Below are 53,898 nucleotides of genomic sequence, written 5' to 3'. Positions count from 1 at the left end.
ATGTGCTTCCTAGAATGGGATGGATCAAGAGGAACCGCCCACGAATGAAAAAAAGTGACCCGCAAAAGACGCCTTCGCGGCGAATGCGTGGCTTTGAAGCCGCGGGCGGACTGCTGCGTAACCGTATCCGCGCCGCGGGTGAAGCGCGTGGGTTTGCGGTCTCGCGCCTGCTGACCCACTGGGCGGAAGTGGTGGGCCCGGACACCGCCGCGCAATGCCGCCCGGTGAAGATCGGCTACACCAAAGGCGGCTTCGGTGCGACCCTTACCCTCCTGACGACCGGAGCGGCGGCGCCCATGCTGCAGATGCAGTTGCCGCAAATCCGCGACAAGGTGAATGCCTGCTACGGCTATAACGCGATCTCGCGCATTTCGCTGACGCAGACCGCGCCGACCGGCTTTGCCGAAGGTCAGGCGCAATTTGCACCGAAACCCAAACCCGAACCCCGCAAACCGGACCCCCGCGTCGCCGAAGCGGCGAAGGCGCAGGTGGCCGATTGTGGCGATGCCGATCTCAAATCGGCGCTGGAAGAACTGGCAAGAAACGTTCTATCGAAGTCCGCAGAGCGGGCTGCACACAAGAAAGGCAGATAGATGAGCAAAACTCTTTCGATCCTCGGCGGCGCGGCTGTCATGGGGCTTCTCGCGACGGGCGGCTGGTATGCCAGCCAACACAGCGAGGCGAGCCTGATCACTGCGGCCCAAGCGCAGGAAGCCACGGCGAACAAAGATGTCGAGACTCTGCCCGACGTGGTTCTGGGTCAGGAAGACGCGCCGGTCACCGTGATCGAGTACGCCTCCTATACCTGCCCGCACTGTGCCGAATGGCACAAGGTCGAGTATCCGCAGCTGAAGAAGAACTACATCGACACCGGCAAGGTGAAGTTCATCCAGCGCGAAGTCTATTTCGACAAGTTCGGCGTCTGGGCCGGTCTGATCGCGCAATGCGGTGGCGATCCGAAATATTACGCGATCTCGGACATGATCTATAACAAGCAGAAGGACTGGATCGGCGACGGCAAGCCGCAGACCATCGCGGACAATTTGCGCAAGATCGGCCTGCAGGCCGGGCTGAGCAACGATCAGGTCACCGCCTGCATGAACGACGAGAAGCGCGCCGAGCGGATGGTCGCGACTTTCCAGAAGAACGCGGGCGACGACAAGATCGACGCGACGCCGACCTTCATCATCGACGGCGAGAAGCATTCCAACATGGCTTGGGACGACTTCAAGAAAATCCTCGACGACGAACTGGCGAAGCAAGCCAACTGATCTCGGCGACAGATGTTACGAAGGCCGGTCCCGCGGGGCCGGCCTTTTTCATATCCCGAGCCGATCGAGCGCTGCGTCGAGCGTTGCAGGGTCGTCGATCTCGAGCCGCACCGGCAGGGCCAGCACCTTCGGGCGGAAGCTTTCCGGCAGGCGCACCGCATCCTTCTCGGTCGTCACCATCTGCGCACCAAGCGTGTCGGCCTCTGCCTCGATGCGCTGCAACAGACGCGTCGTGAAAGGCTGGTGATCTTCCAGCGCCTCGCCGCGCAGCAGCTCCGCGCCAAGACTGCGCAGGGTGGCGAAGAATTTCTCGGGATGGCCGATGCCTGCGAAGGCGAGGACGGGAAGCCCTTCCCAATCCATGCCCGTCTGCAGCGGGGCGAGCTGTCCCGTCAGATGTGGCTTCGAAATTCTGGAACTCCAGAAATTAGAGAATTCAACCTGCGCAGCTTCCGGCCCGATCGACAGCAGAAGGTCGGCACGGGCCATTCCGGCCTCGATCGGTTCGCGCAGCGGCCCGGCAGGCAGGCAGCGCCCGTTGCCGAAGCCCTTATGCGCGTCGACCACCACGATCGAGAGGTCTTTGTGCAATGCGGGGTTCTGATGGGCGTCGTCGAGCACGATCACCTGCGCCCCAGCGGCGACTGCGGCGCTCGCCCCCGCCGCGCGGTCGCGCGCGACCCAGACCGGCGCGAAGGCCGAGAGCAGCAGCGGCTCGTCTCCGGTCTCTTCGGCGCGGTGGCTGCGCTCATCGACCTGCACCGGCCCTTCGAGCGATCCGCCATAGCCGCGCGTGACGACATGAGCCGTCACGCCGCGTGCGGCCAACCGCTGCACCAGCCAGATCACCGTCGGTGTCTTGCCGGTCCCGCCCGCATTGATATTGCCGACCGAGATCACCGGCACGCCCAGCCGAAGCCCCGGCTGCGCCACGCGCCGCTTCGTCATCGCCGCGTAGAGCGCGCCAAGCGGCGACAGAAGCCGCGCACGCAGTCCCGGCGCATCGGGGGCGTTGAACCAGAAGCCGGGCGCGCCCATCACGCCACCCGTGCGGGCTGGGTGCCCGAGAGAATCTCGGCCAGGTCGCGGGCGATGGTCTCCACCGCGCCGGCGCCGCCCGAGGTCACCGCCCAGGCGTTATGGGCCAGCTGCGCAGAGCGTTCCGGCGCGATCAGGTCCGCGACCACTTCGGGCAGATCCTCGGGCACCACGACGCCGCGACAGGCTTTCGCCGCCTCGAGCCGCAGGTAATCTTCGCGGAACGGGACGAGCTTGGGACCATGGAGGATCGCCGAGCCAAGCGCCGCCGCCTCGACCGGGGAGCGCGGCGCCTGCGCCGTCCCTGACAAGGTGCCGCCCATATAGCTCAGCGCGGCCAGCCGGTACCAAAGCCCGTATTCCATCGCGTCGTCGGCGATGAAAATCTCGGTCGTCAGTTCCGGTTCGCCCTCGAGCGACCGGCGCGCGACCGACCAGCCCTCGGCGGTCAGCTGCGCGGCAAGGGCCTCGCCTTGGGATTCGTCATCCGGCGCAAGCAGAAGCAGCAGCCGATGCGCATGGCGCTGGGCGTAGCGATGCGCCGCCGTCACCGGGCCGATTTCGGCCTCGGGCACGGCGGCGGCGAGCCAGACCGGGCGCGCGCCCATCGACTCGGCCATCGAGGCGCGCTCTGCCTCGGAGCCGTAAAGCGGCTGCGGCGGCTCGCCGAGCGCACCGTCATTGACCACGATGACCGGCCCATTCAGTTTGTCGCCCACCCGTTCGAGGCTCGCCTCGTCGCGCAGGTAGATGCGGTCGATCCGGCCCAGCAGCGTCAGCGAGACGTCATCGAGTCGCAGCCCATCCTGACCGCCGAGTTTCGCATCGGCCAGAACGCTGGCAATGCCGCGTTTCTGCGTCTCCGCGATCAGGGCGGCGGGCAGCGTGTCGTCCATGATGAGCACGAGATCGGGGCGCCATGCATCCAAGACCAGACGGACTGATGCCGGACGATCCTCGGGGGTGGGCCGGAAATAGACCTCTTCGGGCAGACCGTCCGGCGGATCTTCCGCGTCGCGCACCGTCATCGCAATGCGGATATCGGGCATCCGCGCGGCCACCCTGCGCGCGACCAGCCCGGCGGCTTCCGCGCATTTCCCCGCAGCCCAGATCCACAGCAGCGGGGCGTCGGCGCGCTCCTCCCCCTGACCGGCCTCGACCGCGGCTTTCGCCTTGGGTCCCGCAGGACGCAAGGCAGAGAGTTGCAGCCTGAGCCAGAGAGGAAGAGAGCGCGCCATGCCAGCCTTAGTTGCCGAGCTCTTCGGTGGTCGACACTTCGAGCTCTTCGTCGCGCAGGCGATGCAGGTGCGCGATGAAGTAACGGGTATGGGCGTCGTCGACGGTGCGCTGCGCCTCGGCCTTCCACGCGGCATAGGCGGAGGCGTAGTTCGGATACATCCCGACGATATGGATATCGTCGACATTCTTGAATTCGGTGCGGCTCGGGGTCACCAGCTCGCCGCCGAAGACGAGGTGAAGACGTTGCGGGGTCGGTTTGGCCATAAGAACTCCTGTCGGCTTTTCTGCGGCGCAGAGATTACGCTTTGCCCCCACGCTTCACAAGGAGAGGGCCGGGGCCGCACGTAGCCGTTACCGCGCCAGTCCCAGAGACTCCAGATATTCCGCGCCTTTTCGCACGCCAATCTCGTCGTTCACTTCCAAAATCAGGCGCGGCATCTTCGGCAGCTTGCCAAGCGCCTTGAAGACCGAGTGCCACGCGATCGTGCCCTCGCCCGGATGCCAATGCCGGTCGCCATAGCCGTCGATATCCTGCAGGTGGATATGCTCCAGCGTCGCGCCCGCCGCATGGACGAACACATCGACCGGCGGCGCGCCGCAGCGGCGATGCATGAACTGCGCATGGCCCGTATCGAGCGAAACCTTCACCGCTTTGCTCTTCATCTTCGCGGCCAGTTCGACACGCAGGCTCGGCGTGATGTCTTCGCAATTCTCGATCACCAGCGTCACGCCCAGCTCCTCGGCGCGTTCGATCACCGGGGTCAGGACATAGTGCACGCGTTCGACCTGAATGAACGCATTCGCGGGGTTCTGCTCCAGATCGGCTTCCTTCCAGAGCGTGTAGGGCGAGTGGATCACCATCTGATCGCCGCCCAGCTCCGCCGTGATCTCCAGCACCCGCAGCATCCGGGCGCGGATGATCTCGATGATCTCGGAATCGGCGCAGTCGATATTGAACGAGGTGAAGGGCCCGTGCAGCCCCAGCCGCCCGGTATAGCCGTCGAGCAATTCCTTCGTCCGCGCGACCATCTTGCGCAGATCCGTATCCGTGGCGTTCGGCCAGCAGAAGCTCTGCAATTCCAGATCGCGCTGGTCGTTCAGAATCCAGTCGCGATGATGCGCGAGCATATCAAGGCTCAGCGCAGCGCCGAGCAGCGGTAATTCCTTGGCCATGGGGTCCTCCTCCGGATCGAATGCTCGCGCAAGCCGCGGGGCTTTTCAATCCCGTGAGCGCGCTATATCGGAACGTCATGAAACGCAGTCTGCCCGAGTTTTACGAGAGCATGGTGGAGAACGGGGACCTCAACCCCGATCCCGCCCAACGCGCCATTCTGCCCGAACTGGAGCGCGTGCGCCGCGCGCTGGAAGAGGCGCCTGCGCCCGAGCCGGTGAAACGCGGCTTCTTCAAGCGCAAGATCAAGCCGGTCGAAGGCGTGCGAGGCCTCTATATCTGGGGCGGTGTCGGGCGCGGGAAATCCATGCTGATGGACCTGTTCTTCGGCCAGACCGACGTGCCGAAACGCCGGGTGCATTTCCATGCTTTCATGCAGGAAGTCCAAGGCAAGCTCGATGATGCGCGCCGCGCCAACACGGTGGATGCGATGCGCCCCGTGGCCGAAGAGGTGGCGGGCTCGCTGCGGCTGCTGTGCTTCGACGAGATGCAGATCACGGACATTGCCGACGCGATGATCGTGGGTCGTCTGTTCGAGGCCCTGTTCGAGCGTGGCGTGACCATCGTCACTACCTCGAACCGGGTGCCCGAAGACCTCTACAAGAACGGGCTCAACCGCCAGCTTTTCCTGCCCTTCATCGGGCTGATCCGCGAGAAGCTCGACATCTACGAGCTGGCCTCCGAAAACGATTACCGGCAGAACCGTCTGGCTGGCCAACAGGTCTATTTCACGCCTGCGGGCCGCGAGGCGCGCGCGAAGATGGATGCGCTTTGGGATGAGCTGACCGGGGGCGATCATCACGGCAAGCTCGATATCCCGGTGAAAGGCCGCGTGGTCGAAATCCCGCATTTCCATAATGGGGTCGGCCGTGCGAGCTTCTGGGATCTCTGCGCGCAGCCGCTGGGTCCGGCGGATTACCTCGCCATCGCGGATGCGGTGAAGGTGCTGCTGCTTGACGATATTCCGCTGCTCTCGGCCTCGAACTTCAACGAAGCGAAGCGCTTCGTCACGCTGATCGACTCGCTCTACGAGGGCAAGGTCCGGCTGATCTGTTCGGCCGCGGACGAGCCCGAGCGGCTTTACGTCGAAGGCGAGGGCACGTTCGAATTCGAGCGCACCGCCAGCCGCCTGCGCGAGATGCAGGCAGACGGCTGGGCGGCTGAGGCTTAAGCCAGCATTTCGTTCAGAAGCGGGCGGACCTTGGTGCCGTAAAGCTCGATCGTCTTGCGCAGATGCGCGGGGTTCTGCGGCCCGCCGCTATATTTCAGCGTGAACCGTGACAGGCCCAAGGCTTTCACCGTCCGCGCGATCTTGCGCGCCACGGTTTCCGGGCTGCCGACATAGAGCGAGCCATGCTCGATCTCCGACAGGTAGGCCTCGCGCCGGAACGGCGGCCAACCGCGCGAGCGCCCGATCATGTCATGCATCCGCGCATAGCCTTCGTAGAACTCTTCCTGCGCGATCTCGTCGGTCTCGGCGATATGACCGGGCGAATGGACGCCGATCTTGCCGGGCTTGGTGCCCATCTGGTCATGCGCGCGGTGATAGAGATCGACATGCGGTTTGAACCGGGTCGAATCCCCGCCGATGATCGCCAGCATCAGATCCATCTGCATCGCGGCGGTCTCGACCACCGATTGCGGCGACCCGCCGACCCCGCGCCAGATCTGCAGCGGCGTCTCGGGGCGCGGATAGACGGTGACGTTCTTAAGTGGCGGGCGCATCTGGGCGTCGAAGCTGACTTTCTCCTGCGTCGCAAGCAGATGCAGGATCTGCGACTTCTCGGTGAATAGCGCCTCGTAATCGTTCAGATCGAGCCCGAAGAGCGGGAAGCTCTCGGTGAAGGAGCCGCGCCCGATGGTGATCTCGGCCCGCCCCGGCGCCAGCGCGTTCAGCGTCGCGAAACGCTGGAAAACGCGGATCGGATCGTCCGAGGACAGCACCGTCACAGAGGTGCCCGCCTTGATCTTCTCGGTGCGCGCAAGGATCGCCGAGAGGATCGGCTCGGTCGAGGAGATCGCGAAATCCGGGCGGTGATGTTCGCCCAGACCGATATAGTCGAGCCCGACCTGATCGGCGAGTTCGCCTTCGGCCAACGTGTCGCGGATAACCTCGGCATGGCTGCGCAGCAGGCCGTCCTCCCCGCGCGTCACATCGCCGAACGTGTCGATCCCAAGCTCTAGCTGCATATCGGTATCCTTTCCTGTTCACGCGGAAGATAGGTGCGCAGGCGCAGGTCAGCTACCGGTATCCTCGCACAGATTCCGTGCGAGACCGCAGCCTCAGCCGTTGTCGCGCAGCACCCGCCCCGCGAGGTAGAGCGAGCCGCAGATCAGGATGCGGGCATGGGGATGGATCGCGACGATCCCCGCGATGGCCGAGCCGACCGAGGCCGCCGGGCGGGCCTCGATGCCGACCGCGCGCGCGGCCGCGGCGGTGTCTTCAGCGGGCAGCGTGTTCGCCTCGCCGGGGATCGATACGGCCAGCAGGCTCGCCGCGTGATCCGCCAGCGGGCGCAGATAGCCGGTCACGTCCTTGGTGTTGAGCATGCCGCAGATCAGATGGGTCGGGCGTTTCGGAAGCGCGCCGAGCGTCTTGGCGATCATGTCGCCCGCCGCCGGGTTATGCCCGCCATCGAGCCAGACCTCGGCCTCGGGCGCACCGTCCACCAGCGGTCCGTGGCGCAGACGTTGCATCCGCGCGGGCCATTCGGCTTTCGTCACCGCCGCCTCGCAGGCAGCCTCGTCAAAGCCCAGATGCCGCAACGCCGCAAGCGCCGCCCCGGCATTCGCGATCTGATGCGGGCCGGGCAGGTTCGGCAGCGGTAGATCGAGAAGCCCGTTCTCGTCCTGGAAGATCAGCCGGTCGCGCTCTTCCCAGACCTGCCAATGCTGGCCATGCACGAGAAGCGGCGCGCCGAGCTTTTCCGCCCGCGCCTCGATCACCTCGAGCGCGGCCTCCTGCTGGGGACCGACCACGCAGGCCACGCCGCGCTTGATGATCCCGGCCTTTTCGCCCGCGATCTCGGCCAGCGTTTCGCCGAGGAATTGCTGATGGTCGATCGAGACCGGCGTGATGATACTCAGCGCGGGTTTGTCGACCACGTTGGTCGCGTCGAGCCGCCCGCCGAGACCCACCTCCAGCAGCGTGAAATCCGCAGGCGTCCGCGCGAAGGCCAGAAGCGCCGCCGCCGTCGTCACCTCGAAGAAGGTGATCGGTTTGCCGCCATTCGCCGCCTCGACCTCATCGAGTAGCGCGGCCAGATCGGTCTCGGAAATCAGCTCTCCGGCGATCCGGATGCGTTCGTGGAAGCGCGCGAGATGCGGCGAGGTATAGGCGTGGACGCGCTTGCCCGCAGCCTCCAGCCCGGCCCGGATCATCGCCTGAGTCGAGCCTTTGCCATTGGTGCCCGCGATATGGATCACCGGCGGCAGGTCGCGCTCGGGATGGTCGAGATCGGCCAGCAGCCGCTCCATCCGGTCGAGCGACAGGTCGATGACCTTGGGATGCAGCGCCATCAGGCGGTCGAGAATATCATCGGAGCTTTGCGTCATTGGCCCCTCCGGCCTTAGATGGCGGACCGGGGAGGGGGCGCTGCCCCCGCGGCTGATGCCGCCCCCCGGGATATTTCAGCCAATACGAAGATCAGGTCTTGGGCTTCGCCTCGACCTCGGGAGCCGCCTCGGCGACGGCTGCCTCGGGCGCCTTCTCCGGCGCGGGCAGATCGCCCTTCACCGCCGGCGGCAGGTTCATCAGCATGCGCAGGATGGTGATCAGCTCGTCGCGCATCTTCATGCGATGCGTCACGCGGTCGAGCATCCCGTGATCCAGCAGATATTCGGCGCGCTGGAAGCCCTCGGGCAGCTTCTCGCGGATCGTCTGTTCGATCACGCGCGGGCCGGCGAAGCAGATCAGCGCGTTGGGCTCTGCGATATGCACGTCGCCCAGCATCGCGTAGGAGGCGGTCACGCCGCCCGTCGTCGGATGGGTCAGTACGACAATATAGGGCAGGCCCGCTTCTTTGAGCATCTGCACGGCGACGGTGGTGCGCGGCATCTGCATCAGCGACAGGATACCTTCCTGCATCCGTGCGCCGCCAGCCGCCGAGAACAGCACCAGCGGGCGTTTGAGCTTCACTGCGCGTTCGGCCGCCGCGATGATCGCGTTGCCGACATACATGCCCATCGAGCCGCCCATGAAGGTGAAGTCCTGCGCGGCCGCGACGATCGGCGTGCGCCCGATCTCGCCCTCGGCCACCAGCATCGCCTCTTTTTCGCCGGTCGATTTCTGCGCCGCCTTCATCCGGTCCGGATAGCGTTTCTGGTCCTTGAAATGCAGCGGGTCGGTGATCGGCTCGGGCACTTTCACTTCGGAGAAGATGCCGCCGTCGAACAGCGCCTCGAAGCGCACGCGGGGCGTGATCGCGAGGTGATGGTCGCAATTGGTGCAGACGTTCAGATTGTCCGACAGCTCCCGGTGGAACAGCATCGTCCCGCATTCGGGACATTTCGTCCAAAGGTTCTCGGGCACTTCGCGGCGCGAAAACAGCGAGTTAATCCGAGGACGGACGTAATTGGTGATCCAGTTCATCGTATGAGCCTCTCGCTGGGGCGGGTCGGTTTGGCTTGAAATACGCCGCCCCTGCACGAATTGCAATCAGACGCGGAGGGTGAGGCGGATCAACAACCACGCGATCAGCAGGTGCAGCATGTCCAGCAGAAGCCACGGCAAGAGGTCCCAAAGGTCGCGTGTGTTGATCACGATCGTGTAGAGCGCCAGCCCGTCGAGCTGGCCGTAGAAGCCGACGAGAAAAAGCGAGCCGAAGTTATTGGCGAAATGCAGCGCAAGGGCTGCGCCGAGATTGCCGGTCCGCGCGGTCAGGTCGCTCGCGAGGCAGCCGAAGCCGAAAGCCCAGAGCGCGGGCCAGAGCGCGTTGCTGCCATACGCGCCGGGCGAATAATGCAGCGCCCCGAACAGCGCCGAGGGCAGAACCATCCAGATCAGGGGGCTGCGCCAGCGCGCCGCGAGTTGCTGCAGGAGATAGCCGCGAAACAGCACCTCCTCGGTTGCGATCTGCACCCCCAGAAGCGGCAGCGCGATCGGTGCCCAGCTCAGCACATGCAGCAGCGGGTTGGAGCGCGCTGCGGCCTCGCTGAACTGGGTCAGCCCGAAGGAGAAAAGAGCGAAGAGCAGCAGAACCGGCAGCACCTTCGTGAAGGCGGCGAGGCTTCGCCGTCCGAACAGCGTTGCGGGCGCGCGGTGATGCAGGTGGCGGCTGACGACGATAGTCGCGATCAGAAGCGGCGCGAAACTCGCCAGCAGAATGGCGAGGCCACGCGGCGTCGAGCCATGGGCGATTTCCTGAAACAACCGAAGCATCGAGAAATCGTCGAGCATCGAGGAGAAGAACAGGATCATCGCCCAGCCGCTGAGCAGGTAGAAGGCGACGATCACGCCCAGACCCAGCATCCCGCGCCAGATCTGCGCATAGGGCTTCGCGGGGGCCGCGAACGCGTCGAGCGGCGCATATGGGTTCGTGCGCGCGATCACCGGGCGGGGCTCGCAAGTAGCGGAACGGCTGCAAGGGACAATTGGATCATCTGGGTCTTCCGCAAGGCTGAGCTTCGGTGATAGCGGCTGCGGCCCCGGTGAGGCAACGGCTTTACTTTTCGCGGCGCGGGCAGGACAAGAGGCGGCTGTCTTCTGACCGGGGTGCAAATGTTTGAACTTCCTCTCGATCTGGTGGTGATGCTGATCGGCGCGGCCTTCGCGGCGGGGGTAGTCGATTCCATCGCGGGTGGCGGTGGGCTGATCACGGTGCCTGCGCTTTTGCTGGCGGGCGTGCCGCCGGTGCAGTCGCTCGCGACGAACAAGATTCAAGGCACGTTCGGGGCAGCGACCGCGGCGATTTCCTATGCGGCCTCGGGCCATGTGGTGCTGCGAAAACAGCTACTGGCCGCGGTGATCGGGTTCCTTGGCGGGCTCGCGGGGGCGCTTCTCGTGTCGCGCATCCCGACCGACAAGATCGAGATCGCCCTGCCGTTCATCCTTGTCGCGATCGCCGCGTTTTTCGCCTTGCGGCCCGGTTTGGATGACACGGATCGGGTGCAGCGTATTCGGCCCGGCCTGTTCACCGCCGCCTTCGTGCCGGTTATCGGCTTTTACGACGGGTTGATCGGGCCGGGGACGGGGTCGTTCTTCATGATCGGTTTCGTGACGCTGGCGGGATACGGCGTGCTCAAGGCGACGGCGCATACGAAACTGCTGAATTTCTCGTCGAATATCGGGGGGCTGACGGGGTTCCTGCTGGTCGGCTCGCCGCTCTGGGTGCTCGGCATCGCGATGGGGCTGGCGCAGATCGCTGGGGCGCGGCTGGGCTCGCGGCTTGCGATGCGGGTGGGCGCGCGGCTGATCAAGCCGCTGCTGGTGACGACCTCGACGCTGCTGGCCGCGAAGCTGCTTTGGGACCTGATGTAAGCACTATCCCGGCACCTGCGACAGGATCGTGCGCAGCCGCGCGAAACTGCCCGCGATGCCCTCGGGGGCGGGTTCGGCAATGAAGGCATCCAGCTCGGGCCAGACCTTGATCGCCGCGTCGATGCGCGGGTCCGAGCCTTCCGCATAAAGCCCCGCCTGAATCATCATCTCGGCCCGGTCATAGGCGCCAAGCAGGCTGCGCGCCTTGCCGATCAGCCGGTTTTCCTCGGGATCCGCCGCGTCGGGCAGCGAGCGCGAGACCGAACGCAGCATGTTGATCGCTGGGAAGCGCCCACGCTCCGCAATCTCGCGCTCCAGCACGACATGGCCGTCGAGCACGCCGCGCAGGATATCGGCGATCGGCTCGTCCATATCGGAACCTGCCACCAGAACCGAGAACACGCCGGTGATGTCGCCCTGACCCTCGGCGCCGGGACCCGCGCGCTCGCCCAAGGCCATGATCTGATAGGAGGTCGAGGGCGGATAGCCGCGCAGCGAGGCGGGCTCGCCCCCGGCCAAAGCGACTTCGCGATGGGCTTCGGCAAAGCGCGTGATCGAGTCTGCGAGGAATAGCACATGCTGGCCCGCGTCGCGGAAATGCTCGGCCACGGCCATCGCGGCCCAGGCGCATCGGCGGCGCACCAGCGGCGACTGATCCGAGGTTGCGGCGACGATCACCGCGCGGGCCATTCCCGCCGGGCCGAGGGTCTTTTCGACGAATTCCCGCAACTCCCGGCCGCGTTCGCCGATCAGCGCGATGACGACGATATCGGCAGATACCCCGCGTGCGAAACTCGCCAATAGCGAGGATTTCCCGACGCCCGATCCCGCGAAAAGGCCGACCCTTTGGCCTTGGACCAGCGGCAACATCGTGTCGAAGGCGGCAAGTGACGTCTCCAACCGACCGCCCAACCGCTTGCGCTGGGCGGCAGGCGGAGGGCTTGCGCGCAATTCGCGCTCGCGCGCGCCGTGGATCAGTGGCCGCGCGTCGAGCGGCTTTCCGAACGGGTCGATGATGCGCCCGACCCAGCTGTCATGCGGGGCGATCCCGCCCTGACCGAGCAGCTCCACCTCGTCGTCGATCGCCACGCCATCGGCGGCTCCATCGGGCAGCACCGTGACCTCCCCGCGCGTCAGCGACAGAACTTCCGCGCCGATCTCGCGACCGCTTTGGCAGCGAATCGTCGCGCGGTCGCCGAGGGCCGCCGAACGGGCCAGACCGCTGACCTCGATCATCCCGCGCCGCACCTCGCGCACGCGCCCGACCGCATGGGCGCTGGCGATACCGCGCATTTCGGCGCGCAACAGGTCGAATCCCGCAAATGCCATTCTGGCCTCCGATGTTCTCGAAACGTTTTCTAAACGATTCGCTCTTAAAGCTTGGTTGATAGCTCGGAGGAGAAGCCCCGATGTTCGAGAAGATTGAGATCATGAAAATGGCCAGCGCGATGGCCACCCACGCCGCAGCCCGCCAGAACGCGGTTGCGGAGAATATCGCCAATGCGGACACGCCCGGCTATGCGGCGCGTGACCTGCCGGCTTTCGAAGACCTCTATCGTAGCGAGGGTGGCGGCGCTCTGCGGGCGACGCGGTCGGGTCACATCGACGCCTCGGCGACGATCACCACCGCGCCCGAGGTGATCGCCTCTCCCGGTGTCACCTCGCCCGACGGGAATTCGGTCTCGCTCGAAGAAGAGATGGTCCGCTCGGTCGAGGTGAAACGCGAGCATGACCTGTCGCTCGCGATCTACCGCTCTTCGCTCAACATCCTGCGCAGTTCGCTCGGGAGGGGCTGAAGATGAGCGATTTTACCCAATCCATGGCGCTGTCCGCCTCAGGCATGAAGGCGCAGGCGATGCGGCTTCGGCACAGCTCCGAGAATATCGCGAATGCCGATACGCCCGGCTATCACCGCAAGATCGCGGCTTTCGAGAAGGTCGTCTCCGAAGGCGCTTCCACCGGAGAGGTCACCCTTGGCCCGGTGCGGCTCGACCGATCCGAACTCACCCAAATCTACGAACCTGGCCATCCGATGGCCGACGAGAACGGCTATCACGACGGCTCGAATGTCGATCTGGTGGTCGAAATCGCTGACGCGCGCGAAGCGCAGCGCAGCTACGAGGCGAATTTGCGCATGTTCGATCAGGCCCGGCAAATGTCGGCCTCCCTGCTCGAACTGCTTCGCCGCTAAGGACCGAGGAGATCTAGAATGGATTTTAACACCTCCCTTGCAACGCAAAGCTACGCCCAGGCCCGGGCAGCTGTCCCGCCGGAAGCGGGCGGTTCCGGGCCGGGCTCCCTTTTCGAACAGGCGGCGAACTCATTCGTCGATGCGGTCAAGGCGGGCGAAGACACTGCCAAAGCCGCGATGGCGGGACAGGCTGATCCGCATGCGCTGGTGCAGGCGCTCGCCCAGACGGAACTCGCGATCGAGACGGCGGTGACCGTCCGCAACAAGGTCGTCGAGGCCTATCAGGAAATTCTCAGGATGCCGGTCTGATGCAGGACGCGATTTTCTTCGACACGCTCCGGCAGGGCTTGTGGATCGCCGTGCTGATCGCGGCGCCGCTCCTGTCGGTCGCGCTGGTCGCGGGGGTCACGATCGGCCTCTTTCAGGCGCTGACCTCGGTGCAGGAAATGACGCTGACTTTCGTGCCCAAAGTGGGGGCGATGCTCGTCGTGTTCTGGGTGTCGATGAGCTTCATGTCGGAAAAGCTGGTGGAGTTCTTTACCCGCACCATCCTGCCGATCGTCGCCGGGGGCTAAGATGGATAACGCAATCTATACCACCCTCACGCGGCAATCCGGCCTGATGCGCGAAATGCGGACGCTTGCGAACAATATCGCGAATGTCTCGACCACGGGCTTCCGGCGCGAGGGCGTGATTTTCTCCGAGTATCTCTCGGGGCTGGAGGGCAACGAACCCTCGCTGTCGATGGCGCGGGCGCATGGTCGGCTGATCGATCGAAGCCAAGGCGGGCTGACCCAGACAGGCGGCACCTTCGATTTCGCGATCGAGGGCGAGGGGTTCTTCATGATCGAGACCCCGCAGGGCAATCAGCTCACGCGGGCTGGCAGTTTCATCCCGTCGGCTGAAGGCGAGTTGCTTACGCCCGACGGGTACCGGCTGCTCGATTCCGGCGGTACGCCGGTCGCAATCCCCTCGGGGGCGACTTCGGTCGCGCTCGCCGCCGATGGCACACTTTCGAACAACGGCCAGCCTATCGCGCAGGTCGGCGTCTACCTTCCCACCGATCCCAATGAATTGCGCCATGTCGGCGGCACTCGCTTCACCGCAGAGGCCGGGGCCGAACCGGTGGAGGGCGCGGTTCTGATGCAGGGGTATCTCGAAGACAGCAACGTCGATCCGATCACCGAGATCGCGCGCATGATCGAGGTCCAGCGCGCCTACGAGATGGGCCAGGCCTTTCTCGAACGCGAAGACGAACGAATCCGCGGCGTCATCCAGACGCTCGCCCGATAACAGGAGGCCCAGGACATGAGAGCGCTTCAGATCGCAGCCACCGGCATGAGCGCGCAGCAGATGCGCGTCGAGGTGATTTCCAACAACCTCGCGAACATGTCGACCACTGGCTACAACGCGCGCCGCGCCGAGTTCGCCGATCTGCATTACCAGCAGATGACCCGCCCCGGCACGATCAACGCGACCGATGGCACGACCATCCCCGCCGGGGTGCAGCTTGGCCTCGGGGTGCGCCCGACTGCCGTGACGGTCAACATCGCGCAAGGCTCTCTCAGCGCGACGGGCGGCGATCTGGACCTCGCGATCGACGGCAATGGCTATCTCGAGGTGACGCTGCCCTCGGGCATCTCCGCTTACACGCGTGACGGTGGGCTCAAGCGCAATGGGACCGGCCAGATCGTGACCTCTGACGGCTACCCGGTCGTGCCCGAGATCACCATTCCGAACGACGCGCGCGCCGTGGCGATCAACGCGCAAGGCGAGGTTTATGCCTATTTCAGCAATCAGGTCGCGCCGCAGCTTCTCGGCCAGTTCACCTTGGCGAATTTCTCAAACCAAAAGGGGCTGGAGGCGATTGGCTCGAACCTGTTTCTCGAAACCGGGGCCTCGGGGCCGCCCAATGTGAATACGCCCGGCGCGGATGAGTTGGGCACGCTGCGGCAGGGGTATCTGGAGGAAAGCTCGGTCGATCCGGTGCGCGAGATCACAGAGCTGATCAAGGCGCAGCGCGGCTACGAGTTGAACGCGAAGGTCATTTCCGCCGCCGATCAGATGCTTGGCGCGACGACGCAGGTGCGGTGATGCTGAGGTGGGCGATCCTGATTGCGGTATCCGGTCTTCTGCCGGGCAAGGTCTTGGCGGACACGCTCGTCGCGCTGCACACTATGCGCGCCCGGACAATCGTCGCCCCCGCAGATGTCGGGCTGCAACCGGGCGAGGTGGTCGGGGCGTTGACCGGGCCGGAGGAGGCGATCGGCCTCGAGACGCGCGGGGTGATCTATGCCGGTCGCCCGATCCGAGCCCGCGATCTGGGGCAGCCCGCCATTGTCGAGCGCAATCAGATCATCCCGCTGCTGTTCCGCCGCGGCTCGCTGGAGATCCGAACCGAAGGCCGCGCGCTCGATCGGGCCGGCATCGGTGAGACGATCCGCGTGATGAACGCCGCTTCGAAAACCGTGGTCTCCGCGACGCTTGGCGCTGACGGAACTGCCCATGTTGCCCCATGAGGAATTCGCGATGAAATCTCCTGCCCTGTTGCTTTTGTCGATCACGCTCATCGCCTGCGGGCGGCTCGAGCAGGTCGGTAAGGCGCCCGGATTCACGCCGATGGAAGGCGGGAACGAGTTCTACGCCATGGCCTCCTCACCACTGCCCGTCACGACGGAGGCGCGCAGCCCCGAACAAGAAGCCTCTCTTTGGTCAGGTGCGCGCAACTCGCTGTTGGGCGACCCACGCGCCGCCAAGCGGGGCGATATCCTCACCGTCGTGATTGAGATTAACGATAAGGCCGAGATCTCGAATTCGACGGGCCGCTCGCGCAGCGGATCGGATACGATGGGGGTGACCTCGATGCTAGGCATTCCGCAGCGGATCGACAAGCGCCTGCCAGACGGGGCGAGCATGGCCGACGCCGTCTCGACCAATTCGAATTCGACCTATTCCGGCGACGGGCAGGTATCGCGCAACGAGAAACTGACCCTGCGCGTGGCCGCAACGATCATCGAGACGCTCCCGAATGGCGTGTTGCGCATTCAGGGCAGCCAGGAGGTACGGGTGAATTTCGAGGTGCGCGAGCTGATCGTCACCGGTTTCGTGCGCCCCGCCGATGTGAGCCGCCAGAACGAGATCACCTATGACAAGATCGCTGGCGCGCGGATTTCCTATGGCGGGCGCGGGCAGATCACCGATGTGCAGCAGCCGCGCTATGGCCAACAGATCGCCGATATTCTCCTGCCCTTCTGAGGTTCCGTAATGCTTGGTAAACTCCTCCCGCTTCTCCTCGGTCTGATCGGCCTCGCCGGCGGCGGCGCGGCAGGATATTTCCTGCGTCCCGCCCCACCGCCCGCAGAACATCCCACAGACCCGGCCGCTGCGGAGGCGGCAGCAGGAGATCACGGAGCCGCACCAGAGGCTCATGGGGCCCCGGCCGCCGCCGATCATGGGGGCGAGGGCGATGTCACCTCCGAATTCGTCAAGCTCAACAACCAGTTCATCGTGCCGCTGGTAACCGAGTCGCGCATCTCCGGCATGGTCATCCTGTCGCTTAGCCTCGAGGTGACGGTCGGTGAGACCGAGGCCGTCTACCGCGCCGAGCCGAAACTGCGCGATGCGTTTCTGCAGGTGCTCTTCGATCACGCGAATACGGGGGGATTTCAGGGCCTGTTCACGGACTCCGCGAACATGTCGCGCCTGCGCCGGGCTCTGACCGAGACCGCGCGTAGTATCTTGGGTCCCGGTGTCCTTGCGGTCTTGGTCTCCGATATCGTGCGTCAGGACAGCTAGGTCCGATCCGCGATACCTGTGAGAGACGAGAGATCCCGTGCCTCAGCGCGGCGCGCCGCGTTTCGGGTGACCAAGTTTCGTGACAATGTCATGGCGGCCCACCGCGCGCGCGGTTGCGCCATGCTGCGCAGCAAGCGCGGGGTCGAGCTCCTTCCGCGCGGCGCGTAGCCGCGTGTCTTCCAGCGACAGGTAGCGCAGATAGGCGAGGGTGTTTTGCCCCGAGGCTGGTTCCTGCGCGAGCGTCTCCCGGGTCGACCGATCCTCTGCCTGTAGGCTGGCAATTCGCGCATCGAGCGCGCGCGCCCGGGCGTTCAGCCGTGCGAGCGCAGCCAACTCCGCCTCCCGCTGCATACGGGTCAATCGGGCGAGCGCCGCCAGCCGCTTTACCTGCAATTTGCTCATTTGCGCCATGCCGCACCTCCGCGGGCCGCCTTGCGCATCTTCTCCGCAAAGCGGATCGCCGCCGCCACGGGTTTGTAATGCTCCGGCCGGATTTCCTCGCCGATCTCGATCGCCGCGAACAGCGCCCGCGCGGTCGGCGGGTCCGAATGCACGGGCACCGCATTTTCCGCCGCGATCTCGCGGATCCGCGCCGCGATCGCATCGACCCCTTTCGACAGGCAGACCGGCGCACGACCCGAGGCGCGATCCCATTTCAGCGCGACCGCGTAATGGGTTGGGTTGACGATCACGACATCGGCCTTGGCGGTGTCGGGAACCGATTGCCGCATCGCAAGCTCCATCCCCTTCTGACGTCGCTGTGCCTTCAGATGAGGATCGCCTTCGGATTGCTTCATTTCGTCGGTCAATTCCTTGCGCGTCATCCGGTTGCGGCGCAGGAATTCGGACCGCTGCCAAAGATAGTCGATCGCGCCCATCGTGGCGGCGAGGGCAGTGACGATCATCAGAAACTCGGCGATCATCCGAAACAGCAATCCCACGATCTGCACCGGTTCGAGACGCTGCGTGAGCAAAATCAGATCGGCGCGCGCCCTGAGGTAAACGAAAAGAATCGTCGCGATCACCGCGAGTTTCGTCGCGCTCTTGGCGAATTCGAACAGCCCGCTGCGTCCGAATTTCTGCGCAGCATTCTTCAGCGGATTGATCCGGCTGAGCTTTGGCTGGATCTTGTCGGGCGCGACCACGATCGCGCGTTGTGCCCAGTAGGCGACGAGCGCGGCGATCATCGGCACCACGAAAAACGGCGCGAGCGGCAGGAGCAGCGTGCCGATAATCCGTCCGCCCAGGGCCGTCCCGCCACCAAGAAACTGCGCGGCCATCTCATCGGCGCGATCCAGCATCGCCATCGCCCCGCTGCCGAACCGCGTCACGCTGTAGATACCTAGGCCGAGCAGTGTCGCGAGAAAACTGCCATAGACTGCGGCCACGGAAATCTCGGTCGAGCGCACCAGATCGCCCTTGCGCCGCGCTTCCGCCAACTTCTGCGGGGTTGGATCGAATTCCTTTTCGCCGGCGTCGTCTTCGCTCATTGCACCGTTCCGAACGGGTTGCCGAGGAAGGCCATGACCGCCTCGCGCCAGATCGCGATGGCAGTGGGCGCGCAGAGGGCAAGCAGGATCAGGCCGCCTGCCGTGAGTGCCGGGGCCCCGACGAACGCGACCATCAGCTGCGGCATGGCTCGGTTAATCGCGCCAAGCGCGATGTTGTAAATCAGCCCGGTGACCGCGAAGGGGGCGGCGAGCGTGAAAGCGAGCGAAAACGCATGCGCGACACCCGAGACGCCCCAGCGCCGCAGCGCATCCGGATCGGGCCATTCGCCCACCGGTAACACCTGATAGGTGCCGATCAGAAACTCGATGAGATGGACGTGAAATCCGAGACTCATCAGCACCGCGATTCCGGCGATCAGCAGGACATTTCCGATTGCGGGTTGCGGTTCCCCGCCCATTCCGCCGAGCAGCTGGGAGAGCGAACTCGACTGCGCCGCCATTGTGCCCGCGTTTTGCAGAGCGAAGACAAAGGTGCGCAATCCGAAGCCAAGAAAGAGGCCGATTGCGATTTCCGAGGTGAGCCAGAGCGGCAAAGCGGTCCCTTGGTTGAAACTGGCGAGCGTCGGCGCGAGTGCCGGAACCGTCACCAGGGTTATCGCGAGGGCGACCCCCGTCTTGATCCGCGCCGGCAGGCTCGTTTCGCCAAAGCCCGGGGCCATGGCGACAATCCCGCCCACCCGTAGCAAGATAATGAAACCTATGAACAAAAAGCTTCGTGCTTGTTGCAGGATCTCGCTTAGCAGATCGAGGAGCGACGGGCTCATGCGGGGACCTGTCCGACCATCGCGGGCCGCGCCTCCAGGCCGATTTCTTCGTAGCTCAGGACCGGCGCGTTCAGCCCTTTCGCGTTGATGACCGTACGCAAAAACCGCCGCCTGCGCCCTGACGAGACCAGTGCCGGGAACGTCCCCGCTTGGGCCGCCCCGGCGAGTTTCTCTGCGATATTCGCCGCCAGCTTGTTGAACAGGTCAGGTGGCAAGGCGACATCGCTGCCCGCCTCGCCCCCGATCGTGTATTTTCCAAAGCGTTCCTCCCAATCGGGGGCCAATTGGATCAGGGGGATCGTGCCGTCCTCGCGACGCAGATCGGCGACGAGCTGGAAGCCGAGGCGCTGCCGCACATGTTCGCAGATCTGCTCGGGGCTTTGCAGGTGGCGCGCCTCCGAGATGGCCTCGACGATCAGCAGAAGGTTGCGGATCGAGACCCGTTCATCGAGCAGTAGTCTTAAAACCGAAAGAAGCAGATCGATCGGCACCTTGTCGGGAATGAGCTCGTCGAGAACGCGTCGATTGGCCTGTGCGCGTGTCGGATCGGAGAGGTTCGCGACTTCGTCGAGCAGCCGCCGCAGCGCCCGCAACGTCATCAGCCGAGAGAAATTCGCCTTGATCACTTCGAGAAGATGCGTCGCGAGCACCTCCGTCGGCCCGACCACGGTTGAGCCGGCAAGCGCCGCGTCTTCCTGCTGATGGGCGGGCACCCAAAGCGCGGGCGCGTGGAACACCGGTTCGCGGACCTCCTCGCCGTCGGGCAGGAACTCGCGATTGTCCGCGATCAGCGCAAGAACATGCTCCGGCATCAGCCGATCGCGCGCCTGCTCCACCCCCTGAACGCGGATGCGATAGTGACCGGGCGGCAAGGTTGCGTCATCGGTCAGCCGAATTTCAGGGAGGATCAATCCGAAATTCGCCGCGACGTGATTGCGCATGTTGGATATGCGCGCGTCCAGACCCGTCGCCGGATCGAGCGCCATCTTGACCAGATCCGGGGCGAATTCGACATGGATATCGTCGATGTCGAGCACGTCACCCATCGATTTCTGCTTCGGCCCTGTCTCCGGCGCAGGCATTTTCATCGCCTCGCGCCGTGCACGCGCCCGTTCGGCGCGCCGCAGCATATAGGCTGCCGTGCCGAGGATGACGGCCCCCGCGGTGAAAGGCACGAAGGGGAGGCCCGGCACGAGACCGAAAAGCGCCATCAAGACCGCAACGGTGGTCAGGGCGGCCGGGTATTTACCAAGCTGGCGGAACAACTCCAGATCGGTGGAGCCTTTCGCCCCTCCACGCGACAGCAAGATGGCCGCTGCAATCGAGATGATGACCGCCGGTATCTGACTGACGAGGCCGTCGCCGACCGTGAGGATCGCATAGGTTTCAAGCGCGCGATCGAGCGGCATTCCATGCACGACGGTGCCGATAAGCAGCCCGACCACGAGGTTGAGCATCGTGATTAACAACCCAGCAACCGCGTCCCCTTTGACGAATTTGGATGCCCCGTCGAGTGAGCCGAAAAAGGTGGTTTCCGCCTGCTCGCGTTCGCGCCGCTCTCGCGCTTCGGCATGGTCGATCGCGCCCGCATTCATGTCGCTGTCGATCGCGAGCTGCTTACCCGGCATCGCGTCGAGCGCGAAGCGCGCGCCGACCTCGGCCATGCGCCCCGCGCCTTTGGTGATCACGATGAAATTCACGATCAGGATCACGCAGAACACGACCAGCCCGATCAGGACCGAGCCGCTCATGATGAAATTCGCGAACCCTTCGATAACGCCGCCCGCCGCACCCGTGCCCGTGTGTCCGTTTCCGATGATGAGTTTCGTCGAGGTAACGTTGAGTGACAGCCGCAGCATGAGCGTCGCAAGGAGAATGGTAGGAAAGGCGGAGAAATCGAGCGGACGTTCGATGAAGAGGGTGACGGTGAAGATCAGGATCGCGAGGGCGAAAGAGGTGGCGAGACCAATATCGAGAATCCAGGAGGGCACCGGCAGGATCATCATCGCGATGACCGCCATCAGCGCGAGCGCCAATAGGATCGTTGGCTGAAACGCGCGTTGCACGAGCGGAGCCGCCATCACATCCCTCGCGCTTTCCGCGCCGCACGCGCGAACAGGGAGGCGCCCGGGGCACCGCCCGGCCGGGGCGGCTCTGCGTCTTTCGACCTGAGCAGAAGTGGGTAGCCGTTCCCTCGGCGTTGTGCTTGGGACGCGCTTTGTGCCAGCACGATGTAGGGAATATCAGGCAATGGACTGGCCGCGGCGGCGGAAGTGGTCATCACGTCTTTCGGGCCGCTTCTGCCTTCGAGTTTCGCGTAAAATCGGGCAAAGCGTGTCGAATAGCTTTTCGCATGCTCGGGCGTGCGCGAGTGATAGGCGCCCGCCGCCCTCTTCCAGTCACCGCTTTCTGCGTAGAGCGATTTCAGAAACTGTGCCGCGTATCGAGCGTTTTCCAACGGGTCGAACATTTCTTCGATCGATGAGAAATGCTGCCCGTGCCATTTGAAATTGATCTGGAAACAGCCGACGTCGAAGCTTCGCGCGCCGCGTCTGAATTCCTTGAAAACGTAAGCGAGCGCCAAATCCCGGCTGTCGAACCAATGCCCAGCGCCTTCCATATTCACGGTCCACGGCCACGGCTCGAAGCCACCCGCGCCTTTGCGTCCGGTCTCATTTAGCGAGATCGCCATGAGCACCGCATAAGGAACGCCGCTTTCGCGCGAGGCTTGCTTCGCGGCGGCCTCGCATAGCTGGGGTTGCCCCGCCGCGGATAGCGGAACGAGGGTTAGACAGAGGACATACAGAGCCCGCCAAAGCCAAGACATGGGATTTTCCCTTTGCAGTGCAATTCTTGCAAACCCAGACCTAGCGGCCAAAGATTTAGAAACCGTTTGCGCCGTTTCTGCGCGTCATTCCTGTGCGGACGGCAAGGCAAGACGGTCGAGCATTTTCGACAACGTTTCCCGCTCGGATTGGCTTCGCTCCAAAAGGTTGCGTGCCTGAGTGATCGGGCCGCCTTGGACCTCCGCCTCAGGCGGAGGCGGCGCACCGAAAGTTTCCAAAAACTGCTTCTCCACCGCATCGGGCGAAGTCTCCAGGTTTGACCAGTCGCCCTTATGCCAGGACTGCGCGCGCGCATCGTCTGAATTGCCCGCGCGCAGGTAGGCCGCACGCGCGTCGTTGTGTCGACCGAGCCGGGATAAAGCCTCCGCCCGGAGTTGCTCGACTTGCTGACCGCCGAGGCCCTTCAGATGGGCGAGAGCAGCTGCAGGGTCCATTTCAAGAAGCGCAGCCCGAGCGAGCAGAGTTTTGTCCTGCTCCGTCAATGGCGCGGCCTTGCCGAGGAGGCGCACGGCGACTGCCGGCATTCCCAGAGAGATTGCGCGTCCAGCCAATTCATGTCGCAGGTCCGGTATCCGCGCGACTTCCTCGGCGAGTGGCAATTCGTCGTAGAGGGTTCGAAGGAAGACAGCGTCGCTGGCTTGACCAACCAACCGTGTGAATATTGCCGCGAGCGTGCCGTTTGGGTCCGCGATCGTGGTCGGATCGGCGTAAATCTCAAAAGCTTTAGGAAATTCGGAATTCGCGGCGTGCCCGATCGCAGCGATGCGCCGCAGCTCCGGTGCCTCTGGCGCTTTGGCGAGTTCGAATGCGAGCGCCTCAGCATTGGCGAGAGCTGCCGGATCGACCTCTCCGCCTGCATCGATCTGGCCGTTGAGCCATAGGATCAACGCGCGCAACCCTTGCTCTGAATTCGTCTTCGAAAGAGCCTCAAGGTTACCCAAAGCTTGTGGATCCGCATCTTTCGCTTGGATTTCCGCCTCCACTGTATCAAGCGCAGTTCGATCCTCCGTGGTTATTCGGCTGACCGCAGGTTCGAGAGACCTCGCCACATCCGCTGCCCCAATCTGCATGAGCCTAGCCACAAGGTTTGGTGCCAGAGACCGTCGCAGATCCACCGGAAGTGCTTCGAAATTTCGGCGGAGCGCGGCGAATGCGACATCTCGTTTTTCGGGCGGCGGGTCTGATGCAAGGAAAGCCCAAAGCGCGACCGCACCATCGCAATCTGTGAGCCGCGCGAGCGGCGATGCGGCGGCGGCAGGGTCCTGATCGAGAACCGATCCGACAAAGAGCAGAGCATCTTTGCCAGGACCATCCTTACCCATGTCGCGCAAAAGCGCGCGGGATTCCGTCCCAAAGCCGAAGGCGATGTATAGCCTTGCCAAAGCCATCACCTTACGCGGGTTGGGGACGTCGAATTCGCCCAAAAGATCACGGCGTGCATCGCTGATCTGCGCGAAGGCCGGGCGCTCGTCGATCCAGCTCGCGAGGTCGAAATATCGATCGGGAGGGCATGCGGATACCTCCAGTTGCGGCTGGGGTGGCGTGACAAGATGATCGCGATCGATCACGGTCATCGAGTCGACGGCGAGATACGGCGGAGGTGTCGGAGGGGGTGGACCTATCGGATCATAATCGCTCTCAGGGGCCGCCTTGCGTGCAGGAGACTTTGCTTCTTGCCCGCTTTTTTCGGGCTGGACTTCTGAAGGCTTTACCTGAGCCGAGACGAGCCCCTGCGATGCCGCCCGCGAAATCTGGCGTAAGAGGCTCTCTTCAATGCCATCAAGTCGCGGATCCGGTTTCGGCGGGATTTGCGGTTTAGGCGCGCCATCCGAGATCGTCACCGGCGCAGCGGTGGCTTCGCGCATATGTGGCGGCTGCCAGAAGAGGTCGAGATAGTCCCGTCCAATCGCGACGGGCTGAACGGTTCTTTGGCGCGGCGGGGTGGATGGCCGCGGCGCATTCGTCGGCGAAGATTTGGCCCGATCGCGCACTGCCGCAGCTGGCGACAGCGCGGCTTCATCTGGGGGGGCATCCTTGAGGTCGATGACGAATGCACCGCTCTCGAGAGAAAAGGTTTCGGGAACGATTCCGGATGCGAGTTTCAGGAGAAGCGTGCCATCGGGCTCCGCCACGAGCGATTTCAACCTGTCACGCGGGATCAACTCGAACACGTTCTGAAACGCATATTGCGGATCTGATGCGTCGGTCGCGAGGCGAAAACCTCCATCTACGGGTGCAAGAGCCCGACTGGCCGATGCGGGTAGATAGACCACGAGGCGGGAAAAGCCGTCATGTTCGCCCGATTTGACCGGAATTGGCGTGGCATAAGCCAGGGTGAAGGGCAGCAGAAAAAGAAGCGCGATCCAGAACCTCATGCCGCCTCCGATTTCACCGACTTCAAGGCCTCCTCGAGGTCGGAGAAGCTTGGGCGAATGTGGTGGGGTGTGTTCTGACGACCGACCTCGATGCAGATATTGGTTGCGTGATTGTGCAGGTTGGCGATCAACACCTCGCGGATCAGTTTGTAGAAGTGGCTGTCTTCGTCGATCACCCCCTTCATCCGGCTCGCAAAGGGGGCGATGAATCCGTAGGCGAGGAACACGCCGAGAAAGGTTCCGACAAGCGCGCCGCCGATCATCTTGCCGAGAATTTCGGGGGGCTGGTCGATCGACCCCATGGTCTTGATGACCCCGAGCACCGCCGCGACGATCCCGAGCGCGGGCATCGCGTCGGCAACCGACTGCATCGCGTGGCTCGAATGCATGGCGTGGTGGTAATTCGCCTCGAGCTGCTTATCGAGCACCTCTTCCACTTGCATAGGGTCGTCGTAATTCATCGAGGCCGATCGCATCGTATCGCAGATGATGTCGATCGCCTCGTGATCGTGCAGGATTTTCGGATACTTCCCGAAAATCGAAGAGCTCTCCGGGTCTTCGATATGCTCTTCGATCGCGACGGGGTTCTGACGGGCAAGCCGGATCAGTTCGAACAACAGGCAAAGAAGATCGCGGTAGTCGTCGGGCTTCCATTTCGGTCCTTTGAAAACCTTTCCGACATCCTTCAGCGTGTGCTTGATCGAGGCCATGTCGTTCGACAGAACGAAGGCGCCGACGGCGGCGCCGCCGATCATGATCATCTCGAAGGGCAGGGATTTCAGGATGATCCCCATCTTCCCGCCCGCCGCGACATAGCCGCCGAAAACCATCGCGAAGATGATCACGATGCCGATGATGCCGATCATGGAAAGCCCCTTCCGTTTCTCTTGGGCGACTTTGAATGATTCGGTTTAAGAAATGCCCAAGACCCTTAACGTCTGCCTCAGTCGCGGGGCGCGCCTGCGTTGCGACCCGCCATCAGGACGCTGATCGCGTAGGCCGTTTTCGGCTCGAGGCTTTCCATAACCGCCGCTGCAGCAGCGGGGCGCATCCGTGCGAGAAAACCTGCGGCGAAATTCGGGTCCATTTCGGCGAAAAGCGGGGCGGCCTGTTTCGGCTTCATGTTCTCGTAAAGGGCGACGAGCTTTCCGACATCTTTCTCGGCCGCGCCATCTGCCACGGCCACGGTCTTGGACAGCGCCTCTTCCGCCGCGACGAGATCATTCAGACGCGCTTCCAACCGGGTTTCCGCGAGAGCGAGCGCATTGCGGCGGTCGCTGAGCAGCCCCTCCTGTTCGACGAGTTTCGCCTCTCGCACCTTGAGATCTGCAAGCATTGCCATGAACCCCGCGTCGTCGATGCAATCGTCTTCCGGTTTCGCCGCTTCGGTCTCATGCGCGGGGCCGGTCGCCTCGCGCGCCCAGGCTCCAAATTGCGCAAGCTGCAATCCGCCGGACAGGACGAAAAGCGCGGCGATGATCCAGAGAGCACCGCGGCCCGGGCGGGATTTGCGACGGCCGGGTTTGCGCTTGGGCAGCCGGCTCATTGCGCCGCCTCCATATCCGTTTCCCGATGCCGTCGGCGCAACACACGGCGGCGCGGTTCACCGTCATCGGGCAGATCGTGCAGCGAGGCCAGAAGCAGTTCGAGCTTCTCCGCACCTGCTTCCGCGCGTTCCGTCAGGGCACGCAATTGCCGCTCGGACGTGCCCGCGGTCGCCTGCGCCCGCTCGAGCGCGCGCGTCATGTCATCGACCTGTGCGGACAGCACGGCGATCGCCCCGCCCATCCCGGTCTCCAGCTGATTGAACCGCTTGAGCCTGCGCGCGAGCACAAAGCAATAAATCGCCGCCGCCAAGGCCGCGAGTCCGGATGTGATTTCGGCAAGGAATTGCATTGCTCTCTCCCCTCAGTTCAGCACGAATTCGATGACCAGAAGGTCGCGCACGCGCCCGTCTCCGGTGACCAGTTGCACCCGCCGCAACATCTGCGCGCGCAGGCGCATCATCGCGCTTGGATCCTCCAGAAGGCTGACATCGACCGCGCGCAAATACCCGTTCAGCACATCCATCACGCGCGGCTTCAAAAGCTCCACGTCATGTTGATAGGCGCTGGGCACCTCAAGCTCGGCCGCGAACCGCAGGTGACGCGCGGATGCCCCGCTCAGCGTGATCGCGAGCGGTTCGAGTGCGACATAGGCGATATCGGGAAGCGCCTCGGGCGTGGGCGCCTCCGGTCCGGCGGCGCCGTGCGCCGTGTCCGGAGGTGCGAGAATCAGCCCCGAATAGACCGCGTAGAACCCCCCGCCGCCCAGCAAAAGCATGAGCACGAGACCAATCATGAGCATCAGCTTGGACTTCTTCTTCAGTGGCTCTTCGGCCTCGGCAGTGGCGTCCGTCATGGGGGCCTCGCTGTTGCGGTTCGAGACTTGGAATACCCGAGTCGGACTAACCGATTGTTAATCGCATTAAGGGAAGGTGCCTGCGACGCTCGGGTAGAACGCCCGCTCTCTGGAGGTTCGTCTTGCAGCAACTCATCGACACTTGGGCCGGCCTGGATATGCGCAGGAAACTCGCCGCAGTTTTTGGGGTGATCGCCATGATCGCCACGGTTTTCGCCATCGGGTCGATCGCGTCAAAGCCGACGCTTGCGCTGCTTTACGCGGGGCTTGGCAGCTCGGAATCGGGGGAGGTGATCTCGGCGCTCGAACAGCGCGGTGTGGCCTACGAGGTGCGTGGCGATTCGATTTTCGTCGCGGCGCCGCAGCGCGACGAATTGCGGATGACACTTGCCTCGCAAGGTCTGCCCGCAAGCGGCGGGGCGGGCTATGAACTGCTCGATTCGCTGTCGGGATTCGGCACGACCTCGCAGATGTTCGACGCGGCCTATTGGCGCGCGAAAGAGGGGGAATTGGCGCGAACGATCGCCGCCGTGCCGTCGATCCGATCGGCACGGGTGCATATCGCGCATCCGACGAATATGCCGTTTCGCGGGACGCCCGAGCCGACCGCCTCGGTGACGATCACGCCGACGCTCGGGGGCTTGAGCGGCGCGCAGGCGAAGGCGGTGCGCTACCTCGTGGCCTCGGCGGTGACCGGCATGACGCCCGAAGATGTCTCGGTGATCGATTCGGCGCGGGGGCTCATTCCCTTTAACGACAATCCCGCGCTGCCCGGCAGCGGAGAGGATCGCGCGCAAGCGTTGAAGCAGAATGTCGAACGGCTGCTCGAGGCGCGTGTGGGGGCCGGAAACGTCGTTGTCGAAGTGGCGCTCGACACCGCGACAGAGCGCGAGGCGATCACCGAAAGGCGCTTCGATCCGGAGGGGCGCGTGGCGATTTCCACCGATACGTCGGAGACCTCGAAGACCTCCGACTCGACCACGCCGCCAGCGACGACCGTCGCCTCGAATCTGCCCGATAACGGCACCGGCGCGACCGGAAAATCGCAAAGCCGCTCGAGCGAGACCCGCGCGCGCACCAATTTCGAGGTGTCGGAGACGCGTCGCGAATTGCTCCGTTCTCCCGGTGCGCTCAAACGAATAAGCGTGGCCGTGCTCGTCGATGGGGTGCGCGGTACCAACCCGGATGGAACGCCAAGCTGGGAGCCACGCAGCGATGCCGAACTGGCCGATCTGCGCGAACTCGTCGCCTCGGCGGTCGGGTTCGATGAGGCGCGTGGGGACGTGATCACCCTGCGGTCGATGCAGTTCGAGGCGCTGCCAGAGGCGGGAACCATCGCAGGGTCCGGCTTCATCGACAGCATGGCGCTCGATCTGACGCAGATCATCCAGATCGCGGTCCTTGCGATCGTCGCGCTCGTGCTTGGTCTTTTTGTCGCGCGTCCGATCCTGCTGCAGAAATCGCGTGCAGGCGCGGCCGAGCTGCCCGCGCCCAGCGCCTCGGAGGAGGGCGCCACGGCGTCGACGGCGCTCACCGGTGAAATCGACGACGGGGAGATGCCCGACATGAACATGCAGCTGGTGTCCGATTTCGACCTCGGTGACCTGCCGATGGCGTCACAGGCGGATTTCGATCTGGACCGTCCCGCCGATCCCGTCGACCGATTGAAGAAGATGATTGAGGAGCGGCAGGCGGAAACCGTCGAAATCCTGCGTAGCTGGATGGAAGAGCCGTCGGAGAAAACATGATGGGGCAAAGGCTGAAACTGGAATCCTTTGAGCCCAACTCGGCAGAGGCGGGTGAAATCGCGCTCGCGCCGGCCGAGTTGGAAGAGGCCAAACTGGCCGCCTTCGAGACCGGATATCAGGCCGGGTGGGACGATGCCGTTGCCGCGCAGAATGCGGAAACCGCGCGGCTCCACGCCGATCTCGGGCGCAACCTGCAGGCGCTGGGCTTCACCTATCACGAAGCGCGCCAGCACATGCTCGACGCGCTCGAGCCACTTCTGATCGAGATCTGCGGCAAGCTGTTGCCCGAGCTTGCGCGTGCGTCGCTTGGCCCCGTCGTGGCCGAGCAATTGATGCCGATTGCCGAGGATCTCTGCGCGACGCCGATTACGGTGGTCGGCAATCCGTCCGCACTGCCGCAAATTCAAGAGGCGCTCGCGCCACGTGCAGACTTGCCACTCGTCTTCGCGGCAGAGCCCAGCCTTGGCGAGGGCCAGGTCTATCTGCGCTTCGCCGATACCGAGACCCGCGTCGATCTCGACGCCGTCATCGCCGCCATCTCGCGCGCGGTCACGACCTATTTCACCGCCACCGCGAAGGAAAAGCCCGATGAATGAGACCGCGCCGGACGCTTCGACCGCCAATCCCTTCACGCAGGTTCCGATCGAGATCACCATCTCGGTCGGCAAGGCCCGCCCGCTGGTGCGCGATTTGCTGCGCCTGAAGCGTGACGCCGTGCTGCCGCTCGACCGTAAAGTGGAGGACCCGGTGGAGCTGTATGTCGGGGACAAGCTGATCGCGCGCGGCGAGCTGACAGAGATCGATGGCAGCGACGGACAGCTTGCGGTGCGGCTTACCGAAGTGGCCGATCTGCAAAACGGGTTGTGAGATGCGTCCCCGTTCGATCTCTCCCGGCACCGCCAAGTCGTGCCTGCCTGCGCTTTGGCTGGTCCTGCTCGCGGCATTAACCTTAACGCTCGTGGCGCTGCCCGCGCAGGCTCAGGACATTACGCTCTCTGTAGGGGACGGCGACAGCCTCGCGGGTCGCTCCTTGCTGATCATTGCGGCGATCACGCTGCTCAGCCTTGCGCCCGGGCTCGCGATCATGGTCACGGCCTTTCCGTTCATCGTCACAGTGCTGTCGATTCTGCGCCAAGCCCTCGGGTTACAGCAATCGCCGCCGAATATGTTGATCATCAGCCTCGCGCTGTTCCTGACATGGTTCATCATGGAGCCGGTCTTCCTCGAGAGTTGGCGCGTCGCGGGCCAGCCCCTGATCGACGGCGCGATCGACTGGCAGGAGGCTTTCACCAAGGGGATCGAGCCTTTCCGCGCCTTCATGGCCGGGCGCACGAATCCCGACACCTTCGCAGCCTTGGCCGAGTTGCGCAGCAGAACGCCCGCACCGGAAAGCCTTGAAGGCGCGCCGCTCTCGACCCTCGTGCCGTCCTTCATGCTGTCCGAAGTCACCCGCGCCTTCCAGATCGGCTTCCTCGTTTACCTGCCGTTTCTGATCATCGACCTCGTCGTCTCGGCGGTTTTGATGTCGATGGGGATGATGATGGTGCCACCCGCAGTGGTGGCGCTTCCCTTCAAGCTCGCCTTTTTCGTGGTGGCCGACGGCTGGGTGCTGCTCTCGGGTGCCTTGGTACGCAGTTATTTCTAACGCCGGAGGCTGGGCCGCATAACCGCAGGCCCAGAAACGCAAAAACCCGGGCCGAAGCCCGGGTTTCTGAGGGTGATGGTGAGCCGTGCAGGATTCGAACCTGCGACCCACTGATTAAAAGTCAGTTGCTCTACCAACTGAGCTAACGGCCCATCACAGGGCGCGTCTCTACAAACCCCCGCCGGGGGGGTCAAGGCATAAAATTCACAAAAATTGCACATCTGGAAAAAACCTTGGCGCGGGCGTATATCGCGCGCCATGAATACAAAGCGCACACAGACCGGACTGCCCTTCATGAAGATGCATGGGCTCGGCAATGACTTCGTCGTGATCGACGCCCGCGAGGGCGACGATCCGGTTACGCCTGCGCTCGCGCGTGCGCTCGGAGATCGGCATCGCGGTGTGGGATTTGACCAGCTTGCCGTGATCCGCCCTGCACAAGGGGCTGATTTCACGCTCGAATTCTGGAATTCCGACGGCACGCGGGCCGGCGCTTGCGGCAATGCGACTCGCTGCGTGAGCGATTACATGATGCGCCAGCTCGACCGGACCGATGTCACGCTGCTCACCGAACGCGGGCAACTCAGCGCGGTGCGGCGCGATGACGGAATGGTCTCGGTCAATATGGGCGCGCCGATTCTCGAAGCGGCGGAAATTCCGATTCTGCCCGGGATCGATCCCGCGCATCTGCCGCTGGGCGGCGACCCGATCGCGGTCGGCATGGGCAACCCGCATTGCGTCTTCTTCGTCGACGATGCCGAGGCGGTCGAAGTGGATCGCCAAGGCCCGGTGATCGAGCATGATCCCCTGTTCCCCGAGCGCACCAATGTCGAATTCGCCAGCGTGATCGGCCCCGACCATCTGCGGATGCGCGTCTGGGAGCGCGGCACCGGCATCACGCTGGCCTGCGGCTCGGGCACCTGCGCCACCGCCGTCGCCGCGCATCTGCGGGGGCTCACCGGCAAGCGCGTCCTCGTCGATGTCGATGGCGGCCAGCTGGAGATCGACTGGCGCGACGATGGCGTCTGGATGACCGGCCCCACCGCGCATGTCTTCGATGCGACCCTCACCCAAGACTATCTGGACGCGATATGAAACCGCCCGTTTTCTCGACCCTCGGCTGCCGTCTCAATGCCTATGAGACGGAGGCGATGAAGGAATTGGCTGCAGGCGCCGGGCTCGAAGGGGCCGTGGTCGTCAATACCTGCGCCGTGACCGCCGAGGCCGTGCGCAAGGCCAAGCAGGAGATTCGCCGTCTGTCGCGCGAGAATCCGGACGTGCCGGTGATCGTGACCGGTTGCGCCGCGCAGACCGAGCCCGAGACTTTCGCGGCGATGCCCGAGGTCACCAAGATCATCGGCAATCACGAGAAGATGCAGGCCGACACCTGGGCGCAGCTCGCCCCGCAAGGTCCCGATTTCATCGGCGAGACCGAGCGCGTCATGGTCGACGACATCATGTCGGTGAAGGAAACAGCCGGTCACCTGATCGACGGGTTCGGCCGCCATCGCGCCTATGTGCAGGTGCAAAACGGCTGCGATCACCGCTGCACTTTCTGCATCATCCCCTTCGGGCGCGGCAATTCGCGTTCTGTCCCAGCGGGCGTCGTGGTCGAGCAGATCAAGCGCCTCGTGGATCGCGGCTTCAACGAGGTCGTCCTCACCGGGGTCGATCTGACCTCCTGGGGCGCGGACCTGCCGGGCGAGCCCCGTCTGGGCGATCTGGTGATGCGGATCCTGCGCCTCGTGCCGGACCTGCCGCGCCTGCGCATCTCCTCCATCGACTCGATCGAGGCCGACGAGAACCTGATGCTGGCGATCGCCACCGAGCCGCGTCTGATGCCGCACCTGCATCTCAGCCTTCAGGCGGGCGACGACATGATCCTCAAGCGGATGAAGCGCCGCCACCTGCGCGACGACGCGATCGCCTTCACCGAGGAAGCGCGCAAGCTGCGCCCCGGCATCGTCTTCGGCGCGGACATCATCGCGGGCTTCCCGACCGAGACCGAGGAGATGTTCGAGAACTCCCTGCGGCTGGTCGATGATTGCGGTCTGACCTTCCTGCATGTCTTCCCCTATTCCGCGCGCAAGGGCACGCCCGCCGCGCGGATGCCCGCCGTGAAGGGCCCGGTCGTCAAGGAACGCGCGGCCCGGCTGCGCGCGAAGGGCGAGGCCGCGCTGGCCGCCCATCTCGACGCGCAGGTCGGCACCGAACAGCTCGTACTGACCGAAACCCCGCGCGTCGCACGCACCGAAGGCTTTGCCGAGGTGTCGTTCGAGGCGGACCAGCCCGAGGGCACGCTGATGACCGTGCGCATCACTGGCCATGACGGGGCGCGGTTGCTGGCGGGGTAAAGGGGGCGCTGCCCCCTCGGCGCGTTGCTTACCGGCCCTTCGCTGTCGCTACGGGCGTTCGGCAGGGCGTCCTTCCACTGGAAGTCCGCTGATCCTGCCTCACCCCCCGGGATATTTGTGCCAAGCCGAAGGGGGCTTTCGTTTTTCGCAGCGTGAGCTAGCTTGTGGCCCATGCTGCGGATCAACGATCAGATAACCATCGAGGATTGGGAAATCACCGAAACCTTCACCCGGGCGCAAGGTCCGGGGGGGCAGAATGTGAACAAGGTCTCGACCGCGGTGGAGCTGCGTTTCGAGGCCGAACGCTCGCCGCACCTGCCGCAACCGGTGAAGAACCGCCTGCGCCGAATCGCGGGGCGCAGATGGACCAGCGACGGCGCGCTTTTGCTGCTGGTGCAGGACACGCGGAGTCAGGCGCGCAACCGCGAGATTGCGCGCGACCGCCTCGCCGAGATGATCCGAAAGGCCTGCGAAAAGCCCAAGAAACGCATCCCGACCCGACCCACGCTCGGCTCGAAGAAGCGGCGGCTGAAGGCGAAGGCGATTCACGGCGAGAAGAAAGCACTGCGCGGGAAGGTCTCGGATGGGGAATGATCTTTTGGCGCGGCGCGAGCGGCTTCTGGGGCCGAACGTGCCGACCTTCTATGCGCGTCCGGTCGAGATCGTGCGCGGGCAGGGCAGCTCGCTTTTCGACGCCGACGGCCAGCGCTACCTCGACGCCTATAACAACGTCGCCCATTGCGGCCATTGCCATCCGCGCATCGTGAAGGCGATCTGCGAGCAGGCGGCGACGCTGAACACCCACACGCGCTATCTGCATGAGGGTATCCTCGACTATGCCGAGGCGCTGCTGGGCACGTTCGGCTTCGACGGCCAGCTTCTGATGACCTGCACCGGGTCGGAGGCCAACGACGTTGCGCTGCGCATGGCGCAGGCGGTGACCGGCAAGCGCGGCTTCATCGCGACCGACAACACCTATCACGGCAACACCACCGCAGTGGCGCATCTCTCGACTCGCCGCCCGCCGATCGGGGGCTGGCCGGACCATATCCGCCGGGTGCCCGCGCCCGACAGTCTCGCGCCTTTGGGCGGATCGCTGGAAGCGCAGCCCGAGGCCTTCGCCGCCAATGTGGCCCAAGCGATTGCCGAGCTGGAAGAGAGCGGCCACGGCTTCGCGGGGTTCATGCTCTGCCCGATCTTCGCCAATGAGGGGGTGCCCGGCATCGCGCCCGGTTTCCTCGACCCGACGGTCGAGGTGATCCGCCGCGCGGGTGGGCTGATCCTTTGCGACGAGGTGCAGCCGGGATTTGGCCGGATCGGTTCGCATTTCTGGGGCCACGAATGGTTGGGCTTCACGCCCGACGTGGTCACGATGGGCAAACCGATGGGCAATGGTCATCCGGTCGCGGGCTTGGTGGCGAAGCCCGATGTGATGGCCGCCTTCCGCGAGGCCTTCGGCTATTTCAACACGTTCGGCGGCAATCCCGTCTCGGTCGCGGCTGCGATGGAGACGCTGCGCGTGATCGAAGACGAAGGCCTGCAGGAGAACGCGGCGCAGGTCGGTGACTACCTTCTGCAAGGGCTGCGCGACCTGTCCCATCCTCTGATTACTGAGGCGCGCGGCTTGGGGTTCTTCCTCGGGATCGAGCTGGCGCAGGACGGCGAGCCCGCCAGCGAAGCCGCGGGCCGGATCGTCGAGGCGATGCGCGAGCGCCATGTGTTGATGGGCCGGGTGGGCCGGGCACAGCACATTCTCAAGATCCGCCCGCCGATGGTCTTCACCCGCAGCGATGCCGATGAAATGCTGGAGAAACTTGCGCAAAGTTTCGAGGAGCTTCCCGCATGATTTCGGACGAGACCGCACAGGCGATGGCGGACTCCGCCCTCTATTCCTGGGGGCAGGCGAGCGCGCCGCCACGTCTGGTAAAGAATCGCGAGAATATCGTCTTCGAGGCGCATCTGAAGGATGGCCGCCATGTCGCGCTGCGGCTTCACCGTCCCGGCTATCAGGGCCGCGAAGGGATCGAGGCCGAGCTGCGCTGGTGCGAAAGCCTCGCCGATCAGGGGATGCCGGTGCCGCGTCCGGTGCGTGCGCTGAACGGGGCGCTGACCGGCAGCGTGCGCAACCGCGTGACCTCCTGCGTGGAGTGGCTGGATGGCGCGCCGATCGGTGCGGGCGATCAGCCGCTTTCCGGCTCGCCCGAGGCGGTGCGCGCCGAGGCTCATGCGCTGGGGCGCCTGATCGCGCAGCTGCATATCAGCAGCGATGCCGCCCCGCCCGACGGGTTCGACCGGAACCCGTGGGATGGCGAAGGGTTTCTGGGGGAGCGTCCGCTTTGGGGACGTTTCTGGGAACATCCTCAGCTTTCGGAAGTTGAGGCCGCAACGCTGTCTTCGGGCCGCGATCTTGCGCGTGCGCTCTTGGCACAGGCGCAGGACTACGGTCCGATCCACGCCGATTGCTTGCGTGAGAACGTGCTATCGACCCCGGATGGGCTTGCGCTGATCGACTTCGACGATTGCGGGCCGGGCTACCGGCTTTACGACCTTGCGACGGCGCTGGTGCAGGGCTGGGGCGACCCGCTTTGGGGCGAACAGGCCGCAGGACTCGTCGAGGGCTATCGCAGCCTGCGTCCGCTTCCGCCCGATCAGGAGGCACTTCTGCCGCTTTTCGTGGCGCTGAGAGCCTTCGCGTCTGCTGGCTGGATTGTGACCCGGGCACCGGGTTCCGATCCGCGCCAAAGACTATATTTAGAGCGTGCGCTTGAACTCGCACAGCATTTGGAGAACCGTACGCCGCCATGGGAGACCAGTCGATGAAATGGGCGAAATCCGTCGCGAAGGGCTTGCTGGGGTATCGCCCCGCCTCTTTGCAGGTGGGAGCGCTCTGTCTGCGAATCCGTGACGGCAAGACTCAAGTCCTTCTGATCACCTCGCGCGACACCGGGCGCTGGGTGATCCCGAAAGGCTGGCCGATGCGGGGCCGCTCGCTGTCCGGCGCGGCCAAGCAAGAGGCATGGGAAGAGGCCGGGGCTGTCGGCAAGATCGACAAGGAGCCCACCGGGGCGTTCCGCTATGACAAAATCCTCGATAGCGGCTTGGCCACGCCCACCGATGTCGTGGTCTTCCCGATGCGGGTCGAGACCCTGATGAAGTCCTTTCCCGAAGAGCATCAGCGCAAGCGCAAATGGTTCGCGCCCAAGCAGGCCGCGAAGCTGGTCGCGGAAGAGGGGCTGCAGAAGCTTTTGCGCAAGCTCTGAGCCCCGAATGACGTCGAACGCCTTGTCACAACGTGTCAAACCGGCTAGGCCCGCGCGGACTTCTGACAATTAGATGACAGGTTCGTGACGGTGGCCAATCAAGACAACGAGTCCCGCGTCAATCAGTGGAAAACGCTCGACAAGGATCTCAAGCGGATCGGGCGCGTCGAAAGTGCCGGGCAATTAGTGGCGCGCGGCATGGTCGCGCCGGGGATTGCGCTGGCTTTCATCGTGCTCGTCGGTCTGGTGGCGGCCGTGTTGGTGGGCGGGCAGCCCGGCCAGCTGGTGGTGATCGCCGCCGCTGCGATCGGGGCCTATATGGCGCTAAACATTGGCGCCAATGACGTCGCCAACAACATGGGCCCCGCCGTGGGCTCGCGTGCGATGACGCTGATCGGGGCGCTGATCGTCGCCGCCATCTTCGAAAGCCTCGGCGCGCTCGTCGCGGGCGGCGATGTCGTCAAAACCGTCGCGAAGGGTATCATCGAGCCGACCGCCTTGCCCGATTCCGGGCATTTCGTCTGGGCGATGATGGCGGCCCTGCTGGCTGCGGCCTTGTGGCTGAACCTCGCGACATGGCTCGGCGCGCCGGTCTCGACCACCCACTCCATCGTCGGCGGCGTCGTCGGCGCCGGCATCGTGGCTGCGGGCTTCGGGGCGGTCGATTGGGTCTCGATGGGCAAGATCGCGGCGAGCTGGGTGATCTCACCTGTCATGGGCGGCGTGATCGCGGCCGCCTTCCTCGCGCTGATCAAGACCAAGGTGATCTATGTCGATGACAAGATCGCCGCCGCGCGCCGATGGGTGCCGATCCTGATCGGCATCATGTCGGGGGCCTTCGCCGCCTATCTCGCGCTCAAGGGCCTCAAGCACCTGTTCAAGATCACGATTGTCGAAGCGGTCCTGATCGGCCTCGTCGTCGGTGTCATAGGATGGCTCGTCACGATCCCGATGATCCGCCGCCAGTCCGAAGGGATGGAGAACCGCAAGAAGTCGCTCAAGACGCTGTTCGGCCTGCCGCTCGTCGTCTCTGCCGCGTTGCTGAGCTTCGCCCACGGTGCGAATGACGTCGCCAATGCGGTCGGCCCGCTCGCAGCCATCGTGCACACGGTCGAGCAGGGCGATATCGCCGCAGAGGTCGGCATCCCGTTCTGGGTGATGGCCGTGGGCGCGCTGGGGATTTCCGTCGGCCTGCTGCTGTTCGGACCCAAGCTGATCCGCCTCGTCGGCAACGAGATCACCAAGCTCAACCCGATGCGCGCCTATTGCGTGGCGCTCTCGGCGGCGATCACGGTGATCGTGGCCTCTTGGCTGGGCCTGCCGGTCTCCTCGACCCATATCGCGGTCGGCGGCATCTTCGGCGTCGGCTTCTATCGCGAATGGCATGCCGAGAAACGCGCCCGCGAGCTTGGTATCCGCAAGGGCAAGCCCGTCCCGCCGGAAGAGCGCAAGCGCCGCCTGCTGGTGCGCCGCTCGCATATGATGACGGTGGCCACGGCGTGGATCGTCACCGTGCCGGCCTCGGCCGCGCTCTCGGCGGTGGTCTACCTGATCCTGAACGCGATCACCTGACCGCTCAGACCATGACCTTCATCGCCTGCTGCTGGCCGACCTCGAAGACGCGCTTGTAGCGGGCGATCTCGTCCTCCGGGCCCATCGCCTTCGCGGGATTGTCCGACAGCTTCACCGTCGGGCGCCCATCGGCCTCGACCGCTTTGCACACAAGGCTGAACGGCGCGAGCGCGTCATTCGGCACCAGTCCGCGGAAGTCGTTCGTCAGCAGCGTGCCCCAGCCGAAGCTGACCTTCACCCGACCGGCGAACTGCGCGTGCAACTCGCGAATCTTGTCGACGGTCAGCCCGTCCGAGAAGATCACCAGCTTCTGGCGCGGGTCTTCGCCGCGCGCTTTCCACCAGTCGATCGCGATCTCGGCCCCCGTCGCCGGGTCGCCCGAATCGATGCGGATACCGGTCCAGCCCGCCAGCCAATCCGGCGCGTGGTCGAGGAACCCCTTCGTGCCATATGTGTCGGGCAGGATGATGCGCAGGTTGCCGTCATGCTCTTCGTGCCAATCGGCCAGCACCTTGTAAGGCGCCTTCGCCAGTTCCGCATCGCTATCGGTCAGCGCCGCATAGACCATCGGCATCTCATGTGCGTTGGTGCCCACCGCTTCGATGTCGCGGCGCATCGCGACCAGGCAGTTCGAGGTCCCGGTGAACGCGCCGCCTTCGGAGACATCGCCCAACCCTTCGAGCATCGCCTGCACGCACCAGTCCTGCCACAGGAAGCTGTGTCGCCGCCGGGTGCCGAAATCCGCGATCCGCAGGTTGTCCAGCTCGCGCAGCGCCTCGATCTTCTCCCAGACCTTCGTCATCGCGCGCGCATAGAGCACCTGCAGTTCAAAACGCCCCATCGTGTTGAGCACCGCCCGACCGCGCAGCTCCATCAGGATCGCGAGCGCCGGAATCTCCCAGAGCATGACCTCGTGCCACTTGCCCTCGAAGGTCAGCTCATATTGCCCGTCGCGCTTTTCCAGATGGTAGGGCGGCAGTTGATAGCCCTCGAACCACTCCATGAAATCCGAGCGGAACATCTGCCGCTTGCCGTAGAACGTGTTGCCGCGCAGCCAGGTGCTCTCCCCGCGCGAAAGCTTCAACGAGCGCGCATAATCCAGCTGCTCGCGCAGTTCCGCCTCGTCGATCAACTCCGCCAGACGGATCGACTTGCTGCGGTTGATCAGGCTGAACTTGACCCGCGTCTCCGGCTTGTTGCGGAAAATCGACTGACACATCAACAGCTTGTAGAAATCCGTGTCGATCAGAGACCGCACGATCGGGTCGATCTTCCACTTGTGGTTATAGACGCGGCTCGCGATGTCGACCATGGATCAGGCCTCCAGCTTCACACCGGCAGAGCGCATCTCGCTATGCGCCTCCTGCAGCGAGCCGTCGAGGTCGATCGCCCGGCAGGCGCCTTCGATCACGGTCGCGCGGAAGCCCAGCTTCGCCGCATCCAGCGCCGACCACGCGACGCAGAAATCGGTGGCGAGCCCCACGAAGGTCAGATCCTCGACGCCCCGGTCGCGCAGGTAGCCCGCAAGCCCCGTCGGCGTCTTGTGGTCGTTCTCGAAGAAGGCCGAATAGCTGTCGACATCGCGCCGGAACCCCTTGCGGATGATCAACTGCGCCCGGTCCACGGCCAGATCGGGGTGGAACTCCGCCCCCTTGCTGCCTTGGACGCAATGATCGGGCCAAAGCGTCTGCAGCCCATATTCCATATGCACCTGCGTGAAGGGCGCGCCGCCTTCGTGCTGGCTCGCGAAAGAGGAATGGTCCGCCGGGTGCCAATCCTGCGTAAGCACCACGGTGTCGAACTCGGTCATCAACGTGTTCACGCGCGGAAGGATCTCGTCGCCCCCCGATACCGCCAGCGCGCCGCCGGGGCAGAAATCGTTTTGCACGTCGATCACGATCAGGGCTTTGGTCATTTTGTCTCTCCCGCAGGGTCTCTCCATGGGTAGGGCGCGGGCCCCACATGGTCAACGGCTCTTGCCTAACGCCCCCGCACGGCGCTAATGCGGGGCCCATGTTCACCGTTGCCGCCCTTTACCATTTCACCCGGTTCGAGTCCCCCGAGGCCCTGAAGGCCCCGCTGGCGAAGATCGCCTGCGCGCATGGCGTGAAAGGCTCGCTCCTGATCGCGCGCGAAGGGATCAACGGCACCATTGCAGGCACCCGTGAAGGGATCGACGCGGTGCTGGCGCATATCCGCAGCATGCCGGGCTGCGCCGATCTGGAATGGAAGGAAAGCGCGGCGGACGAGATGCCCTTCGGCAAGATGAAGGTGCGGCTCAAGCGCGAGATCGTCACGATGGGCGAGCCCGATATCGATCCGAAGGCCCGCGTCGGCCATTATGTCGAGCCGCAGGACTGGAACGCGCTGATTGCCTCGCCCGACACGGTCGTGATCGATACGCGCAACGATTACGAGATCGAGATCGGCACTTTCGAGGGGGCCATCGACCCGGGCACGAAATCCTTCCGCGAATTTCCGCAATGGTGGCGCGACAACGCGCATCGCTTCCATAACAAGCGCGTTGCGATGTTCTGCACCGGCGGCATCCGCTGCGAGAAATCGACGAATTTCCTGCTCTCGGAAGGCGTGCCCGAGGTCTATCACCTCAAGGGCGGCATCCTGAAATATCTCGAAGACATGCCCGAAGACGGCTCGCTCTGGCAGGGCGATTGCTTCGTCTTCGATCAGCGCGTGAGCCTGCGCCACGGGCTGAAACAGGGCGATTACGACAGCTGTCACGCCTGTCGCCGCCCGGTCTCCGCGGAAGACAAACGCTATCCCGATTACGAGGAAGGCGTCTCCTGTCACCGCTGCATCGGCGAGTATTCCGATGCCGATCGCGACCGCTTCCGCGAGCGCGAACGTCAGATGCGCCTCGCCGCCGAGCGGGGCGAAGCGCATCTCGGACGCGATTAATTATCCGCGCAGACCTGCGTCAGATCGTTGCAGCCTTGCGTGACGGTCGGAGCCCCGGTGGTCGGGAAGTCCAGACGCGGCAGCGAGAAATCCCCGACGCCAGCCGATGCGGCGGTTGCGCCAAACACAGACAGAACAAGGGCGTAAGCGAGACGTTTCATAGCGGTTCTCCATAACTGAACTACTTGGTTCGGAATTGAATATGAACCGTTCGGTTCGGAAATCAAGTCCAAATGAACTAATCAGTTCGAAATACTGCCTTGCGCTGGACGCAACTCTGCATATTTTAGAACCGTTCTAAAAAAGAGGGCCTCCCATGCTTCCCGGTTTCGCGTCACGCCGCCGTTTCGACGATCTCACTGAACAGGAAGTGCTTGCGCTCGCGATCTCCTCCGAGGAGGACGACGCACGCATCTATCGCCAATATGCCGAACATCTGCGCACCGAATATCCGGCCTCCGCGAAGATCTTCGACGAGATGGCGAAAGAGGAAGACGAGCATCGCCGCCTCCTGATCGCCCGGCACACGGAACGCTTCGGCGATGTGATCCCGCTGATCCGTCGCGAACATGTCGCGGGCTTCTACAACCGCAAACCGATCTGGCTCACCAAGAACCTGTCGCTCGACACCATCCGCGGCGAGGCCGAGGCGATGGAGCGCGAGGCGGGCAAGTTCTACACGCTGGCCGCCCAACGCAGCTCGGATGCCAGCACGCGCGAGTTGCTGGGCGATCTCGCCGCGGCCGAACTCGGCCACGAGAAGAAGGCCGAAGAGCTGACCGGCACGCATCTGCCCGAGAGCGAAAAGGAAGAGGAAGACCGTCAGGCCCACCGCCAGTTCATCCTGACCTGGGTGCAGCCGGGGCTCGCCGGGCTGATGGACGGCTCGGTCTCGACCCTCGCGCCGATCTTCGCAACCGCCTTCGCGACCCAGAACCCCTGGACCACCTTCCTCGTGGGCCTCGCGGCCTCGGTCGGCGCGGGCATCTCGATGGGCTTCACCGAAGCGGCGCATGATGACGGCGTGATCTCGGGCCGCGGCTCGCCGATCAAACGCGGCATCGCCTCGGGCGTGATGACCATGCTGGGCGGCTTGGGCCACGCGCTGCCCTACCTGATCCCCGATTTCTGGACCGCGACCACCATCGCGATCATCGTCGTGTTCATCGAGCTTTGGGCCATCGCCTGGATCCAGAACCGCTTCATGGAAACGCCCTTCCTGCGCGCGGCCTTCCAGGTCGTGCTCGGCGGCGCGCTGGTCTTCGCAGCCGGCGTCTTGATCGGCGGCGGCTGACGCTGACTTTCTTCCGACCCGCGCGCCAGCGGCACATGCGGGACGCTCCGCGGGGGATATTTGAGCCAAGGCGAAAACAGGCGCTTTGCCTTCGGCTTGGCAAAAATATCCCCGCCGGAGGCTTCCCGACCCCGCCACGGGCGCGCAGACCTCATTCCATAGCTGGCACTTGCCAAAACCGCATGCTAGCCCTTGGCCATGCTTGAGATCTTTCTGAAGACCTTGCCCTTTTTTGCCCTGATCGGGCTTGGCTGGTTCGCCGGACAGATCCGCTTTTTCACCGCCGAGGCGACCGCGTGGCTGACGAAATTCGTCTTCTACTTCGCGCTCTCGGCGATGCTGTTCAAATTCTCCGCCAATCTCGATCTGGCCGCGCTCGTCGATCCGCAGTTCATCCTCGCCTATCTGACCGGATCGGGCGCGGTCTGGCTGATCACTTTCGCCGTCGCCAAGGCGCGCAAGCTGCCCACCGCGCTTTCCGCGATGGAGGCGCATACCTCGATGACCGGCAATACCGGCTTTCTCGGCGTGCCGATGCTGGTGGTGCTGCTGGGACCGGCAGCGGTGGGGCCGGTCTTGATGGTGTTGAGCTGCGATCTGATCGTGTTCTCCTCAATCATCACGATCTTCATCACCGCCGCGCGGCACGGGAAGGTCTCGCTCGCGCCGATCGCGTTGGGGCTGGTGAAGAACCCGATGATCGTCTCGATGGTGGCGGGGCTCGCCTGGGCCGGGCTGAAACTGCCGATGCCGGGCCCGCTTTCGGAGTTCATGACGATCCTCGGCGCCGCCGCGACGCCGGGCGCGCTCTTCGCCATCGGCGCCTCGCTTGCGGGCAAATCGGCCGAGAAGCCCGCGCCGGCGGTCTGGCTGTCCTTCGGCAAGCTCTTCCTGCACCCGGCCGCGATCGCGATCACCTCGCTTCTGATCTTCGATGTCGACCCCTTCGCGGCAGGCGTGATGATCGCCGCTGCCGCCCTTCCCGTCGCGGGCAATGTCTATATTCTGGCGCAGCATTTCGGGGTGGCGCCGCAGCGCGTCTCGGCCGCCATCCTCGTCTCGACCGCCGTCTCGATCCTCACGGTTCCGGCGGTCATCCATTGGGTTCACGGCTAAGGAGGCTTTGATGAAAACGATCTCGGAAAACCGCTGTTTCGGAGGCGTCCAAGGCGTCTATTCGCACGCGTCTAAGGTCAATGATTGCGAAATGACCTTCGGGCTGTTCCTGCCGCGCGAGGCCGAGGACGGTCCGGTGCCGGTGCTCTGGTATCTCTCGGGGCTGACTTGCACCCATGAGAACGCGATGACCAAGGCGGGCGCGCAGGCTTTCGCGGCCGAGCACGGGATCGCGCTCGTGTTCCCCGACACCTCACCGCGCGGCGAGGGCGTGGCCAATCACGAGGATTACGATCTGGGCCAAGGCGCGGGCTTCTATGTCAACGCGACGCAGGACCCCTGGGCGCCGCATTTCCGGATGTGGGATTACATCGCCGAGGAACTGCCGAACGCCATCGACGCCGCCTTCGAAATCGATCCGGAGCGGCAGGCGATCACCGGGCATTCGATGGGCGGGCATGGCGCGCTGACGCTGGCGATGCACCAGCCCGAGCGCTTTCGGTCCGTTTCGGCCTTCGCGCCGATCGCGAACCCGACGCAAAGCGACTGGGGCCGCAAGCAGTTCAGCGCCTATCTGGGCGACAACGAGGCCGCATGGGCCGCGCATGATGCCACGCTTCTGATGCGCGAACGCGGGTTCGACGGCGAAGTGCTGATCGACCAAGGCGGCTCGGATCAATTCCTCGATCTCCTGAAGCCCGAGGCGCTGGCCGAAGCGATGGCAGCGCGCCGTCAGCCCGGCACTTTCCGGATTCAGGAAGGTTACGATCACAGTTACTATTTCGTCTCGACCTTCATTCCCGATCACATCGAGTTCCACGCCGAGGCGCTCTGGGCGTGATCTGGGTCGACGCGGATGCCTGCCCGGTGAAGGCCGAGGCCGAGAAGGTCGCGACCCGTCTCGGCGTCAAGCTGATGCTTGTCTCCAATGGCGGGCTGCGGCCCTCGCCCAATCCGCTGGTCGAGATGGTCTATGTCGATCAGGGGCCGGACGTGGCCGATATGTATATCGCCGAGCGGGCGACCGTGGGCGATGTGGTGATCACCAATGACATTCCGCTGGCGGCGAAATGCGTCGAGGCCGGCGCACGGGTACTGCGCCCCGATGGTGAGGCGCTGACCCCCGCCAATATCGGTAACGTATTGGCAACGCGGGATTTGATGGCGGATTTGCGCTCTGCCGATCCGTTCCGGCAGGGCGGCGGCAAGCCGTTTTCCAAGGCCGACCGGGCGCGGTTCTCGGATGCGCTCGACCGGGTCGCGCGGGCGGCAGCAAGAGAGGTTAAGAATGGTTAAGGCAGTTATCTTCGACATCGGTAACGTGCTGATCGAATGGCAGCCGGAGCGGCATTACGACCGGATCATGCCGCGCGAGACCCGCGAGCAGATGTTCGCGGAGGTCGATCTGCACGGCATGAATGACGAGATCGACCGCGGCGCGCCGTTCCGCGAGACGATCTACGCATGGGCCGAGAAATACCCGAGCTGGCGTGATGCGATCCGGCGCTGGCACGATGACTGGATCGAGATGGCAGCGCCCGAGATCCCGCATTCGCTGCGCCTGATGAAATCTTTGCAGGCCAAGGGGATGCCGGTTTTCTCCCTGACGAATTTCGGGATTCAAAGCTACGATTTCGCGGCGACGCATTACCCGTTCCTGCGCGATTTCGACCGCGATTTCATCTCGGGTCATATGGGTGTCACGAAGCCCGACCCGAAGATCTATCAGATGGTCGAGGACGCGTCGGGGCTGTCCGGCTCGGATCTGATCTTCACCGATGACCGTGCCGACAATATCGCGACGGCGCATACTTTCGGCTGGAAAACGCATCTGTTCGACGGGCCGGATGGCTGGGCGCGGCGGCTGGTCGAGGAAGGCTTGCTGGAGGAGGCGGAGGCCGCATAAGTCAAACTTATGCAGCCGCCGCGAAAATAAGGAAAACTTATCTCAGGCGCGTTTCGCGACCGCGACGCCCAGAAGCTCGAGCACCTTCGCCTCGATCTGCGGCGCATCCATGCCTGCGGAGTGATACATGTCCTCGGGCGAGGCGTGGTCGATGAACGTGTCGGGCAGGACCATCGAGCGGAACTTGAACCCGTGATCGAAGACGCCCTGCTCCGACAGGTATTGCGCGACATGGCTGCCGAAGCCGCCGATTGCGCCTTCCTCGATGCAGATCAGCGCTTCGTGCTCGGCCACCAGCCGGTCGATCAGATCGGTGTCGAGAGGTTTGACGAAGCGTGCATCGGCGACGGTCGGCGCAAGGCCGCGGGCCTGCAGCGCCTCGCGGGCTTTCAGCACTTCGGCCAGACGGGTGCCATAGGACAGGATCGCGACGCGCGCGCCTTCCGCGATCATCCGGCCCTTGCCGATTTCCAGCGGCACGCCCTCTTCGGGCATGTCGACACCCATGCCTTCACCGCGCGGATAGCGGAAGGCGATGGGGCCTTCGTCATGGGCGGCGGCGGTGGCGACCATATGGACCAGTTCAGCCTCGTCGGCGGCGGCCATCACGACCATGCCGGGCAGCGAGGACATGAAGCCCACATCGAACGAGCCCGCATGGGTTGCACCATCCGCGCCCACCAGACCGGCGCGGTCGATTGCGAAGCGCACGGGCAGGCGCTGGATCGCGACGTCGTGGACGATCTGGTCGTAGCCGCGCTGCAGGAAGGTCGAGTAGATCGCGCAGAACGGTTTCATTCCCGAGGCGGCGAGACCGGCGGAGAAGGTGACGGCGTGTTGCTCGGCGATGCCCACGTCGAAACAGCGGCGCGGATAGACGCCCGCGAATTGCTTCAGCCCCGTGCCGTCGGGCATGGCGGCGGTGATGCCGACGATCTTCTCGTCTTTCGCCGCTTCCTTGATCAGGCTTTCGGCGAAGACCTTGGTGTAGCTCGGCGCGTTGGAGGGCGATTTCTTCTGCTCGCCGGTGCTGAGATCGAATTTCGCGGTGGCATGGCCACCATCGGGGCGGCTCTCGGCGGGGCCATACCCTTTGCCCTTCGTCGTCACCGCGTGGATCAGGACCGGACCGGTCGCGCGGGCCTTGAGCGTGCGCAGCAGCGGCAGCAACTGGTCGAGATCGTGGCCATCGACCGGGCCGACATAGGAGAAACCCAGCTCCTCGAACAGGGTGCCGCCCATGGCGATACCCTTGAGCATTTCCTTCGCCCGGCGCGCGCCTTCCTGGAACGGAACGGGCAGCAGGCCGACCGCACCTTTGGCGGCGGATTTCAGGTCCTGCAGCGGGGCCTCGGAATAAAGCCGGGTGAGGTAGCTCGACAGCGCGCCGACGGGCGGGGCGATCGACATCTCGTTATCGTTGAGCACGACGAACATGCGTTTGCCCAGATGGCCCGCGTGGTTCATCGCCTCGAAAGCCATGCCGCCCGACATCGCACCGTCACCGATCACGGCGATCGCGTCGCCCGTTTCGGCGCCCAGCTCGCGGCCCATGGTGAAGCCAGTCGCGGCCGAGATCGAGGTGGAGCTATGGCCCGCGCCGAACGGATCGTAGGGCGACTCCGAGCGCTTGGTGAAACCCGACAGCCCGCCCTTGGTGCGCAGCGTGCGGATGCGGTCGCGGCGCCCGGTCAGGATCTTGTGCGGATAGCACTGGTGGCCCACGTCCCAGACGATCTTGTCGCGCGGCGCGTCGAACACGGCATGCAGCGCGACCGTCAGCTCGACCACGCCCAGACCCGCACCCAAATGCCCGCCGGTTTGCGACACGGCCGAGATGGTCTCGGCGCGCAATTCGGTGGCGAGCGTTTTCAGCTCGGGATCGGAAAGGCCTTTCAGATCGGACGGCAGTCGCACCTTGTCGAGGAGCGGCGTTGCCGTTTGGTCGTTCGGGTTATCGCTCATTGGCTGCCCCCTAGGCGCGCTACATCTCGCGGGAGATAACGAAACGCGCAGCGGCCCGCAAGTTTTCCGCTTCCTCGCCGTAAGGCGAAAGCGCGTCTATGGCTTGCTCGATCAGCTCGCCCTCCCGAAGCCGCGCGCCGGCGAGGCCGAGCAGCGAGACGAAGGTGGCTTTGCCGGCCTCGGCATCCTTGCCGACCCGCTTCCCGGCGGCCTTTTCGCAACCCGTCACATCTAGGATGTCATCGTGAATTTGAAAGGCCAGACCGACCGCATCGGCGAAATCGCTCAGAGGGCCCTCGTCCTCGCCTGCGAGGATCGCGCCGGTGCGCGAGGCGAACGAGATCAGCGCCCCGGTCTTGCCCGCCTGCAGCGCGGTGATCTGGCTGAGCGAGAGCGGATCGGTGGCGCTTTCGGCGGCGATGTCGAGCGCCTGACCGTGGCCCATCCCGGCCGCGCCGGAGGCTTTCGCAAGCGCGAGGCTCAGCGCGATGCGCCGCTCTGCCGGGCCGAGGACGGGGTCGGCGCAAAGCTCAAACGCAAGCGTCTGCAACACGTCGCCGGTCAGCACGGCGGTGGCCTCGTCCCATTTCACGTGAATCGTCGGCTGGCCGCGGCGCAGATCGTCGTCATCCATGCAGGGCAGGTCGTCATGCACGAGGCTATAGGCGTGCAGCGCCTCGACCGCGGCGGCGGCGGGCATCACCTGCGCCTCCGGGATGCCGAAGATCGCGGCGCTTTCGATCGCGAGGAAGGCGCGCAGGCGTTTGCCGCCCTGCAGCGCGTAATGCATCGGGGCGCGCAGCGGCCCCTCGGGCTGGCGCGCCACGGCGGCATCGAGCGCGACCTGAACGGTCGTCTGCACCTCTTTCAAACGGGAGGTGAACATTTACAGACCTTCGGCGGGGGTCGTGCCTTTCGGAGCGCCGTCGGCATTGAGCGTGATTTTCTCCACGCGCGCCTCGGCCTCTTTCAGAAGCTTGGCGCAATGCTCTTTCAGCTTGGCGCCGCGCTCATAGAGTTTGATCGACTCGTCCAGGGGCACGTCGCCATGTTCCAGTTTGCCCACGACTTCCTCGAGAGCCTTCATCGCCTCTTCGAAGCTCAACGCGTCAATATCGCTCATCAATCTGCATTCCCGGTGATGTGTCGTCCAATAAGGCTCTGACGCCCGGGTTCCTGCAAACCATATCCGGCTCGCGGAGTCGAGATCACCCCGCGAGACCGGTGCTATCGTGAACGTCTTATCGCCTATTTCTGAAGCGACTCGAGATATGTCGCGAGTGAAAGGACGCGCCCGCGCGTGGCCAGGACGTCGGTGTAATACGGCGCACCATGCCCGCCCTGTTCCATGAACACATCGCCGAAGACCGGCATCGGCCCGCCATGCGCCCGCACGCCTGTGCGTCCGTCGATGATGTGGATCGCCTTGAGCATCGGGAACTCGCCGTCATTGGCGGCGGCAAGGCCGGTCAGATCGGCGGGTTTCACGTTCAGATATTCTGCCATCGGCCCGGTGCCCGTGCCATCGTCGCCATGACAGCTGGCGCAATATTGGCCGTAGAGAGCTTTGCCGACATCGCCGTCCTGAGCGATGGCCGGGGTCGCGGCGAGACAGGCCGCGGCGATGAGGTAAGTGAAGCGCATAGTGTCCTCCCACACAAGTTGACGCATAGGAAGGTTGGGCGCGAAATGAGGCCGAGTCGATGATCGACGTCAATGACGAAGGGCGCTCCTTTTTGCTAAGGAACGCCCCACGAAAAGGGCCATCTCTGTTCGAGATGGCCCTCCGAGATCTACGGAGATGGTCCGGTTAGGGTCCGAAGGATCCAGCCGTCCCAGTCAGGGTTCTTTGCCCCAGGGTTTGCCCTCAGGCCACGGCCCCCCTCACTGTCCCGACACCTCTCTCCACTATCACTCTAGACACTGGACCACCTCCTTTCATGCGTTGCCGTTATCCACAGCGTGCCACAGATTTTGTGTGTGGCAAGAAAAATTACGCAATCCTTGGAGAAAGTTTCGTAACAAGTGCCTTGAAAGGCAGCAGTGCGATCAAAGTCAGGGCAAGTTTGACAAGCCAGTCTGCGGTAGCCAGCGACACCCAGAGCGGCACCGTCGGCCCGAAGCCCAACAGGGGCAGGGTTTCATTGGCCCAGGACACGTCATTCGACGGCTCGAGGAAGATGAGCGCGCTCGAGAAGGCGACCGAGAAGAAGATCAGCGTGTCGAGCGACGCGCCGATCAGGGTCGAGATCGCAGGCGCGCGCCACCAGACACCATTGCGCAGCTTGTCGAAGACGAAGATGTCGGTCATCTGCGCCACGAGGAAGGCCGCGCCGGAGCCGAGCGCGATGCGCAGCGTGACGGCGGGATAGGTGTAGCCGTCGCCCTGCAGCATGATCTGGCTGCCGATGAGCGAGCAGATCACGCCCACGACGAAACCGGCGGCCACGACGCGGCGCGCGGCGCCCGGGCCGTAGACGCGGTTCATCACGTCATTGACGAGGAAGGCGAAGGGGTAGGTGAAGGCGCCCCAGGTCAGCCAGTCGCCGACGAGGAATTGCACCAGGATGTTCGAGGCCACGACGATAATGGCCATGGCAATGATGCCAGGAATATAGCGGGTCATGATGTTCAACCGTTTTTACATGGTAGCGGAGACATGGCCCGGAACCCTCCGGGCAAGGGCGCGCGATACGCGCTCGAACGCGTTGCGTCAATCCTTTTTGGCGGTGCGGCGCGTCTCAGGCAGGACGTATTCCACGATCTCGGTGCGCTGCAGGAACCGGAAATTATCGTCGGAAATCATCGTCAGACGGATCGCGCCGCTGTCGTCGCGCCAGACCGCGAGGCCTTCGAGATTGTCGTGACGCCCGGCGCCGGTTTCCAGAAGAACCTCGCCGCCCGAGATCGAGTCGCCGTTGATGTCGAAGACCTGAACGCGCGTCCGAAAGCCCAGTAGCCCCCAGAAGTCGCGCTCCAGCAGGTAGAAGCGGCCATCGGGGCCGAAATCCGCGCCGACCGGTAGCCAGTTCTCGGAGCGCGGGATGGCGAAGGGCTGATCCCATTTCCCGTCGCGATAACGCCAGACCGGGTAGGGCCTGTCTTTCGCGCCCGAGCGTTCGGGCATCGTGTAGAGCGTGCCCTGATCGTCGATCGCCAGCGCCTCGAGCGAGGAGTTGTTCTGCATCTTCGCAAAGGCATCCGGGCGTGGCAGCAACTCGGCCGGGCCGCCGTCGGTCGGGAAATGGGACACCCGCGCGAGCCCCTCGAAGGAGATATAGACCGAGCCGTCCGGCGCCAGCGCCAAGCCTTCGCTGTCTCCCAGATGACGGGTCAGCGCCGCGCCTTTGGAGCTGTGAAGCCAGTTCGGCCCTTGTGTGACCCTCACGTCCTTGATCTGGCCGGCTGCGTTGCGATCGAGATGCCCGCGCCAGATGGTCGTGCGGTCCGACTGGGTGACGAAATCGCCTCCGTCCGGCCCCAGCTCAAGCCCTGAAAACCCGCCGAAGACGAACACGCCCGGCATGGTCCAGTGATAGCTTTGCAGGAATTGCGCGCGAGGATGCGGCCCGGCGGGCGCGAGCCCTCCGAGAATGGCCAGCCCCGCACCTGCAATCAGCGCGAGGTAAGAACGGCGCGACATTGGTTGGGCAGGTCCGACATGACGTAGGTTTTCGCGTTTTTCTTCGGCGGCCCTTTCGGCTTGGGCTTGGCCGCGGTCTTCGGCGGGTTGAGGTAATCGGTCACCCACCAGTTCAGCGTGTCGTCACAGCCATCGCCTCCCTTCGAGAGCTGCGCCACGGTCGGTTTCTGCGTCTCGCAATAGCGCGCACCGGGCGGGCATTTCAGGCGGACGTGGAAATGCGTGTTGTGGCCATACATCGGACGGATCTTCTGCAGCCATGCGCGATCGTTGCGCGGCACCGTGTTGCACATCGCGATCTTCACGGCGGCGGCCACGAAGATACGGTCGACTCGCGGATCGGCAGCGGCGTGGCGCATCAGCGCGAGGTGCTGCGGCGTCCAGTTGGAATTGGTGTGGCGCTGATCGGCGGTGCGCACCGAGATCGAGGAGATTTTCTCCCGCTGGGTGCGGCTGAGATTCAGGTTCGTCGCGGGCAGCATCCAGATATCGGCATCCAGCCCGATCTGGTGGCTCGCATGGCCGCCGGTCATCGGACCGCCGCGCGGCTGGGAAATGTCACCGATATAGAGACCGTTCCATCCCGGCAGAGAGGCCGCGTAGCGCGACAGATCCTGCAGGTAGGTCAGCATCGCGGGCTGGCCCCAGTTGCGATTGCGCGACAGGCGCATCGCCTGCCAAGTCGGCCCGCTCTCGGGCATGCGCTGCAGGCCTGCGGCGCAGCCACGCGAGTAAAACCCGATGGCCGAAGGCGCCTGCGCCGACGCGTTCGCCTTGGAGCCGAAAAGTTGGCGGGCGAGCGGTTCGGCGAATGTGGGCGCAGAAATAAGGCTGAAAGAAAGAGCGGCGACGAGAAATTTCGCGATCATGATGAGGGGGGTCCTTCGGGCGCAGGGTCTCCGTGACTTCTCACGAATCCTAGCAGGACCAGGCCCAAAAGCAAAAGGACGATGATCGGTGTGATGCCCGTCGACTGATTTCCGCTTATCTGCGTCGTGATCCCGATGGCGAGCGGGGCGATGAAGGCCGTGGCCTTGCCCGAAAGCGCGTAGAGGCCGAAATGCTCGGTGATCTTTTCCGGGTCGGCCTGACGGACCATCATCGTCCGCGAGGCCGATTGCAGGGCGCCGCCGCAGGCCCCGATCATTCCGCCCAGCACCATGAAGGCGATGTCGGGCAGTTTGCTGTCGGAGGTGACGGCCATCCCGAAGACGCTTTCGCGCGAGATCATCACGATGCCGATCACGACCAGCGTCAGGATCACCAGCGAGGTGATGATGACCGTGCGCGGCCCCCAGCGGTCATCGGCCTTGCCGCCGAGCCATGCGAAAGTCGCGCCGGTGATCGTGCCGAGGATTCCGAAGATGCCGATCAGCGTGATCGACCAGTTCAACACGCCCGCCGCATAGAGCCCGCCGAAGGTGTAGATGCCGTTGAGTGCGTCGCGGTAGAACATCGAGCTGAGCAGGAACGAGGTCAGCGAACGCCGGCGCGGCAGCGCCTTCAGCGTCGCGCGCAGTTCGGGCCAAGCGCCGCGCAGCGCCGTGCCGATGGGCAGCGCGTCGGGTTTGCGCGGCTCGCGCACCCAGAAGAAGAAGGGGATCATGAAGACCGCGTACCAGATCGCGGTGAGCGGCCCGACCACGCGGGTATCCTCTCGCGTAGCGACGTCGAGGCCGAAGAGCGGGTCGATCCCCAGCATCGTCTTGCCGGTCGTCGGGCTCGTCGCCTGTAGCAGCAGGAGCATGATGAACAGCGTGATCATCCCGCCGATATAACCGAACGCCCAGCCCGAGCCGGAGATGCGCCCGATCTCTTCGCGAGGCCCGAGGTCAGGTAGGATCGCATTGGTGAAGGTGGTCGCGAATTCCATGCCGATCATGCCGATGGCAAAGCTGATCATGATCGCCATCAGCTTGAAATCGCCCGGCACCGCGTACCACAGGCCCCACGCGCCCAGCACATACATCACCGAGAAGGCCCAGATGAACGGCATCCGCCGTCCCGAGCGGTCCGCGACCGCACCGAGGAAGGGCGAGCCGAGCGCGATCAGGATCCCAGCGATGCCGACGCCGTAGCCCCAGACGGTCTGCGCCGCCGTGCCCGAGCCCATCAACTCTTTCACGAAGGGGGCAAAGATGAAGGTGACCAGCAGCGTGTTATAGGGTTGGCTCGCCCAGTCGAAGAACCACCAGCCCCAGATGCGTTTCTTCGCCGTGATCATGTCGCCCTCTCCCCGCCGCGCCAGTAATTGCGGCGATCAAGCCCGAAAAGGGACGATCTGGCAAGGGTTTCGACGGGTTAGGCGGGCCGCGCTGGCGGCAGTGTTACATCTGCGGCGGCCAGGGGCGCTTGTGGTCGGCCTCGGCCCAGGCGGTCACGAATTCGGGAAGCGGCGGCGAGGTCGCATCCTGCCCCATCTCCGCGAGAACCTGCGCGGGCGGGATCATGCCTTTCTTGGAGGTCACCGCCCCGCGGATCAGCACATGCGAGGTGCACTCGCCGTCCTTCGTGAACATCGCATGTTCGAGCCAGATCCAGCGATCATCCCAGCCGAGGCAGCGCGAGCGCATCTCGATTTTTTGGAACGCCTGCACCCGGCGGCGATAGCGCGTGGTGTTCCCGGCGACCACGATGCCCCATTTGTTGCGCTTGAGCGCATCCCAGAGCCCGGTGCGGATCGCGAGCGGAATCCGCCCCAGATCAAAAAGCGTCAGCGTGCGCCCGTTGTTCAGCTCCATCCACAGGTCGATGTCCCACGGCCAGCAGATATGCTGGCTGACATGGGTGCCCGTGATCGGCAACGCCGGGGCGTTGCGGAACTTCAAGATCTCTTTGGCCATGCGGATAACGGGATACATGCGCCCAGAGGTGCTGCGCCGCAGCGGGGCGGTCAAGAGAGACGTTACGGAAAATGCGCGCCAGCCTGCGGTTGCAATGGGGCTGCGCCTCGCTTACCTGTCTTTGCGATCCAAAGCGGAGGTTTCGATGGTCACGCTCTTTCAGGCCCTGGTGCTGATCCTGAACGTCATCTGGTTCGTCATGATCGCCCATATCATTATGAGCTGGCTTATCAATTTTCAGGTGCTGAACCTGCGCCAACCCTTGGTGGCGCAAATCTGGTTCGGCCTGAATAATCTGCTGGAGCCGATCTACGGGCGCATCCGGCGCTTCCTGCCCGACACGGGCGGGCTCGATCTGGCGCCGCTGGTGGCCTTCATCATCCTGATCATCATCCGTCAGGCGCTGTTCAACAACGCGGCCTTCTTCTACGGCAACAGCTTCTGATGCCAGCGGCTGCGGCAGCCGAGGCACCCGCAGAGCTACTGGCGCGGGTCTGGGGGTTCGACGCCTTCCGGCCCGGTCAGGAAGAGATCGTGCGCGCGGTGATCGACGG

63 protein-coding genes and 1 tRNA gene (1 of these 64 running past the window's edge) are annotated in these 53,898 nt (G+C 64.3%); 32 read left to right on the top strand and 32 right to left on the bottom strand.

Features of this window, described 5'->3' with window-relative positions:
* The first annotated feature begins 83 nt into the window (after positions 1-83).
* Both BMI88_RS17990 and BMI88_RS17985 read left to right on the top strand, forming a co-directional pair.
* Positions 84-593 (top strand): DUF721 domain-containing protein, encoded by a 510-nt coding sequence (locus tag BMI88_RS17990; RefSeq protein WP_078550922.1) that lies wholly within the window; start codon positions 84-86, stop codon positions 591-593.
* A complete protein-coding gene (locus BMI88_RS17985) occupies positions 594-1,271 on the top strand; it encodes a DsbA family protein (RefSeq protein WP_078522249.1) in 678 nt (225 codons plus the stop codon).
* A 48-nt stretch (positions 1,272-1,319) separates the two neighbouring features.
* On the opposite strand, the gene lpxK is transcribed toward BMI88_RS17985, so the two are convergent.
* The 4 genes from lpxK to BMI88_RS17965 form a co-directional block, all read right to left on the bottom strand.
* Complete coding sequence (lpxK, locus tag BMI88_RS17980) at positions 1,320-2,309, bottom strand: tetraacyldisaccharide 4'-kinase (RefSeq protein WP_078550921.1); 990 nt, start codon at positions 2,307-2,309, stop codon at positions 1,320-1,322.
* On the bottom strand, positions 2,309-3,547 hold the full coding sequence (locus tag BMI88_RS17975) for a glycosyltransferase N-terminal domain-containing protein (RefSeq protein WP_078550920.1): 1,239 nt from the start codon (positions 3,545-3,547) through the stop codon (positions 2,309-2,311). The genes lpxK and BMI88_RS17975 overlap by 1 nt, the downstream gene beginning before the upstream one ends.
* A 7-nt stretch (positions 3,548-3,554) precedes the next feature.
* A complete protein-coding gene (locus tag BMI88_RS17970; protein WP_078522252.1) occupies positions 3,555-3,812 on the bottom strand; it encodes a DUF4170 domain-containing protein in 258 nt (85 codons plus the stop codon).
* Between the two features lie 87 nt (positions 3,813-3,899).
* Positions 3,900-4,721, bottom strand: a complete 822-nt coding sequence (locus BMI88_RS17965) for a sugar phosphate isomerase/epimerase family protein (RefSeq protein WP_078550919.1) — start codon at positions 4,719-4,721, stop codon at positions 3,900-3,902.
* Positions 4,722-4,798: 77 nt separating this feature from the next.
* On the opposite strand from BMI88_RS17965, the gene zapE reads away from it, so the two are divergent.
* Positions 4,799-5,890 (top strand): cell division protein ZapE, encoded by a 1,092-nt coding sequence (zapE, locus tag BMI88_RS17960; RefSeq protein WP_078551123.1) that lies wholly within the window; start codon positions 4,799-4,801, stop codon positions 5,888-5,890.
* On the opposite strand, the gene BMI88_RS17955 is transcribed toward zapE, so the two are convergent.
* The 4 genes from BMI88_RS17955 to BMI88_RS17940 all read right to left on the bottom strand — a co-directional run bounded on the left by BMI88_RS17955 (position 5,887) and on the right by BMI88_RS17940 (position 10,270).
* Positions 5,887-6,909: an LLM class flavin-dependent oxidoreductase gene (locus tag BMI88_RS17955; protein ID WP_078550918.1), complete on the bottom strand. Its 1,023-nt coding sequence runs from the start codon at positions 6,907-6,909 to the stop codon at positions 5,887-5,889. The genes zapE and BMI88_RS17955 overlap by 4 nt on opposite strands.
* Positions 6,910-7,002: 93 nt before the next feature.
* Positions 7,003-8,274 (bottom strand): folylpolyglutamate synthase/dihydrofolate synthase family protein, encoded by a 1,272-nt coding sequence (locus BMI88_RS17950; RefSeq protein WP_078550917.1) that lies wholly within the window; start codon positions 8,272-8,274, stop codon positions 7,003-7,005.
* 91 nt (positions 8,275-8,365) lie between these two features.
* On the bottom strand, positions 8,366-9,310 hold the full coding sequence (accD, locus tag BMI88_RS17945; RefSeq protein ID WP_078550916.1) for an acetyl-CoA carboxylase, carboxyltransferase subunit beta: 945 nt from the start codon (positions 9,308-9,310) through the stop codon (positions 8,366-8,368).
* A 66-nt stretch (positions 9,311-9,376) separates the two neighbouring features.
* Entirely contained in the window at positions 9,377-10,270 is an 894-nt protein-coding gene (locus tag BMI88_RS17940) for a type II CAAX endopeptidase family protein (RefSeq protein WP_078550915.1), read from the bottom strand.
* 168 nt (positions 10,271-10,438) lie between these two features.
* Between BMI88_RS17940 and BMI88_RS17935 the strand changes: the two genes are divergently transcribed.
* On the top strand, positions 10,439-11,197 hold the full coding sequence (locus BMI88_RS17935) for a TSUP family transporter (protein WP_075775250.1): 759 nt from the start codon (positions 10,439-10,441) through the stop codon (positions 11,195-11,197).
* 3 nt (positions 11,198-11,200) lie between these two features.
* Here BMI88_RS17935 and BMI88_RS17930 read toward each other — a convergent pair whose 3' ends face one another.
* Positions 11,201-12,526: a FliI/YscN family ATPase gene (locus tag BMI88_RS17930; protein ID WP_078550914.1), complete on the bottom strand. Its 1,326-nt coding sequence runs from the start codon at positions 12,524-12,526 to the stop codon at positions 11,201-11,203.
* An 80-nt stretch (positions 12,527-12,606) separates the two neighbouring features.
* Between BMI88_RS17930 and BMI88_RS17925 the strand changes: the two genes are divergently transcribed.
* From BMI88_RS17925 to BMI88_RS17885, 9 genes are read left to right on the top strand one after another with little or no spacing between them, the layout of a single operon-like run.
* Entirely contained in the window at positions 12,607-12,993 is a 387-nt protein-coding gene (locus tag BMI88_RS17925) for a FlgB family protein (protein WP_078522259.1), read from the top strand.
* A 2-nt stretch (positions 12,994-12,995) separates the two neighbouring features.
* The gene (flgC, locus tag BMI88_RS17920; RefSeq protein ID WP_078550913.1) at positions 12,996-13,388 is read left to right on the top strand and encodes a flagellar basal body rod protein FlgC; all 393 of its coding nucleotides are present in this window, start codon (positions 12,996-12,998) and stop codon (positions 13,386-13,388) included.
* Positions 13,389-13,406: 18 nt separating this feature from the next.
* Positions 13,407-13,697 carry a flagellar hook-basal body complex protein FliE gene (gene fliE / locus BMI88_RS17915; protein ID WP_078550912.1) on the top strand — a complete coding sequence of 97 codons (291 nt, stop codon included), beginning with the start codon at positions 13,407-13,409 and terminating at the stop codon, positions 13,695-13,697.
* Positions 13,697-13,963, top strand: coding sequence for a flagellar biosynthetic protein FliQ (locus tag BMI88_RS17910; RefSeq protein ID WP_078522260.1), 267 nt, complete (start codon positions 13,697-13,699; stop codon positions 13,961-13,963). The genes fliE and BMI88_RS17910 overlap by 1 nt, the downstream gene beginning before the upstream one ends.
* 1 nt (position 13,964) lies before the next feature.
* Positions 13,965-14,681, top strand: coding sequence for a flagellar hook-basal body complex protein (locus BMI88_RS17905; protein WP_078550911.1), 717 nt, complete (start codon positions 13,965-13,967; stop codon positions 14,679-14,681).
* Between the two features lie 15 nt (positions 14,682-14,696).
* A complete protein-coding gene (flgG, locus tag BMI88_RS17900) occupies positions 14,697-15,482 on the top strand; it encodes a flagellar basal-body rod protein FlgG (protein WP_078550910.1) in 786 nt (261 codons plus the stop codon).
* Positions 15,482-15,907 (top strand): flagellar basal body P-ring formation chaperone FlgA, encoded by a 426-nt coding sequence (flgA, locus tag BMI88_RS17895; RefSeq protein WP_078550909.1) that lies wholly within the window; start codon positions 15,482-15,484, stop codon positions 15,905-15,907. The genes flgG and flgA overlap by 1 nt, the downstream gene beginning before the upstream one ends.
* 10 nt (positions 15,908-15,917) lie before the next feature.
* Complete coding sequence (flgH, locus tag BMI88_RS17890; protein ID WP_078551122.1) at positions 15,918-16,643, top strand: flagellar basal body L-ring protein FlgH; 726 nt, start codon at positions 15,918-15,920, stop codon at positions 16,641-16,643.
* A 9-nt stretch (positions 16,644-16,652) separates the two neighbouring features.
* The gene (locus tag BMI88_RS17885; RefSeq protein ID WP_078550908.1) at positions 16,653-17,183 is read left to right on the top strand and encodes a flagellar basal body-associated FliL family protein; all 531 of its coding nucleotides are present in this window, start codon (positions 16,653-16,655) and stop codon (positions 17,181-17,183) included.
* A gap of 42 nt (positions 17,184-17,225) precedes the next feature.
* Here the strand turns inward: BMI88_RS17885 and BMI88_RS17880 are convergent, their stop codons facing one another.
* The 10 genes from BMI88_RS17880 to BMI88_RS17835 form a co-directional block, all read right to left on the bottom strand.
* A complete protein-coding gene (locus BMI88_RS17880) occupies positions 17,226-17,594 on the bottom strand; it encodes a hypothetical protein (RefSeq protein WP_078550907.1) in 369 nt (122 codons plus the stop codon).
* Entirely contained in the window at positions 17,582-18,673 is a 1,092-nt protein-coding gene (locus BMI88_RS17875) for a flagellar type III secretion system protein FlhB (RefSeq protein ID WP_078550906.1), read from the bottom strand. Before BMI88_RS17875 ends, BMI88_RS17880 begins: the two co-directional genes overlap by 13 nt.
* The gene (locus BMI88_RS17870) at positions 18,670-19,458 is read right to left on the bottom strand and encodes a flagellar biosynthetic protein FliR (protein WP_078550905.1); all 789 of its coding nucleotides are present in this window, start codon (positions 19,456-19,458) and stop codon (positions 18,670-18,672) included. The genes BMI88_RS17875 and BMI88_RS17870 overlap by 4 nt, the downstream gene beginning before the upstream one ends.
* Complete coding sequence (flhA, locus tag BMI88_RS17865) at positions 19,455-21,539, bottom strand: flagellar biosynthesis protein FlhA (protein WP_078550904.1); 2,085 nt, start codon at positions 21,537-21,539, stop codon at positions 19,455-19,457. Before flhA ends, BMI88_RS17870 begins: the two co-directional genes overlap by 4 nt.
* Entirely contained in the window at positions 21,539-22,285 is a 747-nt protein-coding gene (locus BMI88_RS17860; protein WP_078550903.1) for a transglycosylase SLT domain-containing protein, read from the bottom strand. The genes flhA and BMI88_RS17860 overlap by 1 nt, the downstream gene beginning before the upstream one ends.
* Positions 22,286-22,369: 84 nt before the next feature.
* Complete coding sequence (locus tag BMI88_RS17855) at positions 22,370-24,679, bottom strand: hypothetical protein (protein ID WP_078550902.1); 2,310 nt, start codon at positions 24,677-24,679, stop codon at positions 22,370-22,372.
* On the bottom strand, positions 24,676-25,545 hold the full coding sequence (gene motA, locus BMI88_RS17850; RefSeq protein WP_078522271.1) for a flagellar motor stator protein MotA: 870 nt from the start codon (positions 25,543-25,545) through the stop codon (positions 24,676-24,678). Before motA ends, BMI88_RS17855 begins: the two co-directional genes overlap by 4 nt.
* Positions 25,546-25,622: 77 nt before the next feature.
* On the bottom strand, positions 25,623-26,225 hold the full coding sequence (locus tag BMI88_RS17845) for a hypothetical protein (protein ID WP_078522272.1): 603 nt from the start codon (positions 26,223-26,225) through the stop codon (positions 25,623-25,625).
* The gene (locus BMI88_RS17840) at positions 26,222-26,575 is read right to left on the bottom strand and encodes a hypothetical protein (protein WP_078550901.1); all 354 of its coding nucleotides are present in this window, start codon (positions 26,573-26,575) and stop codon (positions 26,222-26,224) included. Before BMI88_RS17840 ends, BMI88_RS17845 begins: the two co-directional genes overlap by 4 nt.
* 12 nt (positions 26,576-26,587) lie before the next feature.
* The gene (locus tag BMI88_RS17835; RefSeq protein WP_078550900.1) at positions 26,588-27,079 is read right to left on the bottom strand and encodes a flagellar basal body-associated FliL family protein; all 492 of its coding nucleotides are present in this window, start codon (positions 27,077-27,079) and stop codon (positions 26,588-26,590) included.
* Between the two features lie 122 nt (positions 27,080-27,201).
* Here BMI88_RS17835 and fliF point away from each other — a divergent pair, with 122 nt between their 5' ends.
* From fliF to fliP, 4 genes are read left to right on the top strand one after another with little or no spacing between them, the layout of a single operon-like run.
* On the top strand, positions 27,202-28,827 hold the full coding sequence (gene fliF / locus BMI88_RS17830) for a flagellar basal-body MS-ring/collar protein FliF (protein ID WP_078550899.1): 1,626 nt from the start codon (positions 27,202-27,204) through the stop codon (positions 28,825-28,827).
* Positions 28,824-29,423 carry a flagellar biosynthesis protein gene (locus tag BMI88_RS17825; RefSeq protein ID WP_146673624.1) on the top strand — a complete coding sequence of 200 codons (600 nt, stop codon included), beginning with the start codon at positions 28,824-28,826 and terminating at the stop codon, positions 29,421-29,423. The genes fliF and BMI88_RS17825 overlap by 4 nt, the downstream gene beginning before the upstream one ends.
* Entirely contained in the window at positions 29,416-29,694 is a 279-nt protein-coding gene (locus BMI88_RS17820; RefSeq protein WP_078522277.1) for a FliM/FliN family flagellar motor C-terminal domain-containing protein, read from the top strand. Before BMI88_RS17825 ends, BMI88_RS17820 begins: the two co-directional genes overlap by 8 nt.
* A gap of 1 nt (position 29,695) precedes the next feature.
* Positions 29,696-30,472: a flagellar type III secretion system pore protein FliP gene (gene fliP / locus BMI88_RS17815; RefSeq protein ID WP_078550897.1), complete on the top strand. Its 777-nt coding sequence runs from the start codon at positions 29,696-29,698 to the stop codon at positions 30,470-30,472.
* A gap of 76 nt (positions 30,473-30,548) precedes the next feature.
* Here fliP and BMI88_RS17810 read toward each other — a convergent pair.
* Positions 30,549-30,624 (bottom strand) — tRNA-Lys (locus tag BMI88_RS17810).
* A 142-nt stretch (positions 30,625-30,766) separates the two neighbouring features.
* On the opposite strand from BMI88_RS17810, the gene dapF reads away from it, so the two are divergent.
* The 7 genes from dapF to BMI88_RS17775 all read left to right on the top strand — a co-directional run bounded on the left by dapF (position 30,767) and on the right by BMI88_RS17775 (position 37,658).
* Entirely contained in the window at positions 30,767-31,567 is an 801-nt protein-coding gene (dapF, locus tag BMI88_RS17805) for a diaminopimelate epimerase (protein ID WP_246831925.1), read from the top strand.
* Entirely contained in the window at positions 31,564-32,826 is a 1,263-nt protein-coding gene (gene mtaB / locus BMI88_RS17800; RefSeq protein ID WP_078550895.1) for a tRNA (N(6)-L-threonylcarbamoyladenosine(37)-C(2))-methylthiotransferase MtaB, read from the top strand. Before dapF ends, mtaB begins: the two co-directional genes overlap by 4 nt.
* A 171-nt stretch (positions 32,827-32,997) precedes the next feature.
* Complete coding sequence (gene arfB / locus BMI88_RS17795; protein WP_075775325.1) at positions 32,998-33,420, top strand: alternative ribosome rescue aminoacyl-tRNA hydrolase ArfB; 423 nt, start codon at positions 32,998-33,000, stop codon at positions 33,418-33,420.
* A complete protein-coding gene (locus tag BMI88_RS17790) occupies positions 33,410-34,672 on the top strand; it encodes an aminotransferase class III-fold pyridoxal phosphate-dependent enzyme (RefSeq protein ID WP_078550894.1) in 1,263 nt (420 codons plus the stop codon). The genes arfB and BMI88_RS17790 overlap by 11 nt, the downstream gene beginning before the upstream one ends.
* Positions 34,669-35,646 carry a phosphotransferase gene (locus BMI88_RS17785; protein ID WP_078550893.1) on the top strand — a complete coding sequence of 326 codons (978 nt, stop codon included), beginning with the start codon at positions 34,669-34,671 and terminating at the stop codon, positions 35,644-35,646. Before BMI88_RS17790 ends, BMI88_RS17785 begins: the two co-directional genes overlap by 4 nt.
* A complete protein-coding gene (locus tag BMI88_RS17780) occupies positions 35,643-36,086 on the top strand; it encodes an NUDIX hydrolase (RefSeq protein WP_146673623.1) in 444 nt (147 codons plus the stop codon). The genes BMI88_RS17785 and BMI88_RS17780 overlap by 4 nt, the downstream gene beginning before the upstream one ends.
* A gap of 90 nt (positions 36,087-36,176) precedes the next feature.
* The gene (locus BMI88_RS17775; RefSeq protein WP_246831924.1) at positions 36,177-37,658 is read left to right on the top strand and encodes an inorganic phosphate transporter; all 1,482 of its coding nucleotides are present in this window, start codon (positions 36,177-36,179) and stop codon (positions 37,656-37,658) included.
* 4 nt (positions 37,659-37,662) lie between these two features.
* Here the strand turns inward: BMI88_RS17775 and pncB are convergent, their stop codons facing one another.
* The gene (pncB, locus tag BMI88_RS17770; protein WP_078550891.1) at positions 37,663-38,970 is read right to left on the bottom strand and encodes a nicotinate phosphoribosyltransferase; all 1,308 of its coding nucleotides are present in this window, start codon (positions 38,968-38,970) and stop codon (positions 37,663-37,665) included.
* A gap of 3 nt (positions 38,971-38,973) precedes the next feature.
* The gene (gene pncA / locus BMI88_RS17765; RefSeq protein WP_078550890.1) at positions 38,974-39,573 is read right to left on the bottom strand and encodes a bifunctional nicotinamidase/pyrazinamidase; all 600 of its coding nucleotides are present in this window, start codon (positions 39,571-39,573) and stop codon (positions 38,974-38,976) included.
* A 98-nt stretch (positions 39,574-39,671) separates the two neighbouring features.
* Between pncA and BMI88_RS17760 the strand changes: the two genes are divergently transcribed.
* Positions 39,672-40,577 (top strand): rhodanese-related sulfurtransferase, encoded by a 906-nt coding sequence (locus tag BMI88_RS17760; protein WP_078550889.1) that lies wholly within the window; start codon positions 39,672-39,674, stop codon positions 40,575-40,577.
* Here the strand turns inward: BMI88_RS17760 and BMI88_RS19805 are convergent.
* Entirely contained in the window at positions 40,574-40,738 is a 165-nt protein-coding gene (locus BMI88_RS19805; RefSeq protein ID WP_157771528.1) for a hypothetical protein, read from the bottom strand. The genes BMI88_RS17760 and BMI88_RS19805 overlap by 4 nt on opposite strands.
* A gap of 155 nt (positions 40,739-40,893) precedes the next feature.
* Between BMI88_RS19805 and mbfA the strand changes: the two genes are divergently transcribed.
* From mbfA to BMI88_RS17735, 5 genes are all read left to right on the top strand, one after another.
* On the top strand, positions 40,894-41,871 hold the full coding sequence (mbfA, locus tag BMI88_RS17755) for an iron exporter MbfA (protein WP_078550888.1): 978 nt from the start codon (positions 40,894-40,896) through the stop codon (positions 41,869-41,871).
* Positions 41,872-42,069: 198 nt separating this feature from the next.
* Entirely contained in the window at positions 42,070-42,987 is a 918-nt protein-coding gene (locus BMI88_RS17750) for an AEC family transporter (protein ID WP_078550887.1), read from the top strand.
* 10 nt (positions 42,988-42,997) lie between these two features.
* Positions 42,998-43,828, top strand: coding sequence for an S-formylglutathione hydrolase (gene fghA / locus BMI88_RS17745; RefSeq protein WP_075775334.1), 831 nt, complete (start codon positions 42,998-43,000; stop codon positions 43,826-43,828).
* Positions 43,825-44,283: a YaiI/YqxD family protein gene (locus tag BMI88_RS17740; protein WP_078522289.1), complete on the top strand. Its 459-nt coding sequence runs from the start codon at positions 43,825-43,827 to the stop codon at positions 44,281-44,283. The genes fghA and BMI88_RS17740 overlap by 4 nt, the downstream gene beginning before the upstream one ends.
* Positions 44,276-44,893: an HAD family phosphatase gene (locus BMI88_RS17735; RefSeq protein WP_078550886.1), complete on the top strand. Its 618-nt coding sequence runs from the start codon at positions 44,276-44,278 to the stop codon at positions 44,891-44,893. Before BMI88_RS17740 ends, BMI88_RS17735 begins: the two co-directional genes overlap by 8 nt.
* A gap of 42 nt (positions 44,894-44,935) precedes the next feature.
* On the opposite strand, the gene dxs is transcribed toward BMI88_RS17735, so the two are convergent.
* The 9 genes from dxs to BMI88_RS17690 form a co-directional block, all read right to left on the bottom strand.
* Positions 44,936-46,858 carry a 1-deoxy-D-xylulose-5-phosphate synthase gene (dxs, locus tag BMI88_RS17730; protein ID WP_078550885.1) on the bottom strand — a complete coding sequence of 641 codons (1,923 nt, stop codon included), beginning with the start codon at positions 46,856-46,858 and terminating at the stop codon, positions 44,936-44,938.
* Positions 46,859-46,877: 19 nt separating this feature from the next.
* Positions 46,878-47,744: a polyprenyl synthetase family protein gene (locus BMI88_RS17725; RefSeq protein ID WP_078550884.1), complete on the bottom strand. Its 867-nt coding sequence runs from the start codon at positions 47,742-47,744 to the stop codon at positions 46,878-46,880.
* On the bottom strand, positions 47,745-47,981 hold the full coding sequence (locus tag BMI88_RS17720) for an exodeoxyribonuclease VII small subunit (RefSeq protein ID WP_078522293.1): 237 nt from the start codon (positions 47,979-47,981) through the stop codon (positions 47,745-47,747).
* 125 nt (positions 47,982-48,106) lie between these two features.
* Complete coding sequence (locus tag BMI88_RS17715) at positions 48,107-48,502, bottom strand: c-type cytochrome (protein ID WP_078522294.1); 396 nt, start codon at positions 48,500-48,502, stop codon at positions 48,107-48,109.
* Positions 48,503-48,851: 349 nt separating this feature from the next.
* Positions 48,852-49,484 carry a queuosine precursor transporter gene (locus tag BMI88_RS17710; RefSeq protein ID WP_078551120.1) on the bottom strand — a complete coding sequence of 211 codons (633 nt, stop codon included), beginning with the start codon at positions 49,482-49,484 and terminating at the stop codon, positions 48,852-48,854.
* Between the two features lie 87 nt (positions 49,485-49,571).
* The gene (locus BMI88_RS17705; RefSeq protein WP_078550883.1) at positions 49,572-50,501 is read right to left on the bottom strand and encodes an esterase-like activity of phytase family protein; all 930 of its coding nucleotides are present in this window, start codon (positions 50,499-50,501) and stop codon (positions 49,572-49,574) included.
* On the bottom strand, positions 50,474-51,370 hold the full coding sequence (gene mepA, locus BMI88_RS17700; RefSeq protein ID WP_078550882.1) for a penicillin-insensitive murein endopeptidase: 897 nt from the start codon (positions 51,368-51,370) through the stop codon (positions 50,474-50,476). The genes BMI88_RS17705 and mepA overlap by 28 nt, the downstream gene beginning before the upstream one ends.
* Entirely contained in the window at positions 51,367-52,725 is a 1,359-nt protein-coding gene (locus BMI88_RS17695) for an MFS transporter (RefSeq protein ID WP_078550881.1), read from the bottom strand. Before BMI88_RS17695 ends, mepA begins: the two co-directional genes overlap by 4 nt.
* A 103-nt stretch (positions 52,726-52,828) precedes the next feature.
* Positions 52,829-53,362, bottom strand: coding sequence for an acyl-CoA thioesterase (locus BMI88_RS17690; RefSeq protein ID WP_078550880.1), 534 nt, complete (start codon positions 53,360-53,362; stop codon positions 52,829-52,831).
* 127 nt (positions 53,363-53,489) lie between these two features.
* Between BMI88_RS17690 and BMI88_RS17685 the strand changes: the two genes are divergently transcribed.
* Together BMI88_RS17685 and recQ are read left to right on the top strand one after the other, a co-directional pair.
* Positions 53,490-53,789, top strand: a complete 300-nt coding sequence (locus BMI88_RS17685; RefSeq protein ID WP_075775346.1) for a YggT family protein — start codon at positions 53,490-53,492, stop codon at positions 53,787-53,789.
* Positions 53,789-53,898, top strand: the 5' portion of a protein-coding gene (gene recQ / locus BMI88_RS17680; RefSeq protein WP_078550879.1) for a DNA helicase RecQ. It continues 1,954 nt past the right edge of the window; 110 of the gene's 2,064 nt are visible here — the first part of the coding sequence; it begins with the start codon at positions 53,789-53,791; the stop codon falls past the right edge of the window. Before BMI88_RS17685 ends, recQ begins: the two co-directional genes overlap by 1 nt.

The sequence above is a fragment of the Thioclava sp. F36-6 genome (genome assembly GCF_002020305.1).
GTDB lineage: Bacteria > Pseudomonadota > Alphaproteobacteria > Rhodobacterales > Rhodobacteraceae > Thioclava > Thioclava sediminum.
This window is presented reverse-complemented; position numbering and strand designations above follow the sequence as displayed.

Coding starts and splice junctions, on each gene's coding strand:
- BMI88_RS17990 (WP_078550922.1), top strand. CDS start 84: ATGCGTGGCTTTGAAGCCGCGGGCGGACTGCTGCGTAACCGTATCCGC.
- BMI88_RS17985 (WP_078522249.1), top strand. CDS start 594: ATGAGCAAAACTCTTTCGATCCTCGGCGGCGCGGCTGTCATGGGGCTT.
- lpxK (WP_078550921.1), bottom strand. CDS start 2,309: ATGGGCGCGCCCGGCTTCTGGTTCAACGCCCCCGATGCGCCGGGACTG.
- BMI88_RS17975 (WP_078550920.1), bottom strand. CDS start 3,547: ATGGCGCGCTCTCTTCCTCTCTGGCTCAGGCTGCAACTCTCTGCCTTG.
- BMI88_RS17970 (WP_078522252.1), bottom strand. CDS start 3,812: ATGGCCAAACCGACCCCGCAACGTCTTCACCTCGTCTTCGGCGGCGAG.
- BMI88_RS17965 (WP_078550919.1), bottom strand. CDS start 4,721: ATGGCCAAGGAATTACCGCTGCTCGGCGCTGCGCTGAGCCTTGATATG.
- zapE (WP_078551123.1), top strand. CDS start 4,799: ATGAAACGCAGTCTGCCCGAGTTTTACGAGAGCATGGTGGAGAACGGG.
- BMI88_RS17955 (WP_078550918.1), bottom strand. CDS start 6,909: ATGCAGCTAGAGCTTGGGATCGACACGTTCGGCGATGTGACGCGCGGG.
- BMI88_RS17950 (WP_078550917.1), bottom strand. CDS start 8,274: ATGACGCAAAGCTCCGATGATATTCTCGACCGCCTGATGGCGCTGCAT.
- accD (WP_078550916.1), bottom strand. CDS start 9,310: ATGAACTGGATCACCAATTACGTCCGTCCTCGGATTAACTCGCTGTTT.
- BMI88_RS17935 (WP_075775250.1), top strand. CDS start 10,439: ATGTTTGAACTTCCTCTCGATCTGGTGGTGATGCTGATCGGCGCGGCC.
- BMI88_RS17930 (WP_078550914.1), bottom strand. CDS start 12,526: ATGGCATTTGCGGGATTCGACCTGTTGCGCGCCGAAATGCGCGGTATC.
- BMI88_RS17925 (WP_078522259.1), top strand. CDS start 12,607: ATGTTCGAGAAGATTGAGATCATGAAAATGGCCAGCGCGATGGCCACC.
- flgC (WP_078550913.1), top strand. CDS start 12,996: ATGAGCGATTTTACCCAATCCATGGCGCTGTCCGCCTCAGGCATGAAG.
- fliE (WP_078550912.1), top strand. CDS start 13,407: ATGGATTTTAACACCTCCCTTGCAACGCAAAGCTACGCCCAGGCCCGG.
- BMI88_RS17910 (WP_078522260.1), top strand. CDS start 13,697: ATGCAGGACGCGATTTTCTTCGACACGCTCCGGCAGGGCTTGTGGATC.
- BMI88_RS17905 (WP_078550911.1), top strand. CDS start 13,965: ATGGATAACGCAATCTATACCACCCTCACGCGGCAATCCGGCCTGATG.
- flgG (WP_078550910.1), top strand. CDS start 14,697: ATGAGAGCGCTTCAGATCGCAGCCACCGGCATGAGCGCGCAGCAGATG.
- flgA (WP_078550909.1), top strand. CDS start 15,482: ATGCTGAGGTGGGCGATCCTGATTGCGGTATCCGGTCTTCTGCCGGGC.
- flgH (WP_078551122.1), top strand. CDS start 15,918: ATGAAATCTCCTGCCCTGTTGCTTTTGTCGATCACGCTCATCGCCTGC.
- BMI88_RS17885 (WP_078550908.1), top strand. CDS start 16,653: ATGCTTGGTAAACTCCTCCCGCTTCTCCTCGGTCTGATCGGCCTCGCC.
- BMI88_RS17880 (WP_078550907.1), bottom strand. CDS start 17,594: ATGGCGCAAATGAGCAAATTGCAGGTAAAGCGGCTGGCGGCGCTCGCC.
- BMI88_RS17875 (WP_078550906.1), bottom strand. CDS start 18,673: ATGAGCGAAGACGACGCCGGCGAAAAGGAATTCGATCCAACCCCGCAG.
- BMI88_RS17870 (WP_078550905.1), bottom strand. CDS start 19,458: ATGAGCCCGTCGCTCCTCGATCTGCTAAGCGAGATCCTGCAACAAGCA.
- flhA (WP_078550904.1), bottom strand. CDS start 21,539: ATGGCGGCTCCGCTCGTGCAACGCGCGTTTCAGCCAACGATCCTATTG.
- BMI88_RS17860 (WP_078550903.1), bottom strand. CDS start 22,285: ATGTCTTGGCTTTGGCGGGCTCTGTATGTCCTCTGTCTAACCCTCGTT.
- BMI88_RS17855 (WP_078550902.1), bottom strand. CDS start 24,679: ATGAGGTTCTGGATCGCGCTTCTTTTTCTGCTGCCCTTCACCCTGGCT.
- motA (WP_078522271.1), bottom strand. CDS start 25,545: ATGATCGGCATCATCGGCATCGTGATCATCTTCGCGATGGTTTTCGGC.
- BMI88_RS17845 (WP_078522272.1), bottom strand. CDS start 26,225: ATGAGCCGGCTGCCCAAGCGCAAACCCGGCCGTCGCAAATCCCGCCCG.
- BMI88_RS17840 (WP_078550901.1), bottom strand. CDS start 26,575: ATGCAATTCCTTGCCGAAATCACATCCGGACTCGCGGCCTTGGCGGCG.
- BMI88_RS17835 (WP_078550900.1), bottom strand. CDS start 27,079: ATGACGGACGCCACTGCCGAGGCCGAAGAGCCACTGAAGAAGAAGTCC.
- BMI88_RS17825 (WP_146673624.1), top strand. CDS start 28,824: ATGATGGGGCAAAGGCTGAAACTGGAATCCTTTGAGCCCAACTCGGCA.
- BMI88_RS17820 (WP_078522277.1), top strand. CDS start 29,416: ATGAATGAGACCGCGCCGGACGCTTCGACCGCCAATCCCTTCACGCAG.
- fliP (WP_078550897.1), top strand. CDS start 29,696: ATGCGTCCCCGTTCGATCTCTCCCGGCACCGCCAAGTCGTGCCTGCCT.
- dapF (WP_246831925.1), top strand. CDS start 30,767: ATGAAGATGCATGGGCTCGGCAATGACTTCGTCGTGATCGACGCCCGC.
- mtaB (WP_078550895.1), top strand. CDS start 31,564: ATGAAACCGCCCGTTTTCTCGACCCTCGGCTGCCGTCTCAATGCCTAT.
- arfB (WP_075775325.1), top strand. CDS start 32,998: ATGCTGCGGATCAACGATCAGATAACCATCGAGGATTGGGAAATCACC.
- BMI88_RS17790 (WP_078550894.1), top strand. CDS start 33,410: ATGGGGAATGATCTTTTGGCGCGGCGCGAGCGGCTTCTGGGGCCGAAC.
- BMI88_RS17785 (WP_078550893.1), top strand. CDS start 34,669: ATGATTTCGGACGAGACCGCACAGGCGATGGCGGACTCCGCCCTCTAT.
- BMI88_RS17780 (WP_146673623.1), top strand. CDS start 35,643: ATGAAATGGGCGAAATCCGTCGCGAAGGGCTTGCTGGGGTATCGCCCC.
- pncB (WP_078550891.1), bottom strand. CDS start 38,970: ATGGTCGACATCGCGAGCCGCGTCTATAACCACAAGTGGAAGATCGAC.
- pncA (WP_078550890.1), bottom strand. CDS start 39,573: ATGACCAAAGCCCTGATCGTGATCGACGTGCAAAACGATTTCTGCCCC.
- BMI88_RS17760 (WP_078550889.1), top strand. CDS start 39,672: ATGTTCACCGTTGCCGCCCTTTACCATTTCACCCGGTTCGAGTCCCCC.
- BMI88_RS19805 (WP_157771528.1), bottom strand. CDS start 40,738: ATGAAACGTCTCGCTTACGCCCTTGTTCTGTCTGTGTTTGGCGCAACC.
- mbfA (WP_078550888.1), top strand. CDS start 40,894: ATGCTTCCCGGTTTCGCGTCACGCCGCCGTTTCGACGATCTCACTGAA.
- BMI88_RS17750 (WP_078550887.1), top strand. CDS start 42,070: ATGCTTGAGATCTTTCTGAAGACCTTGCCCTTTTTTGCCCTGATCGGG.
- fghA (WP_075775334.1), top strand. CDS start 42,998: ATGAAAACGATCTCGGAAAACCGCTGTTTCGGAGGCGTCCAAGGCGTC.
- BMI88_RS17735 (WP_078550886.1), top strand. CDS start 44,276: ATGGTTAAGGCAGTTATCTTCGACATCGGTAACGTGCTGATCGAATGG.
- dxs (WP_078550885.1), bottom strand. CDS start 46,858: ATGAGCGATAACCCGAACGACCAAACGGCAACGCCGCTCCTCGACAAG.
- BMI88_RS17725 (WP_078550884.1), bottom strand. CDS start 47,744: ATGTTCACCTCCCGTTTGAAAGAGGTGCAGACGACCGTTCAGGTCGCG.
- BMI88_RS17720 (WP_078522293.1), bottom strand. CDS start 47,981: ATGAGCGATATTGACGCGTTGAGCTTCGAAGAGGCGATGAAGGCTCTC.
- BMI88_RS17715 (WP_078522294.1), bottom strand. CDS start 48,502: ATGCGCTTCACTTACCTCATCGCCGCGGCCTGTCTCGCCGCGACCCCG.
- BMI88_RS17710 (WP_078551120.1), bottom strand. CDS start 49,484: ATGACCCGCTATATTCCTGGCATCATTGCCATGGCCATTATCGTCGTG.
- BMI88_RS17705 (WP_078550883.1), bottom strand. CDS start 50,501: ATGTCGCGCCGTTCTTACCTCGCGCTGATTGCAGGTGCGGGGCTGGCC.
- mepA (WP_078550882.1), bottom strand. CDS start 51,370: ATGATCGCGAAATTTCTCGTCGCCGCTCTTTCTTTCAGCCTTATTTCT.
- BMI88_RS17695 (WP_078550881.1), bottom strand. CDS start 52,725: ATGATCACGGCGAAGAAACGCATCTGGGGCTGGTGGTTCTTCGACTGG.
- BMI88_RS17690 (WP_078550880.1), bottom strand. CDS start 53,362: ATGTATCCCGTTATCCGCATGGCCAAAGAGATCTTGAAGTTCCGCAAC.
- BMI88_RS17685 (WP_075775346.1), top strand. CDS start 53,490: ATGGTCACGCTCTTTCAGGCCCTGGTGCTGATCCTGAACGTCATCTGG.